53 protein-coding genes and 3 pseudogenes (2 of these 56 only partly in view) are annotated in these 57,671 nt (G+C 41.6%); 26 read left to right on the top strand and 30 right to left on the bottom strand.

The features are described 5' to 3' along the window. A protein-coding gene (locus CDC33_RS14885; protein WP_109009114.1) for a LysR substrate-binding domain-containing protein crosses the window boundary here: on the top strand, nucleotides 1-311 show its end. The gene continues 682 nt to the left of window position 1, outside the view; the window shows 311 of its 993 coding nt (coding positions 683-993); its start codon lies off the left edge, out of view; the stop codon is at nucleotides 309-311. Between the two features lie 275 nt (nucleotides 312-586). Here CDC33_RS14885 and CDC33_RS14880 read toward each other — a convergent pair whose 3' ends face one another. From CDC33_RS14880 to CDC33_RS14870, 3 genes are all read right to left on the bottom strand, one after another. Then, nucleotides 587-955, bottom strand: a complete 369-nt coding sequence (locus tag CDC33_RS14880) for a pentapeptide repeat-containing protein (protein WP_109009113.1) — start codon at nucleotides 953-955, stop codon at nucleotides 587-589. Further along, a complete protein-coding gene (locus tag CDC33_RS14875; protein ID WP_181374016.1) occupies nucleotides 945-1,259 on the bottom strand; it encodes a hypothetical protein in 315 nt (104 codons plus the stop codon). Before CDC33_RS14875 ends, CDC33_RS14880 begins: the two co-directional genes overlap by 11 nt. A 111-nt stretch (nucleotides 1,260-1,370) precedes the next feature. Then, nucleotides 1,371-1,907: a PM0630 family protein gene (locus CDC33_RS14870; RefSeq protein ID WP_109009112.1), complete on the bottom strand. Its 537-nt coding sequence runs from the start codon at nucleotides 1,905-1,907 to the stop codon at nucleotides 1,371-1,373. Between the two features lie 184 nt (nucleotides 1,908-2,091). On the opposite strand from CDC33_RS14870, the gene CDC33_RS38745 reads away from it, so the two are divergent. Beyond that, nucleotides 2,092-2,265: a hypothetical protein gene (locus CDC33_RS38745; RefSeq protein ID WP_181374015.1), complete on the top strand. Its 174-nt coding sequence runs from the start codon at nucleotides 2,092-2,094 to the stop codon at nucleotides 2,263-2,265. An 88-nt stretch (nucleotides 2,266-2,353) separates the two neighbouring features. On the opposite strand, the gene CDC33_RS14865 is transcribed toward CDC33_RS38745, so the two are convergent. The 5 genes and pseudogenes from CDC33_RS14865 to CDC33_RS40445 all read right to left on the bottom strand — a co-directional run. Beyond that, nucleotides 2,354-3,871: a trehalase family glycosidase gene (locus CDC33_RS14865; RefSeq protein ID WP_109009111.1), complete on the bottom strand. Its 1,518-nt coding sequence runs from the start codon at nucleotides 3,869-3,871 to the stop codon at nucleotides 2,354-2,356. 97 nt (nucleotides 3,872-3,968) lie between these two features. Further along, nucleotides 3,969-6,767: a malto-oligosyltrehalose synthase gene (treY, locus tag CDC33_RS14860; protein WP_109009110.1), complete on the bottom strand. Its 2,799-nt coding sequence runs from the start codon at nucleotides 6,765-6,767 to the stop codon at nucleotides 3,969-3,971. Nucleotides 6,768-7,190: 423 nt separating this feature from the next. Next, entirely contained in the window at nucleotides 7,191-9,038 is a 1,848-nt protein-coding gene (treZ, locus tag CDC33_RS14855; protein WP_109009109.1) for a malto-oligosyltrehalose trehalohydrolase, read from the bottom strand. Nucleotides 9,039-9,322: 284 nt separating this feature from the next. Next, nucleotides 9,323-9,724: a thiol-disulfide oxidoreductase DCC family protein gene (locus CDC33_RS14850; protein ID WP_109009108.1), complete on the bottom strand. Its 402-nt coding sequence runs from the start codon at nucleotides 9,722-9,724 to the stop codon at nucleotides 9,323-9,325. Nucleotides 9,725-9,841: 117 nt separating this feature from the next. Continuing rightward, nucleotides 9,842-9,937 (bottom strand): annotated as a pseudogene (locus CDC33_RS40445) (Uma2 family endonuclease); the annotation flags it as partial. A 137-nt stretch (nucleotides 9,938-10,074) separates the two neighbouring features. Between CDC33_RS40445 and CDC33_RS14845 the strand changes: the two are divergent. From CDC33_RS14845 to CDC33_RS14805, 9 genes and pseudogenes are all read left to right on the top strand, one after another. Continuing rightward, nucleotides 10,075-11,127 carry an aldo/keto reductase gene (locus CDC33_RS14845; RefSeq protein ID WP_109009107.1) on the top strand — a complete coding sequence of 351 codons (1,053 nt, stop codon included), beginning with the start codon at nucleotides 10,075-10,077 and terminating at the stop codon, nucleotides 11,125-11,127. A 116-nt stretch (nucleotides 11,128-11,243) separates the two neighbouring features. Continuing rightward, nucleotides 11,244-11,816, top strand: a complete 573-nt coding sequence (gene dps / locus CDC33_RS14840; RefSeq protein ID WP_109009106.1) for a DNA starvation/stationary phase protection protein Dps — start codon at nucleotides 11,244-11,246, stop codon at nucleotides 11,814-11,816. A gap of 335 nt (nucleotides 11,817-12,151) precedes the next feature. Beyond that, nucleotides 12,152-12,868 (top strand): pirin family protein, encoded by a 717-nt coding sequence (locus tag CDC33_RS14835; RefSeq protein WP_109009105.1) that lies wholly within the window; start codon nucleotides 12,152-12,154, stop codon nucleotides 12,866-12,868. 362 nt (nucleotides 12,869-13,230) lie between these two features. Further along, nucleotides 13,231-15,879, top strand: a complete 2,649-nt coding sequence (leuS, locus tag CDC33_RS14830) for a leucine--tRNA ligase (RefSeq protein WP_109009104.1) — start codon at nucleotides 13,231-13,233, stop codon at nucleotides 15,877-15,879. 174 nt (nucleotides 15,880-16,053) lie between these two features. Continuing rightward, the gene (locus CDC33_RS14825; RefSeq protein ID WP_109009103.1) at nucleotides 16,054-16,380 is read left to right on the top strand and encodes a DUF433 domain-containing protein; all 327 of its coding nucleotides are present in this window, start codon (nucleotides 16,054-16,056) and stop codon (nucleotides 16,378-16,380) included. Nucleotides 16,381-16,383: 3 nt separating this feature from the next. Continuing rightward, nucleotides 16,384-16,527 (top strand): annotated as a pseudogene (locus tag CDC33_RS40440) (DUF5615 family PIN-like protein); the annotation flags it as partial. Between the two features lie 242 nt (nucleotides 16,528-16,769). Continuing rightward, nucleotides 16,770-18,320, top strand: a complete 1,551-nt coding sequence (locus CDC33_RS14815) for an IS5 family transposase (RefSeq protein ID WP_109009101.1) — start codon at nucleotides 16,770-16,772, stop codon at nucleotides 18,318-18,320. Beyond that, nucleotides 18,317-18,574 carry a DUF5615 family PIN-like protein gene (locus CDC33_RS14810; protein ID WP_219930032.1) on the top strand — a complete coding sequence of 86 codons (258 nt, stop codon included), beginning with the start codon at nucleotides 18,317-18,319 and terminating at the stop codon, nucleotides 18,572-18,574. The genes CDC33_RS14815 and CDC33_RS14810 overlap by 4 nt, the downstream gene beginning before the upstream one ends. Before the next feature lie 1,508 nt (nucleotides 18,575-20,082). Next, nucleotides 20,083-21,237: a pyridoxal-phosphate-dependent aminotransferase family protein gene (locus CDC33_RS14805; protein WP_109009100.1), complete on the top strand. Its 1,155-nt coding sequence runs from the start codon at nucleotides 20,083-20,085 to the stop codon at nucleotides 21,235-21,237. 330 nt (nucleotides 21,238-21,567) lie between these two features. Here CDC33_RS14805 and CDC33_RS14800 read toward each other — a convergent pair whose 3' ends face one another. The 6 genes from CDC33_RS14800 to petM all read right to left on the bottom strand — a co-directional run bounded on the left by CDC33_RS14800 (nucleotide 21,568) and on the right by petM (nucleotide 26,530). Beyond that, complete coding sequence (locus CDC33_RS14800; RefSeq protein ID WP_100900719.1) at nucleotides 21,568-21,795, bottom strand: DUF2949 domain-containing protein; 228 nt, start codon at nucleotides 21,793-21,795, stop codon at nucleotides 21,568-21,570. Between the two features lie 506 nt (nucleotides 21,796-22,301). Further along, a complete protein-coding gene (locus tag CDC33_RS14790) occupies nucleotides 22,302-22,808 on the bottom strand; it encodes a DUF192 domain-containing protein (protein ID WP_109009098.1) in 507 nt (168 codons plus the stop codon). Between the two features lie 266 nt (nucleotides 22,809-23,074). Beyond that, nucleotides 23,075-23,761 (bottom strand): response regulator transcription factor NblR, encoded by a 687-nt coding sequence (gene nblR / locus CDC33_RS14785; protein ID WP_109009097.1) that lies wholly within the window; start codon nucleotides 23,759-23,761, stop codon nucleotides 23,075-23,077. A 387-nt stretch (nucleotides 23,762-24,148) separates the two neighbouring features. Next, nucleotides 24,149-25,066: an NAD(+) kinase gene (locus tag CDC33_RS14775; RefSeq protein WP_109009095.1), complete on the bottom strand. Its 918-nt coding sequence runs from the start codon at nucleotides 25,064-25,066 to the stop codon at nucleotides 24,149-24,151. 129 nt (nucleotides 25,067-25,195) lie between these two features. After that, nucleotides 25,196-26,194 (bottom strand): SDR family oxidoreductase, encoded by a 999-nt coding sequence (locus CDC33_RS14770; protein ID WP_109009094.1) that lies wholly within the window; start codon nucleotides 26,192-26,194, stop codon nucleotides 25,196-25,198. Between the two features lie 231 nt (nucleotides 26,195-26,425). Then, entirely contained in the window at nucleotides 26,426-26,530 is a 105-nt protein-coding gene (petM, locus tag CDC33_RS14765; RefSeq protein ID WP_109009093.1) for a cytochrome b6-f complex subunit PetM, read from the bottom strand. 208 nt (nucleotides 26,531-26,738) lie between these two features. On the opposite strand from petM, the gene pdxA reads away from it, so the two are divergent. Beyond that, a complete protein-coding gene (gene pdxA, locus CDC33_RS14760) occupies nucleotides 26,739-27,830 on the top strand; it encodes a 4-hydroxythreonine-4-phosphate dehydrogenase PdxA (protein WP_109009092.1) in 1,092 nt (363 codons plus the stop codon). Between the two features lie 408 nt (nucleotides 27,831-28,238). On the opposite strand, the gene CDC33_RS38735 is transcribed toward pdxA, so the two are convergent. Then, nucleotides 28,239-28,391 (bottom strand): hypothetical protein, encoded by a 153-nt coding sequence (locus CDC33_RS38735; RefSeq protein ID WP_181374014.1) that lies wholly within the window; start codon nucleotides 28,389-28,391, stop codon nucleotides 28,239-28,241. A 391-nt stretch (nucleotides 28,392-28,782) separates the two neighbouring features. On the opposite strand from CDC33_RS38735, the gene CDC33_RS14755 reads away from it, so the two are divergent. The 7 genes from CDC33_RS14755 to CDC33_RS14725 all read left to right on the top strand — a co-directional run bounded on the left by CDC33_RS14755 (nucleotide 28,783) and on the right by CDC33_RS14725 (nucleotide 34,345). Then, a complete protein-coding gene (locus CDC33_RS14755; protein WP_109009091.1) occupies nucleotides 28,783-30,198 on the top strand; it encodes a nicotinate phosphoribosyltransferase in 1,416 nt (471 codons plus the stop codon). A 3-nt stretch (nucleotides 30,199-30,201) separates the two neighbouring features. Next, nucleotides 30,202-30,801, top strand: coding sequence for a nicotinate-nucleotide adenylyltransferase (locus CDC33_RS14750; RefSeq protein ID WP_109009090.1), 600 nt, complete (start codon nucleotides 30,202-30,204; stop codon nucleotides 30,799-30,801). Beyond that, entirely contained in the window at nucleotides 30,762-31,508 is a 747-nt protein-coding gene (locus tag CDC33_RS14745; RefSeq protein ID WP_012411955.1) for an NUDIX hydrolase, read from the top strand. Before CDC33_RS14750 ends, CDC33_RS14745 begins: the two co-directional genes overlap by 40 nt. A 162-nt stretch (nucleotides 31,509-31,670) precedes the next feature. Then, nucleotides 31,671-33,389, top strand: a complete 1,719-nt coding sequence (locus CDC33_RS14740) for an NAD+ synthase (RefSeq protein WP_109009089.1) — start codon at nucleotides 31,671-31,673, stop codon at nucleotides 33,387-33,389. Between the two features lie 74 nt (nucleotides 33,390-33,463). Continuing rightward, entirely contained in the window at nucleotides 33,464-33,673 is a 210-nt protein-coding gene (locus CDC33_RS14735; protein WP_181374013.1) for a transferase hexapeptide repeat containing protein, read from the top strand. A 47-nt stretch (nucleotides 33,674-33,720) separates the two neighbouring features. After that, on the top strand, nucleotides 33,721-33,936 hold the full coding sequence (locus CDC33_RS14730; protein ID WP_109009088.1) for a hypothetical protein: 216 nt from the start codon (nucleotides 33,721-33,723) through the stop codon (nucleotides 33,934-33,936). Further along, nucleotides 33,929-34,345 (top strand): pepsin/retropepsin-like aspartic protease family protein, encoded by a 417-nt coding sequence (locus tag CDC33_RS14725; protein ID WP_109009087.1) that lies wholly within the window; start codon nucleotides 33,929-33,931, stop codon nucleotides 34,343-34,345. Before CDC33_RS14730 ends, CDC33_RS14725 begins: the two co-directional genes overlap by 8 nt. A gap of 433 nt (nucleotides 34,346-34,778) precedes the next feature. Here the strand turns inward: CDC33_RS14725 and CDC33_RS14720 are convergent, their stop codons facing one another. Beyond that, on the bottom strand, nucleotides 34,779-38,015 hold the full coding sequence (locus CDC33_RS14720; RefSeq protein ID WP_109009086.1) for a COR domain-containing protein: 3,237 nt from the start codon (nucleotides 38,013-38,015) through the stop codon (nucleotides 34,779-34,781). 252 nt (nucleotides 38,016-38,267) lie between these two features. Here CDC33_RS14720 and CDC33_RS14715 point away from each other — a divergent pair. Further along, nucleotides 38,268-38,753: pseudogene (locus CDC33_RS14715) on the top strand (peptidoglycan-binding domain-containing protein); the annotation flags it as partial. Between the two features lie 187 nt (nucleotides 38,754-38,940). Here CDC33_RS14715 and hemJ read toward each other — a convergent pair. The 4 genes from hemJ to psbQ form a co-directional block, all read right to left on the bottom strand. Then, nucleotides 38,941-39,522: a protoporphyrinogen oxidase HemJ gene (hemJ, locus tag CDC33_RS14710; protein ID WP_109009085.1), complete on the bottom strand. Its 582-nt coding sequence runs from the start codon at nucleotides 39,520-39,522 to the stop codon at nucleotides 38,941-38,943. A gap of 188 nt (nucleotides 39,523-39,710) precedes the next feature. Then, nucleotides 39,711-40,562: an alpha/beta fold hydrolase gene (locus CDC33_RS14700; protein WP_109009083.1), complete on the bottom strand. Its 852-nt coding sequence runs from the start codon at nucleotides 40,560-40,562 to the stop codon at nucleotides 39,711-39,713. Nucleotides 40,563-40,730: 168 nt separating this feature from the next. Continuing rightward, nucleotides 40,731-41,846 carry an NAD(P)/FAD-dependent oxidoreductase gene (locus tag CDC33_RS14695; RefSeq protein WP_109009082.1) on the bottom strand — a complete coding sequence of 372 codons (1,116 nt, stop codon included), beginning with the start codon at nucleotides 41,844-41,846 and terminating at the stop codon, nucleotides 40,731-40,733. An 88-nt stretch (nucleotides 41,847-41,934) separates the two neighbouring features. Next, on the bottom strand, nucleotides 41,935-42,390 hold the full coding sequence (gene psbQ, locus CDC33_RS14690) for a photosystem II protein PsbQ (RefSeq protein ID WP_109012582.1): 456 nt from the start codon (nucleotides 42,388-42,390) through the stop codon (nucleotides 41,935-41,937). Nucleotides 42,391-42,741: 351 nt separating this feature from the next. Between psbQ and CDC33_RS14685 the strand changes: the two genes are divergently transcribed. Then, complete coding sequence (locus CDC33_RS14685; protein WP_109009081.1) at nucleotides 42,742-43,170, top strand: Tery_1686 family protein; 429 nt, start codon at nucleotides 42,742-42,744, stop codon at nucleotides 43,168-43,170. Nucleotides 43,171-43,612: 442 nt separating this feature from the next. On the opposite strand, the gene CDC33_RS14675 is transcribed toward CDC33_RS14685, so the two are convergent. From CDC33_RS14675 to CDC33_RS14640, 7 genes are all read right to left on the bottom strand, one after another. After that, a complete protein-coding gene (locus CDC33_RS14675) occupies nucleotides 43,613-43,843 on the bottom strand; it encodes a hypothetical protein (protein WP_109009079.1) in 231 nt (76 codons plus the stop codon). A gap of 89 nt (nucleotides 43,844-43,932) precedes the next feature. Then, nucleotides 43,933-45,426, bottom strand: a complete 1,494-nt coding sequence (locus tag CDC33_RS14670; RefSeq protein WP_109009078.1) for a catalase — start codon at nucleotides 45,424-45,426, stop codon at nucleotides 43,933-43,935. 337 nt (nucleotides 45,427-45,763) lie between these two features. Then, nucleotides 45,764-47,140, bottom strand: coding sequence for an alkaline phosphatase family protein (locus tag CDC33_RS14665; RefSeq protein WP_109009077.1), 1,377 nt, complete (start codon nucleotides 47,138-47,140; stop codon nucleotides 45,764-45,766). 14 nt (nucleotides 47,141-47,154) lie between these two features. Beyond that, nucleotides 47,155-48,378, bottom strand: a complete 1,224-nt coding sequence (gene eboE / locus CDC33_RS14660) for a metabolite traffic protein EboE (protein ID WP_109009076.1) — start codon at nucleotides 48,376-48,378, stop codon at nucleotides 47,155-47,157. Nucleotides 48,379-48,618: 240 nt separating this feature from the next. Then, complete coding sequence (eboC, locus tag CDC33_RS14655) at nucleotides 48,619-49,551, bottom strand: UbiA-like protein EboC (protein ID WP_369694300.1); 933 nt, start codon at nucleotides 49,549-49,551, stop codon at nucleotides 48,619-48,621. A gap of 126 nt (nucleotides 49,552-49,677) precedes the next feature. Continuing rightward, nucleotides 49,678-50,688 (bottom strand): TatD family hydrolase, encoded by a 1,011-nt coding sequence (locus tag CDC33_RS14650; RefSeq protein WP_244919235.1) that lies wholly within the window; start codon nucleotides 50,686-50,688, stop codon nucleotides 49,678-49,680. Nucleotides 50,689-50,751: 63 nt separating this feature from the next. Further along, nucleotides 50,752-51,633: an EboA family metabolite traffic protein gene (locus CDC33_RS14640; protein ID WP_109009073.1), complete on the bottom strand. Its 882-nt coding sequence runs from the start codon at nucleotides 51,631-51,633 to the stop codon at nucleotides 50,752-50,754. Nucleotides 51,634-52,106: 473 nt separating this feature from the next. On the opposite strand from CDC33_RS14640, the gene CDC33_RS14635 reads away from it, so the two are divergent. Next, a complete protein-coding gene (locus tag CDC33_RS14635; protein WP_109009072.1) occupies nucleotides 52,107-53,297 on the top strand; it encodes a 3-dehydroquinate synthase in 1,191 nt (396 codons plus the stop codon). Between the two features lie 51 nt (nucleotides 53,298-53,348). On the opposite strand, the gene CDC33_RS14630 is transcribed toward CDC33_RS14635, so the two are convergent. Further along, nucleotides 53,349-53,654 (bottom strand): HigA family addiction module antitoxin, encoded by a 306-nt coding sequence (locus CDC33_RS14630; RefSeq protein WP_109009071.1) that lies wholly within the window; start codon nucleotides 53,652-53,654, stop codon nucleotides 53,349-53,351. 13 nt (nucleotides 53,655-53,667) lie between these two features. Then, on the bottom strand, nucleotides 53,668-53,961 hold the full coding sequence (locus CDC33_RS14625) for a type II toxin-antitoxin system RelE/ParE family toxin (protein ID WP_109012580.1): 294 nt from the start codon (nucleotides 53,959-53,961) through the stop codon (nucleotides 53,668-53,670). Nucleotides 53,962-54,059: 98 nt separating this feature from the next. Between CDC33_RS14625 and CDC33_RS14620 the strand changes: the two genes are divergently transcribed. Continuing rightward, nucleotides 54,060-54,302 (top strand): type II toxin-antitoxin system Phd/YefM family antitoxin, encoded by a 243-nt coding sequence (locus tag CDC33_RS14620; protein WP_244919234.1) that lies wholly within the window; start codon nucleotides 54,060-54,062, stop codon nucleotides 54,300-54,302. Beyond that, nucleotides 54,299-54,616, top strand: a complete 318-nt coding sequence (locus tag CDC33_RS14615) for a Txe/YoeB family addiction module toxin (RefSeq protein WP_109009069.1) — start codon at nucleotides 54,299-54,301, stop codon at nucleotides 54,614-54,616. The genes CDC33_RS14620 and CDC33_RS14615 overlap by 4 nt, the downstream gene beginning before the upstream one ends. A 90-nt stretch (nucleotides 54,617-54,706) precedes the next feature. On the opposite strand, the gene CDC33_RS14610 is transcribed toward CDC33_RS14615, so the two are convergent. Beyond that, nucleotides 54,707-55,405 carry a YdcF family protein gene (locus CDC33_RS14610; protein WP_109009068.1) on the bottom strand — a complete coding sequence of 233 codons (699 nt, stop codon included), beginning with the start codon at nucleotides 55,403-55,405 and terminating at the stop codon, nucleotides 54,707-54,709. A gap of 310 nt (nucleotides 55,406-55,715) precedes the next feature. Here CDC33_RS14610 and ctpB point away from each other — a divergent pair, with 310 nt between their 5' ends. Together ctpB and CDC33_RS14600 are read left to right on the top strand one after the other, a co-directional pair. Next, nucleotides 55,716-57,056: a carboxyl-terminal processing protease CtpB gene (ctpB, locus tag CDC33_RS14605; RefSeq protein WP_109009067.1), complete on the top strand. Its 1,341-nt coding sequence runs from the start codon at nucleotides 55,716-55,718 to the stop codon at nucleotides 57,054-57,056. A gap of 521 nt (nucleotides 57,057-57,577) precedes the next feature. Next, a protein-coding gene (locus CDC33_RS14600; RefSeq protein WP_109009066.1) for a glycosyltransferase family 2 protein crosses the window boundary here: on the top strand, nucleotides 57,578-57,671 show its 5' end (the start). The gene runs 875 nt beyond the window's last position; only the first 94 of its 969 coding nucleotides appear in the window; the start codon lies at nucleotides 57,578-57,580; the stop codon falls past the right edge of the window.

Raw genomic sequence — 57,671 nt, 5'->3', positions numbered from 1 at the left:
TAGTATTTAATAGTGGAGAGATGACAAAAGCAGCGATCGAAGATGGTGTCGGTGCTATTGGAATTTCTGAGCTAATGGTAAAAAAAGAAATACAGTTAGGAACACTGCGGGCAATTCGAGTGATTGATAATAGAGAGGGTAAAGGGGCGATACCTACGGTAGGCTACACCTACGCAGAAATAGTTCGACCTTTCTTCAAACTCAAGCATCGTCAGCGTTTTCAAACTGCTCTTTCCAAAGTTTTTGAAGAAATGTTGATATCGTCTATGTCAGATGGCTCACATCAACATGTATCAAAATCAGTTATTTAAAAGGGACTGGGGACTGCGGATTAGGCGCTAGGGATTGGATGCCAAATCGAAAAATTATGGTGGTTGCTCTTACCCACCACCCAATACGGTTCGGTTAAGGCAAGAGACGCGATAAATCGCCGTCTCTACAAAGGACTGATTATTGTAAAGACGGCGATTTATCGCGTCTTTGGATCTAGGGCGTGTCATCAAAAAACCTTATCCGAACCGTATTGACCCACCACCAATTTTAAAAAACTTTTTCCCAGTTCCCATTACCCAATCCCTAATCCCCTTCATACCTTTTGCATATTTTGACTAATAGGGTCAAAACCTCTAGAAAACCGCGTGCTGTCATCGTAGTAAGCGCCAGTCAAATTCGCTCCATACAACTTAGCATAGTTGAGTTTTGCTCCCCGGAGATTTGCTTCATTGAGTTTGACTCCGCTCAAATTAGCTCTGGTCAAGTTCGCTTTGGCTAAGTTAGCTCTACTCAAATCTGCTCCCCAGAGTTTAGCTTTAGCTAGGTTTGCTCCACTCAAGTCACAACCCCATAAATTGATTCCAGGCAAATAGGCTCCAATCAGCTTGTTCCTACTCAAATTGACGGCTGGAAAATATCTTTCTCCTGCGGCAAAACGCCGTTTTAATTCCTCAGCATTCATGCGTTGCGTTCACCTTCTTTAGCAATACAGAAGTTATTTGTTCCCATTCCTGGCTTAATTCTCCTAAAAACTCTGGCTGACCACTGCGCTGATACCAGAAACGGGCATTGTTCAAATCGCCTTCTTTGCGGTGCAGGTAAGCATGAACCCAGGCACTATCGGCGTCGCTGGCATTTCCAAGTATTTCATGAGCTTTGCTCCAATCACCTTTTTTGTCATACCACATAGCTTGCAGTGCTTTTGGTAGCGTCTGGGGACATGAGCGCTGCTTTTCGATTAATCGCAGGAATTCCTCTGTATTCACGATCGCCACCTAACAAAAATCAAACTTCTATCTCTAAGATACTCTCCAGCTTAAGGTTCAGGGGAGCAGGGGAAGCAAAACTATTGATTATTGACCAATGTTCAATCGCTTTCAAATCTGCCTTACTGGAATAATTTCAAACTCGAAAGTACTGATCAAACGGTCATCAATATAAACCTCTATTCTATGCTTACCAAGCGGATCGCCAGGAGCGATCGTCCAAAAATTTTCAATCACTCCGTCTGGAGCCGACTGTGTGCGCCGTGTCACAGATGTAGTGCCATCTGCTGATATTGAGAAGTCTTCACCGTTATCTGTACCCCAAGTTTCTGGAGGTTTTGGTAAACGCAAGACTTCGCGCCATTTCACTTCACCTTGGTAGTCTTTGAGTTTAATCCGCCATCCGTAGGCGTTTCCTTCCTGAAGTGGCACTCTTGTTGTCCGTAAAATGGTAACATTCCCTTTGGCGTCAACTCTCTTCAGCCCAAACTCACTGTTACTAACAGTAATCTGTTTTGTATTCCTTGGCACAGGAGATGAGATAACATTTTCTACCAAAACAGAAGTAGCTTTGATTGGCTTAGAACCTATGATGCCAAATATTAGCCAAGAAGAAACTAGCACAGCAGTAGTAGCCCAAATTCTCATTAGAATAGTTTTCCTGTCAGATTGGTACTTATTCAAGTAATCTGACATGTTTTCCGGGCCAAGGCTATCTATGGTTGGACAAAAACGAAATTGCAGTTAACCCGTCAACTGCATAAAAGTAGAGCGATCGCTGTTGGGGGTATACTCAGGCAGTATATGCGCGAATTAGAAGCTAGGTATCCATGTGGGGAGTCTTCCAAATGATAAGAGTGATAGCTATGTTAATGGTGTACCAACTTCCAGCACATCAGTTCCTGAACTATCTAATTTGTTTGGAGTAGGTTTAGCTTTTGGAATTGCTACTTGGTTTAAAGCCAATAATGATAAAAAATCGAAACAAGTCAAGTTCAAAGCTTAATTATCAATTTTGTTTTCTCTTTTATCAGTCATAGCATTTAAAAAGTGAGTCAGATTAGGGCGTGAGAAAAAACCTCACGCCTTTTTATTTAAACTTTTTTTCCACCGCCTGCTAAGAGTTCTAGAATGACTCCATTTGTCCAGCCAAAACCAACTTCGTTAGAACTGTATCCAAAGGAGATTTCGTCAGAAACGTTGGCAGAACAGCGTTCAACATCATATTTCTCAACTAGGGTGTTGTGACGCTCAAATTCTTTAATTACCATAGTCAGGAATTTGTTGGCAATGCGATCGCCTTCTGTATGAAACCCATAACGGTGAAGTCCTTCGACAGCAATGTATGTCAATGGTGCCCAACCGAAGGGAGCATCCCATTGGTTTCCGGTGATATGAGTACTGGTAAGAATTCCGCCTGGGGCTTCAAACAAAGAGAGATTTTCCACGACGCGCTGGGCTTGGGCTTGAGAAGAAATTCCCAACCACAGGGGATAGAATGTGGTAGCAAATTCGTAGCAACGATTTTTTCCACTCTGGAAATGATAGTCGCAATAGAGTCCTCGTTCTTCATTCCAGAGAAATTGATCGATCCGATCGCGCCGATATGCACTGCGATCGCGCCATTGTTTTTCTAGTTGTTCGTTCCCTAAAATAGCGTTAATTTGTGCTAAGTCTTGTTCTACCTGATATAGCAAACTGTTGAGACACACAGGAGCGTAATGGAGGATATCAGCACTGAAGGGGCCAAATCGGTTGGTGATATCAAAACCGGACTCGCGCATGGTGCGATCGGCCTTGTAAAATAGGTGGGTCAGTTTGTCATCTTCGCGATCGTAGTAAAGATTAACGTCGTAATCTTCAATCTCAAAGGTTTGGTAATATTCTTTGACGCGATCGTAATGGCTTTTTCCCTCTTCATCGCGCTCGGAGAACACAACTTCTGGCGCGGGGCCTTCGCCAAAGGCATAAAATCTAGATAAGCCGGTTCCGGGATTCAAATGGGGCGGTACTACCCAGTAATAATAAAATTGCTCTAAAAGCGGGACGGTTGATCTCAACCACTCTTCATCCTGGGTGTGCTGGAATAGTGCCAAAACCATCATGCTGAGAACGGGGGGTTGCGATCGCGACAGCATATAAGTCCGGTTGGCATTGAGGATAGTGCCGTAATGCTTCACCTGGTACAATAATTGGTCTACCTGGTTTTGCGCTAGCTCCCATTCTTTATCGTGCAAAAGTCCTAGTAATATAAAGTAGCTGTCCCAGCCATACATTTCGTTAAATCGACCACCTGGTACAACATAAGGGCCTGGTAAGTATAGTAAGCCATGCTGTTTAATCGCTTCGACTTCTGAGGGCAATGTGCGAATTTCAATTCCTTGCATATCTTTGGGAGATAGCGATCGCTCTAACACTGTCTGAATGTTGGGACAATCTTCTAAGGGAGAAATGTAGACGATCCAGGGAGTACCTGGTTTGTGGTCTAGTTTGGTATCTTTGGCGGATTGTAATAAGTGTTCGTGCGATCGGGTTAAGGTTTTCCAGGTTTTTTTGATATGGAGACGCACGGTGTCTATCTGCGTGGTGGTAAGGGCTGGGGAAGTGAGCATAATTTAGAATTTTTTTAACGCAAAGGGACGCGGAGGGAATCGCAGAGGTACGCAGAGGTTTTAGGGGGTTTTCTCTGGGTGGGATGGATTTATGTTTTTACTCGGCACTATTAATTAATAGGGCGACTGGGAAATGGGCGAGGGCTGAACCGATGGATAGGGTTTGTGTGGTTTGTAAGGGTTGTTGAGTAAGGACGTTTTTCCAGGTGGAGGAAGTTCCAGGGGGTAATAATAGGTGCGTATCTTGCCATACTGACAAGCCGTTGGGGTTTTCTCCTGGCTGGATGAGGTTGGTTAAAAAGCGAGGGGCGATCGCGATCGCTGTTTGATTGCCTTCTTGTCGCGCAAAGGCGATTATGTGATTAGCGTAGGTTCCCTGAACTTCTAAGGGGAGATAGTCGCCATCCTGGAATAATAAGACATAGTTTGTTCTGGCTTGGAGTAATTGAGCCGTTAAAAACAGTTTGATTCTGCCGTCGGTTTTATCACTCAGCAATTCTTGAATTAAAGCTAGAGTGTCGTTTTTCACCTGTTCGCGGATGGCGCTTAAATAGGTGCGTCGCTGTTCAAAATCTACCGGGCGGCGGTTATCTGGATCGACTAGGCTTAGTTCCCAAAGTTCTGTTCCTTGGTATAAATCGGGTACGCCTGGGGCGCTAATCTTCAGTAGAGTTTGGGAAAGGGAATTGAAGATACCATATTCTGCAATTCGCGCTTGAAAGGGACGAAAGGCTTCTAGAAATTCCCCGGAGAGAGAAGGATCGAGTACTTTCTCAATGAAGGAGGTACAAGCTTCTTCATACTCGCTATCTGGCCGCAACCATGCTGTATGCACTTTCGCTTCTCGAATTGCTTTTATTATATAGTCTTTTACCCGTTCCACGAAGGATGCATGTTCGTGTTCGGCAAAAGGAAACGCCCCTAGCAAGGTTTGATAGAGAAAATACTCGTCGTTGCGATCGGGCATAGCGAATCCGTGGCGATGGCTACGATGTCCTCGATTCATGGCACTCCAGGTATTTACCTGCTGATCCCATTCATCAGGTATTTCTGAGAGGATATTCAATCTGGCCCGCACATCTTCGCCGCGTTTGGTGTCGTGGGTGGCTGTGGTGTTCATTGTGTGAGGCCAGGTTTCTTGATGCTGTTTGTTAAATGCATGAAATTTGGCTAAGTCAATGCCAAAATGACCAGGATTTCCCCCGACTTCATTCAGCGACAGCAACCGATTGTAAACATACAATGTGGTGTCTTCTACGCCTTTTGCCATTAACGGCCCACTGTATTGCTGCATCCGCAAGACAAAATATATCCACTGTTCGCGTTCTGTTTGAGTCAGAGAATTATCAAACTCTAGCAGCATTAACTTTTCAATAAAATTCAGTTCGTTCTGCAATAATGGTACTTGTTCTTTGGCTTGATCGATTACTTGCTGAATGGTAGCGCGATCGCTTTCTCCAATTCCATCGGGTGTAATGTAAGTACGATAAATTGGAAAGAGTGTCAAAACTTCGGCGATCGCTCTTTTTAATCCATTCAGTGTAAAATCATTGCCATAGCGATATTTGCTGGATACATTCTTTAACAAAAGTGCCAAATTGTCAATATCACCTGCTAAATTCTTTTCTAAAATTAGGTGTTTTTTATCCTTCACTACCGATGCATAATCTACTCTTGAGCTAATAAAGTTTTGGTAAATTTTATCGAAAGATGATTCATTTTCAACTTGACAAAATACGCCATTTACATAGTTGAGAAAATCATATCCAGACGTTCCTTCAATTCCCCAGTTATTTGGCAATTCTTCGGTAAGTTCTAAAATCTTCTCGACGGTGATATAAACATCTCCCATCTTTTCTCGCAGCCTTTCGAGATACTGGATTGGGTTATAAAGTCCATCAATATGGTCAATCCGTAAACCAGTAAATTTGCCTTCTTCAACTAGCTTTTGAATTAAGCTGTGGGTATTATTAAAAACCCGCACTTCTTCAACTTTCACGGAAATTAATTCATTAACAGTAAAGAAACGGCGGTAGTTCATTTCTTCCGCGCCAACTTTCCAAAAGGCGAGGCGGTAAAATTGATCCTTCAGTAAGTCATCTAGGGGGTTAAAGCTTTCGGAATTACCGGGTTCTCCATTAAAAGTTTCGATATTTTCGTCGATGAACTCGCGGATCGCATCATTTGTGGTGTAGAGTTCCCAAACCAATCCTTTAATAAATGCGATTTGGTCTTGTCGTTGTTTTCCTGCAACTTCTGAGGGCACATTTTTGAGAATGTAGAGAATTCCCAATAGCTTAATAAAATCGGGATGATTGCGTCCGAGTGTGCGCGTGAGTTTACCCAGATTATAGGTGATAAATTTTGTGTAAGATTCTAACCGGAGTGGTAATTTTAAGCTGTAATAGTTGACAGTTAAACCGTTCTGTTCGTATTGCAGTTGAATGTGTCCGTTTTCTAGGGATGTACCATAGAAATCTCCTAAGAGAGGAGCGAGAATTCGCTCTTGGCGATCGCCAAAGGGAGCATTCCAAGAAAGATCGAAGTAGTCGGTATAGCTGGAATCTGGGCCGTGTTCCAATACATCCATCAAGTAATCGTTTTCGCTGCTATAGGCCATGTGGTTGGGCACAATATCTTGTAACCAGCCCATACCAAGGGATTGAACTTCACTAACTAATGCATCAAAGGATTCATTAGTTCCCAGTTCTGGGTTAAGTTGAGTGGCATCTACTATATCGTAGCCGTGCGTACTCCCGGATCGTGCTTTGAAAATGGGGGAAGCATATAAATCGGAAATACCTAAATCTGCTAGATAAGCTGCGATCGCTTTGGCGTTGTCAAAGCCAAATTGAGGTGTAAACTGAATTCGATAAGTGGCGGTAGGAATTCGCATATTTTTTTTGAGTAGGGAATGGGGAGAGACGCGATGAATCGCGTCTGTACAAAATGGGGAATGAGGGAGATGTAGCTTTAGCTTCCCGCAGGGTGGGAGATGGGGGAGTTTGAGCCTTTTTACTCGGACGTTGAGCCTTTTTACTCGAACGTTGAGCCTTTTTACTCGAACGTTGAGCCTTTTTGCTCGAACGTTGAACCTTTTTGCTCGAACGTTGAGCCTTTTTACTCGAACGTTGAGCCTTTTAGCTCGGACGTTGAACCTTTTTACTTGAACGTTGAGCCTTTTAGCTCGGACGTTGAACCTTTTTACTTGAACGTTGAGGTTATGAGGCCGAAACTGTAAGTTTTAACAATTGCGAATTGCGTTAGCGGAGCGGGGCGTTAGCCCATTGCGAATTGCGAATTGTTTTAACTCTCCCTGTTATCCTTTTTCATAAAGTACTAAACTAGTAGGTTGCAATTTGAATTCTTGGCCTACAGACAGATGTTCAGGAGCTTCAGAACCATGCCCAGACCATGAGGTATCAGCAGAGTCTAACAATTTATTAGCATTTTGCTCAAACGGCAAATTCACTGTGACTGGAGACGAATTGAAATTCATCACAAATATTAGTTCACTTGATTCACACCAACGACGCACAATTACCAACTCCTTTTCTTCATCGTTAGTCGCTTTGATGGAGTTGCGGTCTTGATTCAAAAGTGCTGGATGCGTCTTGCGGAAATTAATTAACTGACGATACCAATTCCAGAGAATTTTGTGCTTACCATCATTGCGTAATTCCCAATTGAGTTTAGACTTTAGGAAAGTTTCTGATGATTCCGGATCTGGGGGATCATCTGCATAGTGAAATGCTTCAAATTCTTGTTTGCGTCCGGCTCGAACCATTTGAATTAAATCTGGATCGGAGTGACTAACAAAGTAAATGAAGGGTGCTGTTTCGCCGTATTCTTCTCCCATGAACAACAGGGGTAAGTTGGGCGACAGTAGCACAGCACCAGCAGCTAACTTTAATCCCTCAAAAGAGATTCGCTGGCTGAGGCGTTCTCCTTTCATTTGATTGCCGATTTGATCGTGATTCTGAATACAGACAGAAAATTGTGATAGAGGGCGATCGCGGCAAGATACGCCATGAAAACGCTTACGATGTGGTGCGTACTTCCAATCGTAGACAAAAGTATCTTCATAAGCTTTTGCCAACTGAGCAGTTTGCCCAAAGTCCTGATAATATCCTTGGCGATCGCCTGTCAACAGTGCGTGCAATGAATGGTGAAAATCATCACTCCACTGGGCATCAAGACCATATCCACCCAATTCTACTGGACGAATTATTTGCGGATTATTCATATCACTTTCAGCAATTAAATGGCGTTTCCATTTTTGCCCTTGTTGTGAAAAATGATGAACTGCTTCCGCCAGTTCCCACAGAAAATGCTTCGCTCCCAAGTCGTAAATTGCTTGAATCGCATCCAGCCGCAATGCATCTATATGGAACTCGCGCAACCAGTAAAGCGCATTTTCGATAAAATAATTTCGCACGCCTTGACTATGAGCATCGTCGAAATTCAGCGCTTCGCCCCAAGGTGTTTTATAGGTTTTAGTAAAGTAGGGTGCAAACTGACTCATATAGTTGCCTTCTGGCCCAAAGTGGTTATACACCACATCCAGCACTACGGCAATTCCGTGTTGGTGGCAAGCATTTACTAGTTGCTTTAGATCGGCTGGGCTACCGTAGGAATTTTGCACCGCATAAGGGTAAACGCCATCATAACCCCAGTTGCGGTATGTCAAAGAAGCTTCAATATGCGTATCTCCCGGAAACTGGGCGATGGGCATAATTTCAATGGCGTTAATTCCCAGTTCTCTCAAATCCGGTAAGCGGGGAATAATGGCGGTAAAAGTTCCTTCAGGCGTGAAAGTCCCAACGTGAACTTCATAGAAAATCATCGACTCCACAGGAACGCCAGTCCACCCTTCATCAGTCCACTCAAAGTGTTGATCGACAATTTGCGACGGCCCATGTACCCCTTCTGGTTGATACTGCGACGCAGGATCGGCAAAAGCGTCTTGCCCATTTAAGACATACCGATAAAGCGTCCCTGGATATACATCGTTGACTTTTGTTTGCCAGTATCCCTCAGACTGAGGCTTGAGCGGAATTAACTGCTGTTCTGGCGTCAAAATCTGTACAGTGACGCTCTCTAATAGCGGAGACCAAACTGTAAATTCACACTCTCCGTCACCCAAGTAGTTAGCACCTATTCTCACGCAGTATCCTCCCATCAGTTCCAGTTTGTTGTGCCGAATTGTGGCGCAATCGCAAATGTCATTGATTGCAAAATGTTTACAAACACGCCAGATAGCATAATGGTTGGTCTACCGGGCTTTTAGCTAGCACCTGTAGGCGGATTTTTGACCAGAATAAATTCTCTCCAATGACAAATTTAGTTTTAAAAGAGGCAGGGCAATACGGTTTGGTTAAGGTTTTTTGATGAAAATTTTAGATCGCAAATCCTGATTATTGTAGAAACGGCGATTCATCGCGTCTTGTCTTAATTGCAGCTACCATCCACACAGTATGCCGATTGATATGTATTAGAACGCTTACCAAATATGGTGTAGCGATTATCGCGGATTTGTTCATAAAAGCGATCGCCTGCCCATTTCATGCCCGGTAAGGCTCGATAAGCGTCTACAAATATACTTCCTGCCGGCAATAATCGCCCAATTTCTTCAGCAGCGTTACTACCTTGCCAACGTCTCTGAGGTTCATTGGCATCAATTAAAATCATCCCCTGTTCGCAGTCTTGAGCTGTAATTCCCCACCGTAAAAGTGTTTGCTCATCTTGCATAGGACTGTAGCGAAACAGCTTTCCTTGGTCTAAGGTTTCTAGCGATCGCACTAAGGTAACGCAGAGATTACAATTCCCGTCGTAGATTACGTAGTAATTCATAAAAATAATTGAGTTTTCCGATGTGTTTAAATACAACTTTGGTATTTTAGCTTAGAAAACCATAGCGATCGCTCTTGCCTAAGTAACGCAGTAGTAAATAATTCGGTTCACCTCAGCTAAAACAATTACATCAGGGCGTAGTGCTGTAGCTTCAGCCGCAGGTGGTTTAATCAGACAAGTTTTTGGAACTAGCCAGTTGAAATTAGAATTAAAATTTGAAGTTTCACCCTTAGAGGCTCAACTTTTAAGTTTTAACTACCCCTGACTTCTGAATACTGAATACTGAATTCTGCTGTATCATTCTTTTGGAATGGTATTTGCTTAGTTTTTTCATTAATGAGAAAATATTCATGAGATACAAACTCTTGGGCAAAAGCGGGTTAAGAGTCTCTGAACTCTCCTTGGGAACCATGACCTTTGGTGAAGATTGGGGTTGGGGTGCATCTGTTGACGAAAGCCGTAAAATCTTCGATAGCTATGCAGAAGCAGGGGGAAATTTCATTGACACCGCCAACGGTTATACCGATGGTAGCAGTGAAAAAATTGTCGGTGAGTTGATTGCTAAAGAACGGGAACGCTTTGTAGTTGCGACAAAATATTCCTTTCCCTTGCAGATGAATAACAAAAAGGGCGACCCTAACGCCAGTGGAAACCATCGCAAAAACTTAATTCAGTCTTTAGAAGGTAGCTTGAAACGACTCAATACTGATTACATTGATTTATTCTGGTTACACGCTTGGGATTTTACAACACCTATTGAAGAAGTCTTGCGATCGCTTGATGATGTAGTTCGTCAAGGTAAAGTACTTTACATTGGTATTTCTGACACACCCGCTTGGATCGTTTCCCAAGCAAATACCATTGCTCAATACCAAGGATGGACGCAGTTTGTCGCTTTACAAATTGAATATAGTTTAATTCAACGAACCCCAGAACGTGACTTGCTACCGATGGCTAAAGCCTTAGATTTAGCAGTAACACCGTGGTCGCCTTTGGGTGGTGGTGTGCTTACAGGTAAATATAATCAGCCTCCTCAAGAGAGTAGTGAACAAGGAAGATTAGTAAATCCAGCCTTTGGAACTATTTCAGAACGGAATTTAGCGATCGCTCAAGTTGTCAGTGAAGTTGCAACCGAAATTGGACACACACCTTCACAAGTAGCATTAGCTTGGTTACATGCTCAAAGTGGTGTAATTATTCCGATAATTGGGGCGCGTAAATTAACGCAGTTTCAAGATAACTTAGCTTCTTTAAATATCACCCTCTCGCCAGAACATTTGCAACGATTAAATGAAGTGAGTCAAATTGAACTGGGTTTTCCCCATGACTTTTTACACAATGATGTTATTCGCGATCGCCTTTTCGGTGGTACATTCAATACTATAGAAAACCACCGTATTTAACTAATAGTCATAAACTTTAACATATTCAGGCATTAATTCAATCCATCGTCAGAGAGTTTCGCCAAGCCTTACAATTCTGTAGAGTTAGATATAAAAGGCATTAACAACGTAGACTCATGAGCGATAACAGCATTACATCACGTTTGTACCCTACCCGCATTGACATTCCCGCCCAAGCGCGAGTGCAAATCGTGGTACTTCTCAACCAAACCTTAGCAGCTACTTCGGATTTAAAAACCCAAGCAAAGCAAGCGCACTGGAACGTTAAAGGAACTGACTTCTACCAGCTACACCTATTATTTGATGAACTTGCTGGGGAATTAGAAGAGTATACCGATATGGTAGCTGAACGTGTTACAGCTTTAGGCGGATACGCTTTTGGAACAGCCCGCGCCGCAGCTAGTAATTCAATTTTGCCAGAATATCCTTTAGATATTTTGGATGGTAAAGATCACGTAACAGCTTTGTCAGATCGTTATGCACTCTATGCTAAACATCTGCGTGAAGCGATCGATAAAACAGATGACTTAGGCGACCTCGATACCGCCGACCTTTATACCGAAATTTCTCGCGCCATTGACAAACGACTCTGGTTCTTAGAAGCTCATCTGCAAGTAGCAGAAATTAAAGGAGAGAATGGCAAAGCGGGTGCTACTAAAACTCAAAAGATCCCTGCTGGTGTAAAATAAGCACTTCTGAGAAAAGTAGTCTTTCGCAAATCTAATAGTATCTTTTTGGTAAGTACGACACTTTTAAGTGCGTACTTTTCTTTTATATGTATATACTTTACTATTGAAATAGTTCAAAACTAGGTCGAAAAACTCCAGAATATCTTCGACAAGTGATATCTCAAGATTAATACTTCAACTTCAATAAGCTAGTCGGTTAGTGAAAAAGTAAACTAATTCCCTTCTAATTCTTAAGCCTTGTACAGACGCGATTCATCGCGTCTCTTCTACGATTCATCGCGTCTCTTGTATCATTCATCGCATCTCTAAATACTGATTAACAATGAGGTAAATATATGTCTCAAAATACAATTAGCCATCTAATTCATGATAGAAACGCCCGTGGTCACGCCAAAATGGGCTGGCTCGATAGTTATCACACATTTTCCTTCGGTAGTTTTTACGATCCCAACCGCATGGGATTTCGTTCTCTGCGAGTGATTAACGACGATCGCATCGCCCCTGGTGCTGGATTCCCCACCCACAGCCATCGTGACATGGAAATCCTCACTTATGTCTTAGAAGGTGCTGTAGAGCATAAAGACAGCTTGGGTACTGGGTCAGTAATTCGTCCCGGTGATGCACAGATTATGAGTGCTGGAACTGGAATCAGCCACAGTGAATTTAATCCCTCGCCAACTGAACCACTACACTTGTTACAAATCTGGATTCTTCCCGATGAAGAAGGGTTGACACCAAGATATGAACAAAAAGCTTTTCCATTGGAAGAAAAGCGCGGCAAACTCCGCTTAATTGCTGCTAAAGATGGGCGCGATGGAGCCGTGACAATTCACCAAGATGTTGATTTATACACATCTGTTTTAGAGTCAGGTGATGTTGTTAATTATCAAGTCAAATCTGGTCGCTATGCCTGGTTACAAATAGCCCAAGGTATAGTTAACTTAAATGGTGAAGAACTCAGAGCAGGCGATGGAGTGCAAATCAACGGCGAAGAACAGCTAGAAATTAGCACCAACATCGGTGGCGAAATCTTACTTTTTGATTTAGCGTAATCTAGCAATCCTGAGTCATTGCTGAAAAAAAAAGATCCCCCACTTCGTAAAAGTTGTGGGGGATATTTAGGTTAAAAAAATTTCTCGATTGGCGTGCGAGTATAAATATTGCATTGGGAATCGTAAAGATAGGGACACAAAACCACAATAGTCTTTTTTGTAGTATAAAATTACTATTAGCTTTAGTTTCAGAACTTTAGGGATATAAGATAGATAAGAATAGGGGGTAGAAGAAAATAGTAAATTAATTTTGTAAATTAAATTAAAAAATTGCTATACAGATAATTCCCTCAAGATAGTGGCTCAAATGTACTAGTAAGGGTCAAATACTAGAAAATTAGTAGAAGTAAAGTGTAACAGGCATGAAACCATTGGAAATACGTGATTCTGTTGATTCTCGATATAACCCAGCAGCGATTGAGGAAAAATGGCAAAAAACATGGGTAGAACTTGGCTTAGATAAAACGCCGACAGCTAGTAACAAGCCAAAATTCTACGCTTTATCCATGTTCCCTTATCCATCGGGCAGCCTACACATGGGTCATGTCCGTAATTATACGATTACCGATGTGATTGCCCGCCTTAAAAGAATGCAAGGGTATCGAGTAATACATCCAATGGGTTGGGATGCTTTTGGGTTGCCAGCAGAAAATGCCGCCATTGACCGTGGTGTACCGCCAGCAAAGTGGACTTATCAAAATATTTCCCAGATGCGGCAACAATTGCAGCGTCTTGGTTTATCCATTGACTGGGAATGTGAACTTGCTACCTGTTCACCCGATTATTATAAGTGGACGCAATGGATTTTCTTGCAATTTTTACAAGCAGGGTTAGCTTACCAAAAAGAAGCAGCAGTAAATTGGGACCCAATTGACCAAACTGTATTGGCAAATGAGCAAGTCGATAACGAAGGACGTTCTTGGCGCAGTGGCGCAATAGTTGAGCGCAAATTGTTGCGGCAATGGTTTTTCAAGATTACCGATTATGCCGAAGAATTACTCAATGACTTGGATAAGTTAACAGGTTGGCCGGAACGCGTCAAATTGATGCAGGCAAACTGGATTGGCAAATCTACAGGCGCTTACTTAGAATTTCCTATCATTGGGATAGATGAAAAAATCGCCGTGTACACCACACGTCCAGATACCGTTTATGGTGTCAGCTACCTGGTGTTAGCACCAGAACATCCCTTAACAAAGCGTGTCACTACAAAAGAACAACAAGCGGCGGTAGAAGCCTTTATTAAAGAGGTTTCCAATCAAAGTGAGTTGGAACGTACTGCTGAAGATAAACCGAAGCGGGGTATTTCCACAGGTGGGGTGGCAATTAACCCATTTTCAGGCGAAGAAGTGCCGATTTGGATTGCTGACTATGTACTGTATGAATATGGTACTGGGGCAGTAATGGGTGTGCCAGCGCACGATGTCCGGGATTTTAAGTTTGCCAAAAATTACGATTTGCCAATTAATTTTGTCATCGCTTCCCCAGATGATGTTGCAGGTTTTGACTTAACTCCAACACCAGAGATTAATGAAGTCAGACAAGTCATCCAGATTAAATATAACCAGGCATACACTGAACCAGGAATTTTAATTAATTCTGGGTCTTTTACTGGCATGGTTTCCACGGATGCTAAACAAGCGATAATTGAATACGCCGAACAACAAGGTTTTGGTAAAGTGCGGGTGCAATATCGCTTGCGGGATTGGTTAATTTCGCGGCAGCGTTACTGGGGCGCACCAATACCTGTAATTCACTGTCCCAACTGTGGAATAGTGCCAGTGCCTGATAAAGATTTACCAGTCCAGTTGCCGGAAGAGGTGGAATTTACTGGACGTGGTGGTTCACCTTTAACTCAGTTGGAAAGCTGGGTAAATGTGCCTTGTCCAACTTGTGGCACTCCGGCAAAGCGGGAAACTGACACGATGGATACTTTTATTGATTCCTCGTGGTATTTCTTGCGCTTCCCTGACGCTAAAAATGAACAACAGGTTTTTGATTCCAGTAAAATTAATGACTGGATGCCAGTTGATCAGTATGTAGGTGGAATTGAACACGCGATTTTACATTTGTTGTATTCGCGCTTCTTTACTAAGGTACTACGCGATCGCGGTTTGTTAAACTTTGATGAACCCTTCCAACGTTTGTTAACTCAAGGTATGGTACAGGGTTTAACTTACCTAAATCCCAACAAGGGCGGCAAAGATAAATGGATTCCTTCTAATCTGGTAAATTCTGCTGACCCTCGTGACCCCCAGACAGGCGAACCACTGCAACGTCTCTACGCCACCATGTCTAAATCAAAGGGCAACGGTGTAGCACCAGAAGATGTAATTTCCAAATACGGTATAGATACAGCGCGGATGTTCATCTTGTTCAAAGCGCCGCCAGAAAAAGACCTGGAATGGGATGAAGCCGATGTGGAAGGACAATTCCGCTTTTTAAATCGGGTTTGGCGTTTGGTGACAGACTATGTTGCAGCTGGGGTATCCCGTAAGCAAGCCCAACTCGCTGATTTAACTAAGGCAGAAAAGGAATTGCGACGGGCGATTCACACGGCTATTCAAGCGGTGACAGAAGACGTTGAAGACGAATATCAATTCAACACAGCTATTTCAGAATTGATGAAGTTAAGTAACGCTCTAACCGATGCTGACGGAAAAAATTCACCAATTTACGCAGAAGGTATTAGGACTTTAGTGGTATTGCTAGCACCATTTGCACCACATATTGCTGATGAATTGTGGCATTTATTGGGTGAAAAGAATTCAGTTCACACTCAAACTTGGCCGTCATTTGACCCGGCCGCTTTGGTAGCTGATGAAATCACTTTAGTGATTCAAATTATGGGCAAAACTCGCGGCTCGATTCAAGTACCAGCACAAGCAGATAAAGCAGCGTTGGAGAAATACGCCCGTGAATCAGAAATTGCCCAACGTTACATCGAAGGTAAGGAGATTAAAAAGGTAATTGTGGTGCCTGGAAAGTTGGTAAATTTTGTAGTTAGCTAAGTACAGCTTTAGGTAAAATCGTGGCGAATTGAGGATTTAAATTTAAACGCAAAGTGGCGCAGAGGGAAGCGCAGAGGTACGCAGAGAATTCGCTAGGAATTAATTCAATGTTGTATTTAGCGATCGATAAAATAGTAAATTATAGCCTGATAAAACATCAGAGGATTTACATCCGTGACACTCAAAGAGTTAGAACAACAACTTCTTGCCCTCAGTCCTGGTGAAAAGTTGCAGGCTATACATTTACTTGCTCAAAGTCTCGGCAACCATTGGCAAGGAATTGAAAAAACTCCTAGAGTCTGCGGTGGAGAAGCTTGCATCGCTAAAACTCGTATTCCCGTTTGGGTACTTGTGGAAGCTCGCCGTCTTGGATATAGTGATGCTGACCTTTTGACGAGCTATCCAACCATTACAGCTACAGATTTAGCTAATGTTTGGGTATATGCAGAAGTTCATCCCGATGAAATTGAATTGGCAATTGAGCGTAATGAGGTTGCCTAGTCGATGGTACGGTTTTATGCAGATGAGCAGTTTCCGTTTCCAGTTGTGCAATTATTACGCGCTTTGGGACATGATGTTTTGACAGTTCAAGAAGCAGAAAATGCAGACCAAGGTATACCTGATGAGGAAGTACTAGCATTTGCCATAATAGGACTTACGCACACTCTACGAATTCTCGGCGCTCTTGGCGTCTTGGCGGTTCGAGAAATTAAGCTTTTTAGCAATTTTTGCGTAAGTCCTACATAGGGCTTGCTGAAAAAGAAAGAAAAGCTAGAATGCTAAGATTTTCAGAGCAGAGATATATATTCAAGTGCAAGAAAAAAGGATAGAATACTCTGAAACCCTTGCACCACCGTAAGCCTCGTCTATACTTAGTATCCTAAAGAACTATGTACAGAAAAGCAGAACCAACTCAAATTCCACTCCTTAGCTTTCAACTTCCTTTTGAAGGAAAGTTGTTAGAAGATAATCGTTGGGTAATGATGGCTTCTTTAATACCGTGGTCAGAATTTGAAGAGGAATATGCTTCTTTTTTCGATGAAAAAATAGGAGCGCCAGCCAAATCGTTTCGGATGGCATTAGGTGCATTAATAATCAAAGAGAAACTAGGAATAAGTGATAGGGAAACAATAGAGCAAATCAAGGAGAACCCTTATCTACAGTATTTTATAGGAATGTCATCTTATCGGAATGAAGCTCCATTTGATGCATCAATGTTAGTACATTTTCGAGAAAGGATTAGTGCTGATCTAGTAAACACAGTGAATCAAAAAATGGTGAAGATGATGTTAGAAACAACATCGGCTCAACCAACTGAAAAAAAAATAGAAGAAAAAGAAAAAGAAATAAGTGAGTCAGCCACACCTGGGAGAGAAACCCCACTAACGAACTTGGAGAGTGAGCCAAAAAATCGCGGAAAATTAATATTGGATGCGACTTGTGCGCCTTGTGACATCAGCTACCCCACAGATTTAGGACTATTGAATCAAGCCAGGAAACACACAGAGCAAATTATAGACTCTCTTTATGAACAGAGAAAGGGGCAATTAGAGAAAAAACCAAGAACTTATCGGGATATCGCTAGAAGAGATTATCTAGAAGTAGCAAAAAAACGTCGGGTATCACAAAAAGAAAGAAGAAAAGCGATTAAAAAGCAACTCCAATATATTAAAAGAAACTTATCTTATATTGAGCAGCTAATTCTTTCAGGCGCAACTATTGAAAATTTCAGTAACAGGCAGTACAAGATGTTGCTAGTAGTTGCAGAGGTCTATCGTCAACAACTATGGTTATATGAAAATCAAAAACAAAGTATTGATGACCGTATTGTTAGTTTAACTCAACCACATATCCGTCCAATAGTACGAGGAAAAGCCGGGAAACCCGTGGAATTTGGGGCAAAATTATCAGCTAGTTATTTTGATGGATATGTATTTTTAGACCATATTAGTTGGGATAATTTTAATGAATCAGGAGACTTAAAAGCACAAGTAGAAGCATATAAAGATTACACCGGATTTTATCCAGAATCCGTTCATGTTGATAAGATTTATCGCACAAGAGAAAACCGGACTTGGTGTAAAGAAAGAGCTATTAGAATTAGTGGAGTTCCTTTAGGAAGACCTCCAAAAACTCGGAGTAAAGAAAAAAAGAAGCAAGCCAAAGATGACGAAAGTATTCGTAATTGTATTGAGGGAAAATTTGGGCAAGGTAAAAGAGGATTTAGCCTGGGTAGAGTGATGGCAAAACTTTCTCACACTTCTCAAACTGCAATTGCTATTACTTTTTTAGTAATGAATCTTTCTACTCATTTGTCACGGCTTTTTTATGCTTTTTTATGTCAATTTTTCAAAACTGCGCCTTCTTTACAATCTTTGATTAGTAAAAATTATTTTTTGTCGATACTAGATAATGCAAATTTATCTATGACCATTGCTTGAATATTTTACTAATCCTCCTATGGCTTTTTATTGAGTTTTTCAGCAAGCCCTACATAAGTCAAAAACGCTCAATATTAACTCTCAACAGAGTTGATTTTATCCGTTTGCATCGTTGTAATTCTAACCACTTTGGTATTATCGTTTGCACGAACAATCGTAATTGGGAACAGTTTGCAGCACGGATAGATGAAGCTGTCACAGCAGAAGAAACGTTGCAAGGAAAACTAATTCGTGTGGTACGTCCAGTTACTTGAAATAATTCGTAACTTGTAATTAACTTTTGAAACAGTGATTTAGAACTTGCCTAACATACTTGCGGCTTGTTAGAAGCGGGGGATTTAAACCCACAGAATTGCTTAAAAAGTTTTGATGGAATGCATAAATGCTAAAGTCATCAAGTATGTGTTGCAACAATTTTTATAACAGTAGTTTACTTCTCTGGTATATGTGTATTTAAAAACATCTGTATGATCTTCCAGAGAGTTTAACTATTTTATTTATACACGAAAAAACGCTTGAGAGTTTTGCTCACTCAAGCGTTTCCCCGTAAAAGCTTATACCAACTCACGCGTTTGATGCAACATTTGAAATCTGCAACGCCCCCTTATTAGGGAGCATTGCGGGGATAACTTGTGACAAACATGTGGTGAAATGGTATCACTCCTTGCACTAATTAAGAATATCTCTTTTGCAAGAATACCGGGGATCTGATGAGTGACAGTTTATGAACTGAACACTAGTTAAAAACGACTCATCATGAATAGTAATTAACAAGACTAAGCACGATTGTAGCAATTTTCTAAGTATAGTATAAAAACTTATAGTTTATTAGCGTAGGCGTAGCCCGCCATAAGCATCGCCTACCACTGAGTACAGTTTTAAAATGTGCAGCAAGTAGCAGCATAATTATCTTAAAATTGGCAGCAAACGAACCAGAAAGTATCAGTAGAAAATCGCCATTGAGTAAGCCAGATAAGCCTTTAATATTAACATCAAAGTGATTTGGAGTGAAATAAATTATCAGATACTCAATGGATAAAAGTATTCTTTAGAGGATGGCAACCGAAGAACAAATGCTCGACCCAAGCAGATTGAAAAGTTTGGGTTAGGTATCTTCTATATCTTAGCAAACGGCGACATCCAACTCTTCCACATAGTGTAAGCGGTTACCTCCTTCGTTGAAGCAAAACACAGCTTTTTCACTGACGATTTCCGCGATATTCAAAACGATTTTGCGTGTTTATATAAAAACAACTGAGGCGAATTATGGGTAAGATTTAAGAATTTATTATACCTATGCCTCATCTATAGGAATCATATTTGATTTTTGAACGAAATTAGGTATTGTAGGGTGTGTTAGAACGCAGTTCGTAACGCACCAAACCCTTGATGATGGTGCGTTACGCTGTCGCTAACACACCCTACGTATCTTTTCAGAAATCAAATACTAGTCCTATAGATAAACGTTTCATCTTTGGCTAAAATAGCCACTCCCCTACGAGTAAACGCCTTAACCTGTTGTCTAGGTGTGTGGTAAGATTGCCTGGAACAGGGGTTTTATTTGAGTTGGAGTCTCGTATAAATTGCAAAGGTCAAGCTGACCGATCATTAACTCCCATGATACTTTTCCTATGGATTTGGAAAATATACAACAAGGTTGGTGACAAACTGAGTGGAATTTGTAGATGAATATCTAGAATTTGCTATCAGACTTAACCAACTCCCACAATTTTGACTTTTATTTGATTTTTAGGATACACACATGAACGACAAGCTGATGCTGATGATTCCAGGCCCAACCCCGGTACCAGAAGCTGCCTTACTGGCATTAGCCAAGCATCCGATTGGACACCGCACCAGTGAATTTAGCAACATATTGGCAGAGGTGACGGAAAACCTCAAGTGGCTACATCAAACTCAAAGTGATGTACTAACGCTGAATGTCAGTGGTACGGGTGCTGTAGAAGCCGGAATAATTAATTTTCTCTCTCCAGGCGATCGCATTTTAGTTGGTTCTAATGGTAAATTTGGCGAACGCTGGGTAGAAATAGGTCAAGCCTACGGTTTGAATGTAGAAGAAGTTAAGGTGGAATGGGGAAAACCCCTAGACCCCGCAGTATTTGCCGAAAAACTCCAAGCAGATACTCAAAAGCAAATTAAAGCCGTAATCATCACCCACAGCGAAACCTCGACGGGTGTTTTGAATGATTTAGAAACTATCAACCGCCACGTTAAAGAACACGGTGAAGCTTTAATTATCGTTGATGCCGTCACTAGCTTGGGTGCGTTCAATCTACCTGTGGATGCTTGGGGCTTGGATATAGTCGCCTCCGGTTCCCAAAAAGGTTATATGATTCCGCCGGGATTGGGTTTTGTCTCTGTCAGCCCCAAAGCTTGGGAGGCTTACAAAACTGCAAAACTACCGAAATATTATTTGGACTTAGGCAAATATCGCAAAGCCACAGCCAAAAATACAACTCCATTTACTCCGCCTGTGAACTTGATCGTAGCGCTACACACCACGTTGCGAATCATGAAAGAGGAAGGCTTAGAGTCAATATTTGCTCGACACGAACGGCTGAAAAATGCTACCCGCGCCGCCATTCAAGGGTTAAATTTACCCCTGTTTGCAGCAGATAGTTCCGCTAGCCCGGCGATTACGGCTGTAGCACCACAAGGAATTGAACCGGATAAGATTCGGTCATTGATGAAAAAACGCTTTGATATTGCCCTAGCTGGTGGTCAAGACCATTTGAGTAATAAGATTTTCCGCATTGGTCACTTGGGTTTTGTGAGCGATCGCGATATTCTTAGCTGTATCGCATCCTTAGAAGTTACCCTAAGAGAACTTGGCTACGAAGACTTCACCCCTGGATCTGGTATAGCGGCAGCAGTTAGAGTATTTAGTCAGTCTTAAGTACTGAGCATTAAATAAAAAGAGCGAGTTGATAATAAAACTTCGCTCTTTTTATTTGTATATAAATGAGTAAAAACCGCCTTGGACAAGGTAGAGTGGATGTGACATGCCCCAATTCTCATAAATTATACCAAGTTAGTCTAAATAGTATTATTTGCTCTGAAGACAGTCGCATAAATTATTTGACATCAAACAAGACTAATTTTGACAACTTAGCATGATACCGAATTGTGATAAATAGTATTCTTTCAGATTCTAATAACAGCTTTTTGTAAGAGACTTTTGATTTAAAATCCAAAATCCAAAATCCAAAATCCAAAATTATTATGACTATGCCGTTTCTAGCCAATCATAAATTTGGTCTAACTGCTCTAGAGTAATCAAACCATACTGCCAAAGAATCATTGCCAAAGGGCCTGGATCTTGCTCCCGATGCCGAAGCGCTACCGCCAGCGATGCTGTGGAAATTGCCAAATCTTCTTGCAAAAAATTAATCAATCGAGAATATTTTGATTGTGACATTTGTATCTCACCTCCTTGTGCAGAATGTATTGTCATATATCAGTTCACCATTGCTTGGTAGCCAGTAGCCAGTATTCTATCTGTCACTTTGCCGTTATCGGCTATACACCCCAGCAGAGTTTTTGTGATTTGCCTTTAATAAAGGCTTCTCATAGAAACTCTAGAAAATAAAACTTTTAATACAAATTATTTGCTCAATTGTCAAGCAGTATTCTTACTTAGTTAAATTGGCTCCATTTTGTTTACTTTTGTGCGTTATTTAATTACACATGTAGTAACAAAGATTCCATAGCCTATATTCTCTTATTGGCGACTATTTACACTTGCGCCCAAGGGAATATTTTTGCCAAACCTTAAGACTGCGATTTCAGGTTGGAGACAGTAGAATTTTACATCATTACCACAGTTTTTAAATAGTAGCGTTACAGATGGATTTTTACCATAGGGCGTGCCATTTTTTACAAAAAAAACATAGATTTTGATAGTGTAGACTCTGAACAGAGCAACTATCCAAATCTTTATCTCCACAAAGCACGGAAGTCTCAAGGCTCAATTTTGACAATATCGCCCACTTTCAACTTCAACTCGGCAGCCCTTCCAGAGCGAAGTTCAATCACCTTATCGATTGGTGTATTAGGCCCATAGGTAGGACAAGGTTCAGTTGCACAAGGAGGTGCAGAAGCCTGAATATATTTAACGACTCCGTTTTGTAAAAATACCATATCCAAAGGCACAGGTACATTCTTCATCCAGAAACTAACCGGTTGTGGTGAAGGGAACCCAAATAACATCCCCCGGTTATCTGGCAAAGCTGGTCGATACATCAACCCCATCGCTTGCTGTTGTGGTGTCTGCGCAACTTCTAACTGAATGATTGTGCCATTAGGAACAATGGCTTTAGCAGAAATTGGTAGTTTTTGACCTAAGCTCTGTGGTGCTGGAGTTTGAGAAGTAGATGTGGGGCTGGGAGGTTTAGCTGTTGTTGGCACAGAACAGCCCATCAGTAAAATACTCAGTAACATTGAGAGCAAACTTAGTCGATGAGTCATAATTATTTTTGATTTTGTAATTTAGATTTCAATTTTACAGAATTTAAGTTAGAAAACTTACGGCTTTTATTCGTCCCTTGAGGAGGCAAGGGGCAGGGGAAATCCACACGTTGTTATACGAGGGGGATTGAAGCAAGTACGCTTTGTACCTTGTGACACTTTCTGCGACGCTCGTAAGCGTTGCATTAGCAACGTAGGAGCATCTGACTCGCTAAAGCTGCGCTATTTGCCTCCTGCCTTCTGTTGTAAAGTTTTACCACAGTATACTAAGATTCTCTCAAAACGTACCCTACACCTCGCACGGTTTGAATGAGGCGCTTTTGTCCTTCATCTTCAATTTTTAGGCGCAAGTAGCGGATGTACACTTCAATTACATTCGACTCACCCAGAAAGTCGTAACCCCAAACATTTTCTAAAATTTGTTCGCGGGTTAACACCTCACGGGGATGTTCCATTAAGAATTTTAATAGTTCAAATTCTTTCATTGTCAAGTCAATTGCCCGCCCGCTATGTATGGCACGGCGAGTTGCCATATCTAAAATCAGATCCCCAAAGCGTAACTGCTCTGTGGTGTCTACGTCAGGTTTTAAGTAGAGCCGAATCAACTTCAAAAAGTCTTCTGAGCGATAAGGCTTTAGGATGTAATCATCCGCTCCTGCTTCTAGACAAGCTACACGATCATCGACTGTATCCCTTGCCATTAAAATTAACACAGGCGATCGCATACCAGTGCTTCTCAGATTTTTGCACAATGAGAGTCCTGATTCTCCTGCTAGCATCCGGTCTAAAACAATTAAAGCAGGTTGGCGATCGCGGCAGTGTTGTAAGCCACTGGTCGCATCATGAGCCAAAATTGATTCATAGCCGGCTTCTTGCAAATCGCAAGAAAGCTGATTTGCTAAACTCTCATCGGTTTCAATCACCAAAACACAGGGACTTGGAGCAACTGTCATAACAATTTTGGATATTGGATTTGGGATTGTAAAGATATTCTAGAGAAAATCTTTACATCAGTTATAAAGTGCAATTACGAGTTTTTAATGATGGAGCAATCCTGATTTGACACACTGCTAAGAATCTTTTAGCACGTTCAGGTGTCAGCCATCTAATTCTCCGATGCAATCTTAATAACTAAATCCAAATACCATCCTTACACCAGTAATTCTGGAAGGAAATCAGTAGATTGGGAATGGGGCATGGGGCATGGGGCATGGTGCATGGGGAGGTGAGGGAGTGAGGGAGTGAGGGAGATGAGGGAACAGTGAGCAGGGAGCAGGGGGAAAATTCCTCTTTTCTGCACCCTTCCCCATGCCCAATGCCCAATGCCCAATACCCAATACTTAAGGCAATTCTACCGAAGTTGGTTTAGCGATATGTGGTAAACCCCAACCTAATTTTTCTCGTAAAATTCGGAAAAACTCAGGCGGTTGCAGGCGAATAAATCGAACACTATATTGCGATCGCTCTATATATACTCTATCTTCTGGTAGTACATAGCACCCTCCATTACCATCCACCACCATTACCAGCCGAGGAATGTTGACTGGGTAAATGTTGACAGATTCAGTATCTGGAAATACTAATGCTCTAGAAGCTAGGGAATGGGGGCAAATGGGTACTAGCTGTAAAGCAGGTACGCCAGGGGTGACAACTGGGCCACCAGCACTCAATGAGTAAGCTGTAGAACCTGTAGGCGTAGACACAATCACACCATCTGCTGCAATATCTACTGGCGCATGACGCCCTATGGCAATTTCAAAATGGCACATAGAGGTCAAAGGTTCGCGGTGCAGAACCATTTCATTCAAGCAGAGGGCTTCCCAAAGCACTGCTTCTCCCCGAAACACTTTGACGGTGAGCATGGCTCGTTCTTCAATTTCATACTCACCTGTCATTGCCTGTTCTAGTGCTTGGGGCAATTGATTCAGGAAGGTTTCTGTTAAAAATCCCATGTGGCCGGTATTCACTGTAAGCAGTGGAATACCACAGGGGGCTACCTGACGAGACGCTGCTAAAACAGTGCCATCTCCCCCTAACACCACTGCAAACTCCATATCTGAGTCAAAACCAGGGGGTGTTAGACCGTCAATGGGGGTGTGGCATACAGGACTCTCCGGGTTAGAGTAGCCCAATATTCCACCGATACTCGATGTGACACACACATCCCAACCGGCTGCGGTTAGCTTGTCTTTCAACTCGATAGCGACACGGCCGGCTACCGGTTTAACGTCATTGTAGATAATGCCTGCTTTCGGCACACTCAAATATCCAAGTTTAGGCGATGCTCTGTATTATGTAATCCTTACACATTTTGGTCATGTAGTCATTAATCTAAAGTCAAATATCCAGAGTCTAGACTTTCCTAACTAATATCTGTTTTGTAATGACTATTGACTATTGGCTTTTGAAGACTGTTTAAAAGGAGTTTTTTTAGGTTTATCCTTTTTATTTTTATTTTTCTGGTAGTCTAACTCTTTGAGCTTCTTCATTATTCGGCTGAAGTACTCTTGTAGATAGCTTTCTAAGGTTGTGGTTTGTTGCGGATCTAAGCCAAAAATTGTGTATACTTCATCCATTGAAGCATTTAACTCTTTACCACTAGCCAATACTTCTGTAAATGCTAGCCTGTCTGCAACGTTCCATCCCCACTGAAAGAACCGCATTAAGCCGCGCACAGCACGCAACAAGGTTATTGGCATCCGCGTTACTCTGGCATCTTTTCCAGATAAACGTTCGCACAAGTTGATAATTTCTTCTGCACTCCACGCACGAGTACCGACTACAGGAAAAGTTTGGTTTTGCGTTTCTGGCACACTCAATGCACGGATTGCGAACTTAGCAATGTCCTGAGTATCCATATAAGCAATGGGAGAAGAATTACCAGTAACCCAAACTGGCTGTGATTCCAAAATAGGAATCCCGTACTGACCGATTAATCCTTGCATAAACCCAGCTAGCCGCAAGATGGTATAATTCAAGCCAGACTCAGCCAAGAAGAGTTCTGTACACCGTTTAATTTCCATTAACGGCACTTCTGGGTATTTATCAGCATCTAATATCGAAAAGAAGATGAAACGCTCTACACCTGCTGCTTTTGCTGCTTGAATCAATGCTACTTTGCCGTCCCAGTCTACTTGTTTGATACTTAGTGAATCTGTAGGACGAGATGTTGACGCATCAATAACCTGGGTTACACCAACTAAAGCTTCGGCTAAAGTATCGGGGTAACGTAAATTTCCCGGTACGAGTTCTGCACCCCATTCTTTGAGAAAAGCTGCTTTTTTACTGCTTCGGACAAGACAGCGTACTTTATATCCCTCATCGATTGCACGACGAGCCACTTGTCTTCCTAAGGTGCCAGTGGCACCGACGATTAATAATGTCATGAGGGTTGTAATAAATTTTATTGTTTTATGAAAAGAATGTTATCAGAATAACCTATGCAAACAAAACTTTACATCTTTTCTAAGAAAATCGTTTGTTATGAACAGACTCATGAAAAAATTGCTGTCCGGTAAACGGACAAGCTTTTTTTCATTTCCATCAAAAAGGGAGTGGGGAGTGGGAGCAGGGGAAGCAGGGGAAGAATAACTCCTAACTCCTAACTCCTAACTCAATTATTCTTCTCCGCCTTGAATTTTTAGTAACAACGCGCCTAAGCCCCAGCCTACGAAGATTAAACCGAAGGACAATAGAGCTGCATTCAAAATTTCGCCGCCCATTGGTGTGATTCTCCTTATGCAAATTAGTGTGTGTAAACTAGGTCTATCAGAAGCTCTTGAATTGTTGCTGTAGAATTAGACCTGTGTAAATAATCTTAAACTAGTTTAGCAAGTAATCCCTACTGGTTTGGGGGGAAATCCCTAGTGTAGAACGGGAAATCAGGGGGATGGGGAAAAAGTTTGATGATAATAATTATGAATAAATTTTATGTATCAAAATAATTTAGATAATCTAGTGAATTTTACCAAAAAAAATCGCCCGCGTTTGGCGTTGACATTGGGAGATCCGGCGGGAATTGGGCCGGAGGTAATTTTGAAAGCTTTAGCAGAACCGGAAATTAGTAAAAAATATGACGTTACAGTGGTGGGAAACCGGGATTTGCTGGCACAGATTTATTACAAACTGAATTTAACTGAGAATTTAGCACCTTTGGTAAATCCAGACGAGTTGTCAATTATTGATGTGCTGTTGGATGAAGAAATTAAAGGTCAAATTATTTCAGGAATAGGTAATGCGGCCAGTGGTGCGGCTAGTTTTGCGTATATGGAATGTGCGATCGCTCAAACACTGGCTGGTAAATTTGATGCTATTGTCACAGGGCCGATCGCTAAATCTGCTTGGAAAGCCGCAGGATATAATTATCCAGGGCAAACGGAACTTTTAGCGCAAAAGTCAGGTGTTGACCGTTTTGGGATGTTATTTGTAGCGCGATCGCCCCATACTAACTGGATACTCCGCGCTTTACTAGCTACCACACATATTCCCCTACGTCAAGTAGCTGATACGTTGACACCGCAGTTGCTGACACAGAAATTGGATTTGCTCGTGGAGTGTTTGGAGAAAGATTTTGGGATAGAAAATGGGAGAATTGCGATCGCAGGTTTAAATCCCCACAGTGGCGAACAGGGGCAATTGGGACATGAGGAACAAGATTGGTTGATTCCGTGGTTAGAGCAAGAACGGCAAAACAGACCACACTTACAACTAGATGGGCCAATACCGCCAGATACGATGTGGGTTAAACCTGGCCAAGCTTGGTATGGAAATTCTTTAGTACAAAATCCTGCTGATGGTTACTTGGCACTTTACCACGACCAAGGCTTAATTCCTGTGAAGCTGATGGCGTTTGATCGGGCAGTTAATACTTCTATTGGCCTTCCTTTCGTTCGGACTTCACCGGATCACGGGACAGCGTTTGATATTGCGGGTAAGGGAATTGCTGATGCTACGAGTATGAAGGCAGCGATACATTTAGCGGCTGAGTTGGTTAGTCAAAGATTGGCGGTGGGTTGTGGTTAAAAGTTCTTTGTTGCAATATTTACTAGGAGTAATGCTTACTTGAATTTTGAGTAATCGGATAACTTGTGTGTATACCGGAGCTTGGGAAAGGGGATTTAATAAAGTACAAAACCTTGCTCCGCCTTTAACTTTTGTCAAAGGCGGAGCAAGGTTAAAAACCATATTTGGATGTTATTTAATTCACATTCCTGGTAAGGGGAGGACTACAGGAAAGTAAATTATTGCAGCTTCACAAAGAAACCGTATAAGGATTCAGTCTGCCGAAAAAGGAATCAGCAAAGGATACGCAATTTCCTGATCAATATGTGCGCCTAATGCCGTAGGCAAAAAATTAAATTTTTGACTTTTGACTTTTGACTTCCCCAAAGGGGCTGACTTCTGTATTATTTATCAGTGCTATATCAGCACTTACCAATTATCATCTGTATGTTCATCGTAAGGCTCACCTGTAAAAGGTTGTACGCCAATCACAGGATAAGCATCATCCGTAGGGCCAAAAATCCGCATTGCAGCTTCAGAAATATACTGCGTTATGTTCGCAATGATTTGGGAAATAGCCATAGTATTGGACTCCTTTTTCGAGTCTCTTTAATTGTGCTACCTATACTCTAATACTGATATTCAAAGCTGGCTCTTATTCTCAATATATTGAGAATATATGCAATGTTTATTCAGATAACTTCGCAATACTTTAGCTTGTCATAAAAACAAACTTTTCCCTTTGATTCTAATTGTAACATAGTTGTTTCTCCATTATTAGCCGCCTTATCCCATTAACATTATTGCTAACTATTACTATTAAAAAACATTAAGTATTTTATGAAGTTAGTATTAACTTGCCGATGAATCTACTGTTATACGGCAATCTCAGAAAATATACTTGCTGATAGTTGACATTATTTATGGTAAATATTACCATAATAAAAGAAGCATCTTGTAAGGAAGCTCTTGCATGACAACTTTGCCAGATTTGGAATATGTATATAAAGAGCAAAGCCAGCAGAACCAGGAACTAAACCTATCTGCGGATGATTACAGCTTGCTGACCGACCTTTACCAGTTGACGATGGCAGCTTGTTACACAGGCGTTGGTATAGAACAACGACGGGCAAGCTTTGAGTTGACTGTTAGGCGATTGCCAGAGGGTTTTGGTTATTTAATTGCAATGGGGCTAACGCAGGCATTGGAATATTTAGCCAAATTCCGGTTTAGTTTGGCGCAAATTGCCGCATTACAGGCAACGGGAATTTTTGCTCAAGCAGGCGATCGCTTTTGGTCACTTTTAGCTGACGGAAAGTTTACGGGTGATGTTTGGGCAGTACCAGAAGGAACAGCCGTCTTTGCCAATCAGCCACTATTGCGGGTAGAAGCACCACTTTGGCAAGCACAACTAGTAGAAACTTACCTGCTGAATACGATTAATTACCAGACTTTGATTGCTACAAAAGCAGCAAGGTTAAGGGATATAGCAGGGGAATCAGCAACACTTTTAGAATTTGGCACAAGACGAGCATTTAGTCCCCAAGGGTCTTTGTGGGCGGCGCGGGCGGCGTTGGCGGGTGGTTTAGATGCCACTTCTAATGTGTTAGCAGCGCTACAACTAGGACAAAAGCCAAGTGGTACTATGGCACACGCCCTGGTGATGGCGTTGTCAGCAATAGAAGGCACTGAAGAACAAGCTTTTAGTGCATTTCATCGATATTTTCCGGGTGCGCCATTGCTGATTGATACTTACGATACCATTGCTGCTGCTGGGCGCTTGGCCGAAAAAGTAAATTCCGGGGAAATGCAATTAACAGGAGTGAGATTAGACTCAGGAGATTTAGTTACCTTATCAAAACAGGTGCGATCGCTCCTTCCCGGTGTGCCAATTTTTGCCAGTGGCGACTTGGATGAGTGGGAAATTGCCAGATTAAAAGCTGCTGGCGCCCAAATTGATGGTTACGGACTGGGAACGCGACTAGTTACAGGTTCGCCTGTAAATGGAGTTTATAAACTTGTAGACATTGATGGTATCCCAGTGATGAAGCAGTCTAGTGGTAAAGTTACTTATCCAGGGCGCAAGCAGATTTTTCGCTCGTATATGGGAGGTAAGGTAAAAGCAGACAGGTTGGGACTTTTAGGTGAAAGTTCTCTGAATGAACAACCTTTGTTGCATTTGGTAGTGCAACACGGTGAACGGGTGCAGCCGTTGGAGTCGTTGGCAACAATTCGTCAGCGTACCGCCGCTTCAGTTGCTAGTTTGCCACAACAGACACGGCGTTTGGATCATCCTGTGGCTGTAGAAGTGGAGATTTCCGAGGGGTTACGGGTGTTGACGGAGGAAACTAAGAAACGAACCGCAGAGGCACAGAGAACACAGAGGTAAATTATGAGAGTTGCTTTGTTTGGTACTAGTGCCGATCCACCAACTGCTGGACATCAAGAAATTCTGAGTTGGTTGTCTGAGCGTTATGATTGGGTAGCGGTTTGGGCAGCAGATAATCCATTTAAGTCTCATCAAACACCCTTAGAACATCGGGCGGCAATGCTGCAACTGTTGATTGCGAATATAGACGCACCACGGCACAATATTGCTTTGGAGCAAGAATTGAGTAGCTTCAGAACACTGGAAACAGTAGAAAAAGCCAAGCTTACTTGGGGTGAAGACGCCCAATTGACGTTGATTATTGGTTCAGATTTACTGAGTCAGCTACCACGTTGGTATCGCATTGAAGATTTGTTACAGCAAGTGCAACTACTGATCGTACCGCGACCGGGATATGCAATAGATGAATCTAGTTCAGAGGTAGTGCAAAAGCTGGGAGGTAAGATTGCGATCGCTAGTCTGACCGGTCTAGATGTTTCCTCGACAGCATACCGCGAACATGGAGATTCTCAAGCCCTCACAGCCCCTGTAGTTGCCTATATTAATCGAGAGCATTTGTACGAATGCCAGGACGTTCACAAAAAAAGATACCAACTCCGTTAAACCAACAACCTTTGGCCGATTTCAAGGTTGGTGTTGATAATGTAATTTTTTCTGTAGATACTGTACAAAATCGGCTGTTAGTTCTACTAGTAATGCGACAGCAAGAACCATTTCTAAATCATTGGAGTCTTCCCGGTACTTTAGTACGTCCAGGAGAGTCTTTAGAAGATGCTGCCTATCGCATTATGGCAGAGAAAATTAAGGTCAACAATCTCTATTTAGAACAACTGTATACATTTGGCGGGCCAAATCGCGATCCACGGGAAGCAACTGATAGTTATGGTGTGCGTTATCTATCAGTTAGTTACTTTGCCCTAGTGCGATTTGAAGAAGCCGAATTAATTGCCGATCGCATGACTGGTATAGCTTGGTATCCGGTAAAACAAGTGCCGCAATTAGCTTTTGACCATAATGAAATTTTGGCTTATGGACATAGGCGATTGCGAAATAAATTAGAGTATAGCCCGGTGGCTTTTGAAGTCTTGCCAGAAATGTTCACCTTAAATGATTTATATCAGTTATACGCCACAGTTTTAGGTGATAACTTTTCCGATTATTCTAATTTTAGAGCGCGTCTACTCAAGTTAGGTTTTTTATGCGATACCGGAATTAAGGTATCACGGGGTGCTGGTCGTCCAGCTAGTTTGTATAAGTTTGACGCTGAAGCTTTTGCTCCCTTAAAAGATAAACCTTTGGTGTTTATTTGATGAACTGCTAGGTGGGATGAAGGGGATGAGGGGGATGAGAGAGCAGAGGGAGCAGGGGAGGCAGGGGAGGCAGGGGGAGAAGAATTAATAACCCATGCCCAATGCCCAATGCCCAATGCCCAATGCCCAATGACTAATGACTAAATACAATGACTAAATACAATGAAAATTGCGATCGCTCAAATTAATCCTACTATCGGTGATTTGCTTTTAAATGCCCAAAAAATTCTAGAGGCGGCACAACGAGCAGCATCTAGCGGTGCGCGTTTATTGTTAACACCAGAACTTTCTTTGTGTGGCTATCCACCAAGAGATTTATTACTAAATCCTAGTTTTGTGGAAGCGATGGGCATCACTTTACAAAACTTGGCTCAGGATTTACCACCAAATTTAGCTGTGTTGGTAGGAACTGTTGAACAGAATCTCGAAGCGTCTATTACTGGCGCTAAAACTTTATTTAACAGCATGGCTTTGTTAGAGAATGGCACGGTCAAGCAAGTTTTTCACAAACGACTTTTGCCTACTTACGATGTATTTGACGAACGTCGCTATTTTGAACCAGGTTTACAAGCCAATTATTTCACTTTAGATAATATCCATATTGGCGTAACTATTTGCGAAGATTTATGGAACGATGAGGAATTTTGGGGCAAACGCAGTTACGCAGTCAATCCGATTGCTGACTTAGCAATTTTGGGTGTAGATTTAATTGTAAATTTGTCTGCTTCCCCCTACACTGTCGGCAAGCAGCAGTTTCGTGAAACAATGCTTAGGCATAGTGCAATACGTTTTCAACAACCAATGATTTATGCTAATCAGGTTGGCGGAAATGATGACCTAATTTTTGATGGGCAAAGTTTTGCCTTGAATCGTCAAGGTGAAGTTATGTGCCGCGCCCGTGGGTTTGATACTGATTTAGTAGTAGTTGAATTTGATGAAGCGCAACGTGATTTGCAGTTGGGTTCTATAAAACCGATGTATGAATCGGAAGATGAAGAAATTTGGCAAGCGTTGGTTTTAGGAGTGCGAGATTATGCTCGTAAGTGTCGCTTTTCTAAAGTAGTATTAGGTTTAAGTGGCGGGATTGACTCTGCAATTGTAGCTGCGATCGCAACTGCGGCACTTGGTAAAGAAAATGTCCTTGGTGTTCTCATGCCTTCCCCTTACAGTTCGGAGCATTCTATCAGTGATGCTGTAGCATTAGCCGAAAATTTGGGGATTAAGACTCATCTTTTACCAATTGGGGAGTTAATGCAAGGCTTCGATCAAACTTTAGATGATTTGTTTGCGGGTACTGAGTTTGGGCTGGCAGAAGAGAATATCCAATCTAGGATTCGCGGTAATTTATTAATGGCGATCGCTAATAAATTTGGCTATCTTCTCTTATCTACCGGTAACAAATCAGAAATGGCTGTTGGTTACTGTACTCTCTACGGCGATATGAATGGTGGATTAGCAGTGATTGCAGATGTTCCTAAAACCCGTGTGTATTCACTTTGTCAATGGTTAAATCGCAATCATGAAATCATCCCGCAGAATGTTTTGACTAAACCACCCAGCGCCGAACTCAAACCAGGCCAAGTTGATCAAGACTCTCTACCGCCTTACGAAATTTTGGACGATATTTTGCAACGCCTGATTCATAATCACCAATCAGCAGCGCAAATCGTTGCAGCCGGTCACGATCCGGTAATGGTAGACAGAGTAATCCAAATGGTAGCGCGGGCTGAATTTAAACGGCGACAAGCACCCCCCGGTTTAAAAATTACCGATCGCGCTTTTGGAACCGGTTGGCGAATGCCAATTGCTAGTAACTGGGTTGGTGTCAAAAAGGCTTATCAGACTAAAATTACAGCTACACCTAACCTTAGTTTGTTGTGATGGACTAGATGCTCATCCGCGTTGTCCAGGCGCGGATAAGCATTAAGATTGAAACTAGAATCTCAAAGAAAATTATGTTAGATGAAGCAAATCTTGAACAACGTTTAGCGACTCTTGAACAAACAGTTGCAGATATCAAACATCGAGTTATTGATGCGCCTACCTATAGTAATTGGCTAGAAAAGGTTATTGGCTCAATCTCTGATGAACCAGCATTTTTGGAAGCTTTAGAGTATGGTCGGTCATTACGCCACGCTGACATATTTTTTGTAACCACCTTATGATAGTTGTGAAAATATAAAAAGTATTTAGGCGTTATCTTCAACTTGATATGAGCGCAGCAGATTTATTCCCAACCTTGCACAACCTATCTCGTGCAGATAAACTCAAGGTCATGCAGTTTTTAGTTCAAGAACTGGCGACTGAAGAAGCATTGTCGTTACAGCCAGGAGTTACTTATCATGTGTGGTCTCCCTATAATTCTCATGAAGCTGCTAATAAACTAGCCGCACTGTTAGAAGAAGACAGACAAGTAAACGATGCTTAATTCACAAAGATTTCCCTTTGTTGAAAGTCGTGATGTGTTCGGGGATATCGATGCAGTACCAATATTACCTTTGACGTTAAGCTACAAAAATTCTGTCGTCAACGTTTCAGGTTTATTGGATACTGGAGCTAGTATTAATGTTTTACCTTACAGTGTAAGTATTCAGTTAGGGGTAGTTTGGGAAGAACTAACAACTTCAGTGCAACTGGCTGGAAACCTAGCACCAGTTGAAGCAAAAGGATTAATTCTATCTGCTCAAATAGCCAGCTTTGCACCAGTTCGATTGGTGTTTGCTTGGAGTCTCACGGATAATGTGCCGTTACTTTTAGGACGCATGAATTTTTTCTTGGAATTTGATGTCTGTTTTTATCGTTCGCAGATGGCGTTTGAACTGTCTTCTAAGTCGTAAGATTGAACCAATCATACGATCTTGATCGCTCCACGTCTGAAGTTGAAGCTTGCACCTTAGAACATGAGTTGTCGAGTTAAAAGAGCGATCGCTTAACCTTTAACCCTCGCAGTTGCACCTTTTATCCTCGAAGTTGCGTCTTTTATCTTCGCCGTTGCACCTTTTATCCTCGAAGTTGCGCCTTTTATCCTCATCATTGTGCTTCTGCACTTGAAGCTAGCATCTCAGAACACAAATTATTGAGTTAAAAGAGTGTAGGCGTAGCCTGTCGGAGACATTGCTCTATCTCATACCAATTCTGTATGAAAATGCGCTTATGATGCAAGAAACGAACCGCCAAGAGCGCCAAGTACGCCAAGAAGAAATAAGAAATTAAGAGATTTGGCGTAGCTTCACAAAGAGACGGTATCAAAGCGTCACTAATAGTCTAGTTTTACTCATCTAAACGCTGTGCGATCGCATTCAGCAATTCCTCAAAGCCTGATTGGCTGTGAATATCAGGCGTGAGCGTGTTCATATCTCTTAGCAGGTTAGTCAGTTCTGCGATCGTATTACGTATCTCTCTGTATTGGTCAATATCTTCTCGAATTCCCTGCAAATTATCTGCCATAACTTCTTTCATAGCTTTATCCAATTCTTCAATTTCTTTTTCCCAATACTTAATATATTTAACTCTTTCAACAGATTTAAAAATCTTGGCATCTGCTAAAATAATTGGAAATATTCGTTTATAAAAGTTTTTATCTTTAGCGATTTCAACTAGTTCATACATACAATTTTCGGACTTTAAATACTGGTCGCTGATTACTAAAATTACGCATGTACCACGGCTCAAACGCTGCATGAATTCTTTAAATCTTTCTTTATAGCCAATTGCATTAGTATCACGAATAATTTTGATGCCTTTGGCTTGAAATGCTTGCTCTATTTTTTCTACAAGTGGCTTACTTTGTTGATCTCGCCAAGTGTAGGAGATAAACACTTCCTTTTGATTGCTATCTTTTAGGCGATGTTTCAATGATTCCTCTCTTTGTTGCTCCAGTTCGCTTTGTAACTGTGTAACTTGGGGTTTGAGTTCTCCATCTGCTCTAATGTCTTGGAGCATGATATTATCAATTAACCTACGGACATCTACCATTTCATAGCTGTTTTCGCATTCAATTTGGTAACGACTAATGTTCAAACGTTTGTTGAGTTTTTCTAGAGAGTAGGAATAAGGGGTGAGCAGATTTTTACAAGTCTCGCAGTTACAAGGAACTAGGGTTTGATATTGCAAACGCTCATAAGAGTTATGGATTTTTTCGAGTTCATGGGTGATGACAGCCATTAGTTCTTTTTTGCGATTTCCGGCTACACGGATTTGAATTTCCCGTTGATTGTAGTTTTCAATGACTTCTGCACGAGTTTGGTCTTTGCTGAGAACAACACCGTTTTTCCAAACGAGTTTTTGCTCTTCAATCCAAGGGTGCGTCTCGACAATAAAACGGGTGAGGATGCCTTTGGGCATGAATGTATAGGTGTAACGCAGGATAAGGTTGTTGCGATCGCTCCAGGTATAATCAGGTTTTTCAATAGAGAGCAATTGCGGTGCAATATAATTGTCACGGCGATCGCGGATTTCATAGCAAAGCTTGAACTGCATCATTAATTGCAGGAGTTCATCTCGCATATCTGCATATTCGTCGTCTTGCCAAATATTTTTGAGGTCGTCTTTGGTAAAACAACCTAGCTTTTCCTTGACAGCTTTATTATCCAAAACTTTGTAAACGGCTGTTGTCGCCCATTCAGGTTTGAGGATGATGTAGTGTTTGAGTGTAGAATCGTCTTGAAAGTGGAGGCAAACGCCGAGGTCATGTAAATAGCTACTCAAGCGCAGCATATCTTTACGGTCTTTTAAATTATTAACTTGGCAAAGGGTACAGTATTCTTCAAAGGTGATGTAATTTCGGGAATTGTTCTCTAGGGCGGCTCTAACTCTTACCCAAAGTTTTGGTAGAGGTGTACCAACGTGGTCAAGATTACTGATGTAAAGTTGAATAGCCTTTTTAATCTCTGTCAAACTGCGATTAGTATCTAAATTGGTTGCTAGAATTTCCTTCAAGTTTTCAAATTCTCCTCGTAACTGCCCCCCATCGACTTCGCACTGACGGTCTTGTTTTTCGTTTTTGATGATGAAAACTGGACTTTTGTCGCTCAAGAGTTCGACAACTTTCAGCCACCAGTAAAAATCAGTGTTTTCTTTGCGAGTGTCAGCAACTAAAGCATAGAGAGAACGCTTGCTGAGGAAAAACTGATGGGTTTGATGGTAGATTTCCTGACCACCAAAATCCCAGATGTTAACGCGAAAATCTTTGCCATTGGGCTGTGTAAAGTCCCACCGGATCACCTCAATGCCTTGGGTTGATTTCTCTTCTGGCTGGAGTTTATAGGTTTCGTCTGTGATTTTCTTGGCTAAAGAGGTTTTACCGGCTCCCCCTTCACCAATAATTAAGAATTTTGCTTCGTACAAAGGTTCAGTTTCGGTTGGATCTTGCACCCGAAAATAGAAATCGAGAATTTCTTTTACATCGCCTGGATTTTTTGATAAATCCTTTGGCCCCAAAATCTCAGGTTGAATGGGGACTGGATTTCTACGAATATCCAGCTTTTTTAGGTTTGCTAGTTGCCTAATTTCTGGTGGCAGACTGCTCAGTTGATTGTTGCTGAGATCGAGCAATCGCAGATTAGTGAGTTGGACAATTTCTGGTGGCAGACTGCTCAGTTGATTATTCCAAAGGTAAAGCGATCGCAGGTTAGTGAGTTGGACAATTTCTGGTGGCAGATTGCTCAGTTGATTACCCCAGAGGTGGAGCGATCGCAGGTTAGTGAGTTGGACAATTTCTGGTGGCAGATTGCTCAGTTGATTATCCCAGAGGTAGAGCGCTCGCAGGTTAGTGATTTGGACAATTTCCGGTGGCAGATTGCTCAGTTGATTGTTGCCAAGATAGAGTGCTCGCAGGTTAGTAAGTTGGACAATTTGCGGTGGCAAACTGCTCAGTTGATTACTGCTGAGGTTGAGCCTCTGTAGGTTAGTGATTTGGACAATTTCCGGTGGCAAACTGCTCAGTTGATTACTGCTGAGGTTGAGCGAACGCAGGTTAGTAAGTTGGACAATTTCTGGTGGCAGACTGCTCAGTTGATTCCTGACGAGGTAGAGCAATCGCAGGTTAGTGAGTTGGACAATTTCTGGTGGCAGACTGCTCAGTTGATTGTTGCTGAGATCGAGCAATCGCAGGTTAGTGAGTTGGACAATTTCCGGTGGCAGACTGCTCAGTTGATTACTGGGGAGATTGAGCAATCCCAAGTTAGTGAGTTGGACAATTTCTGGTGGCAGACTGCTAAGTTGATTCCTGCGGAGATTGAGCGAGCGCAGGTTGGTAAGTTGGACAATTTCCGGTGGTAGAATGCTCAGTTGATTGTCGCTGAGGTTGAGCGAGCGCAGGTTGGTGAGTTGGACAATTTCCGGTAGCAGACTGCTCAGTTGATTACTACTGAGGTCTAGCGAGCGCAGATTGGTGAGTTGGCCAATTTCTGGTAACAGCGTTGTTAAGCCTTTGCCAGAAAGGTCTAATTTTCTCACCTTATCTCTGGCAGCTTGTTCAATAATTTGCAGCAGTTCTTCGTTAGTCATTTGGGGTTTTATAAAGGCGATGCCTGACGACGAGTTGCTGCTTGGACGCGCAGCAGAGAAATTGAGCTAATTAATAATGTAGCCTGTATCAAGGATCGCATTGAGGCAATGTGCGTGCGTTAGCGTAGCTCGTCGTAGACATCGCAGACTCCAGATGACCTCATATTTGAGGTTAGAGTATGGTTTTAGACGATATCAATTTTTAAAATGATGTTTAATATTTAGAACTTAGTAAATGAAAGCAAGTGCATAATGAAACTACAAGATTTCTTGGGAAAAGATGAGAAATGGTCATTTGATGCGATCGCAGAAGATGCAGACTTGGCTCGTCAGATTCAGATATTGTTAATCAGCTTAGGTTTGCTAGAACCTCCAGCAGATGGCAAATTTGGCCCTGTTTCTGTGATATCTCTGAAAAAATTTCAAGAATTAATTAGGACTGAAGAGAATGGCTTTTTAGGAGCAGTCACAGCCAAAAAACTAATTGAAACCAAAATAGATGATCTTCCTAAACCCCCATTAAAACTAGGCAATGACATCGCTAGTAGGATTGTGAATCAACACTACGGCTTTGATTTTCCTCGGAATGATATTCGCCTTGCTAGCGCGGGTTGTTTAGTAGGACGGACTCGTAATGGACATAGAAACTTTATGGCTATTCTTAAACAAGACCGCCATTATGTCGCTAATCACAAATATACTTTTTATACTACCGTGATTCCTAGCGATGATTTACTGATAGGACTTACGCAAAAATTGCTAAAAAGCTTAATTTCTCGAACCGCCAAGACGCCAAGAGCGCCGAGAATTCGTAGAGTGTGCGTAAGTCCTAACTGAGAAACTTTCCAAGATGAGGTAATGGGTAGCATTTGTTGTTATGATGCAACCTTTAGTAAGGTAACACAGATGTGCTACCTTATTTTGTCTAACTTTGTTCTTGTGGTTGTCCTATTTGTGCTGTTAACTTCTCTTTATCTTGCCTGCGTTTTTTGGCGTAAAGTTGAATAGTAACTGCCATCAAAATAATCATGCCGAAAATAGCCCAAGCAGCAATATCTGTAGGTAGATTATTTTTAAACACAGCCAGCAACACGATCGCTACTAACATAACTGTGGGTGCTTCATTTAAAGCACGTAATTGCTGACCACTCCAACCACATTCATCTACTGCTAATTTCTTCATTAGCCGAGCGCAGTAATGATGATAGCCAATTAAAATGGCAACAAACAGCAGTTTTATATGCAACCAACCCTCTTTTAAAACGTCCGGTTCAGTGGTTAATAAACCGATAGCCATTGCGATCGTCACAAACATTCCTGGGTTAGTGATGATATAGTAGAGACGCTTTTCCATAATTTGATACTGATTTTTCAGTATGGTTCGCGCTGGTTCAGGTTCAAGGTTCGCTTCAACGTGATAGATAAAAAGACGAACTAAGTAGAACAAACCAGCAAACCAAACTACAAATCCGACAATATGAAAGGCTTTAAACCATGAATAAGCCATGAATACTAATCTCCTTTACTTGTGGTTGTGAGGCATTTTTTACGGTAATAAAAAGTTCACAAATGCAGGCTGGAATAACATTAGAAGTCTGGCAAAAATCCAGAATTAATTTCTTTACCATAGATAAATCATCAGTGTTTATCTGTGGTTTCATTTTTATAATATCGATTTTTGCCAAAAGTATATTGTCAATGAGCATCTTTACGACGCACAAAGGGTAAAAGGTCTTCTAAAATCGCTTCGTGGTAATGTTCTTGAGGATAATGTCCGACGTTATTAAGTTTTATTAATTCGGTATTTGGTGCGGACTTAGCAAAATTTTCGGCAATGTCTACGGGTAACCAAGGGTCAATCATACCCCATTGAATTAGAATTGGCTGTTGCCATTCTTTAAAGCCAGATTCGATTTCTTTCATTGCTGAATCTAGCTGTAAATTGCGAATACTTGATAAGAGACTGCGCCCAGATGAAGAACTTTTTAAAAATGGTTTTCGATAAACATCTAATTCCTTATCTCCTATGCGATAACGGCTTCCTCCTTCTAGTGTCCGGTCAACTAAAAGCGGGTCTTGGGTCATGACTTCACCTGCTAAAGGTAAACCCATTTGTTTAATTTTCCAGGGTAATTTGGCAGCAGTTGAAATTGGTGTATTTAAAATAGCTATATTGGCAATTTGTTCTGGATGACGTAAGGCATATTGTAATCCTACAGAACCTAAAAATCCTTGGACAACTAAAGAAAAATGTTCAAGTTCTAGTGCTTTAACAAATCCTTCTAAAGCTGTGATAAAAGCATCGGGAGTGTAAGCAAAATCTCGTTTTTCTGGTTTTAAAGAATTGCCGTAACCAATCCAATCTGGAGCGATCGCTCTTGTCCCCTGATTCGCCAAAGCAGGTATAATATTACGCCAACTATAACTTTGTGAAACTAAGCCGTGTAGCAACAACACAGGCGCTAAGTCACTTCTGCCGATTGGTAAAGATTCCCGATAAAACCATTCCAGTGAATCTACATTGATTTTATGTTCTGTTATTGACACGCTATTTTCCTATATTGGGGATTGGGTACTGGGGATTGGGGATTGGGTATTGGGGATTGGGTATTGGGTACTGGGTATTGAATACTGATAAGAAGAATTCAGCCCCCAGTCCCTAGTCCCCAGTCCCTAGCCCCTAGTCCCCAGTCCCTAGTCCCCAGTCCCTAGTCCCTAGTCCCCAGTCCCCATTCCCTGAGAAATAATCATCTCACGAATCGCATAAGCTGTAGCGGGTGCTAGTAAAACGCCGTTGCGATAGTGTCCGGTAGCTAGGAGGACGTTACTAAACCCTGGTAACTTACCAATAACTGGGGCTGGACGACCTTCAGGACGGGGACGTAACCCCGACCAAGTGCGGAGAATGCTTGCTGTGGCTAACTCTGGACAAAATGCGATCGCTTGTTTTCTAACAGATTCCAGCAGTTCTTGATTTGGCGGTATCTCATGGCCATTGTTGGGAAATTCTACTGTTGCACCCACCCAATAATCTCCACCACCCACAGGAACAATATGCACATCGTTACCTGTTATCGCTGGCTGAAAGTCGGGATTACCTAATGGATGCCCCACACGCATTTGCAATGCTTGTCCAAGTACAGGGCGGATATCAATTATTTGATTTAATTTTGCTGTCAGTGGTGTTGAACCTAACCCTGCTGCGACTACAAACCAATCTGCGGCGATTTTTCCTTCTGTAGTCTCAAGTTGAACACAATATTGGGGGGAAGATTCAGGTGGTGAGGTTTGGGCATCCAAAACAGCCACACCAAATTTGAAAGTTACACCATTTTGCTGGGCAGCCTCAACTAAAGCTAATGTCAGAGCAGTTGGATCGAGTTGACGATCTTGAGGAGAATAGAGCGCGCCAGTAATTGTTTCGCAATCAACTTGAGGACAGATATGTTTGAGTTTAGCCGTATCCCATATTTCTAAATGCCAGCCTTGAGAGTGGCGAACTTCTACAAGTTTTTCCCATGCTGCTAAATTTTCCTCTTCTAAACCAAGGCTGAGAATTCCCTGACGATTAAAAGGGATTTTACGACCTGTTAAAGCTTCTAGTTCCGGAATCAAAGTTTCATAGCGTTGGATGCTAGTTTGTCGCATCTGCCAAGCTTTGCCCTTAATTTTTTGGCTGATTGCGCCCATCAAAACGCCGAGTGCAGCGCCCGTAGAAGCTTGTGCTGGTGGTTGGCGATCGCAAACTGTGATTTTTAGCCCTTTTACTAGACTTAGTTCGTAAGCGATCGCAGCCCCAACTACACCACAACCGATAATAACTACATTCATAACTTGTGTTTCAAGTGAGGAGTTAGAAGTGAGAAGTTAAAAATTCTTAATTCTTAACTCCTAACTCCTAACTCCTAACTCCTAACTCCTAACTTTCTTCTTTTTTCGGAAGCAGGTCGAGGAATTTGTCAATCTCTGCGAAAGCAGCTTGGGATTGATTCAAGGCAACTAGAGGATTGCTAGCACTAGTAGCTTTATCAAGTTTAACCAGGTCGTTAAACAAATCTCGCGTTATCTGACGTGCTGCGGGTTGGTCTTTGGGCAGAAGATTGGAAGTGACATAAGTCAGGTTCAGCCTTGCTTCTGTTATGGGCCCATGTATAAAGTTACGCACATTGATCCAATCACCTCTTTGGATCAAGGTTTTCAACTCATCTGAGCGATCGCGCACAGCCTGAATTTCAGGAACATAAGCCTGAATTCTTTCAAGTTGCGTTGCTGTATAAGTTGGAGGTGCTACCGCAACACCAGGGCCGCCACAACTAATTAGGAATGTGGCCAATAATACTAGGAAAAATGAAAAAATCGAGCGTTGACGCACCATACATTCAACTTGATTACTGTTTTTTTTGCCGATTAACAGTGTCATTTTAGATCGCTAGCGTAATTTATCGTTCTTATCTGCCAAGGATTTTGCAGAAAATCTCGATATTTTTTCCAAACGGCAGAGTTTTATCGGGTTTTTAAGTATAATTACTTAAAAGGTGTTAGCCAGTCTCAACAAGAAGCGATTTTTGGTATCTGTCTAGTAACCAGGATTGTTAGGGAAATATGATTTAGAGTTGCTAAATCTCAAAGGTCTTGATAAGCTGAAACACCAATACTATAAGCCTTCTGGCGGTTTTTCTGTCTTCACATCCCGGAAGATGCCGACGCAATATAGGAGTATTTTTTAGTGAACGCAGCTGAACAGGCAACGAACCTTGAACTCGCCAGCAACATTGCTACGGTGGTTAATTTGTTCAAATTCGAGTTTCCTGATGCCAAATCTGATCTCAAACCCTGGAAAAATGACCCGGAAACCAGGGAGTTAGTCGATCCAGATTCTATAGATATTGGCTTTCACTTTCCTGGTATTAGCAAATCTTGGCGAAGTCGCAGTATTTTGATTCAAATCCGATTTTATCAAGATCCCATCAATAATTCCCGGCGTGCGATCGGCGTGGAGGTAGCCGGATTCGATCATCGCGGTGAAGCGTGGCGACTTTCCACGGTAGAAAACTGGAGTGTTGTCGGCGCATCTTCACCTTCTGCTGAAATCGAGGATAAGCTCAAACAAATTTGCCGACAGATTTTAGAAGTTTTTAATAAACCAAGTGAATGAAGGAGGCAGAAGGCAGAAGGCAGGAGGAAACCTCTCGTATGTTCTTTTGATCGCAACGCCTAAAACTACTTCTCTTCGATATGCTTTGCGAAGGGTGCGATCGCAATTACTGCAAATATTTTTGTTTATCTACTTAATGAGCCTCTGAACTCCGTCAACGAGTATTTTATCTCCGTTAGGACTTACGCAAAAATTGCTAAAAAGCTTAATTTCTCGAACCGCCAAGACGCCAAGAGCGCCGAGAATTCGTAGAGTGTGCGTAAGTCCTATCCGTCAACGAGTATTTTATCTCCGTCAACGAGGCTTTTATCTCCGTTAACGAGTCTTTTAGCTCCGTTCACGAGGCTTTTATCTCCGTTAACGAGGCTTTTATCTCCGTTAACGAGTCTTTTAGCTCCGTTAACGAGGCTTTTATCTTCGTTAACGAGTATTTTAGCTCTGTTCACGAGGCTTTTATCTCCGTCAACGGGATATAGAGATAGCGATCGTGGTTAATTGCACCATCTGTTACATCACATTCCACAGGATTTGAACCTAAATCCCAAATAGAAGATGTTTGTTTAATGCTAGTAATAATAATTTTTCCATTTTCTTGAATAATCTCAAACTCTTGGTTTTCTCCTAATAGTTCTTTAGGAATTAATAAGCCTTTTTCTGTTGCTGTTAATTTCATATTTAATTACCTCAATTTAGTTTGTAAGTTAATCAAATGAATTTGCTTTAGGGCGGGCAAGATGCCCACCCCAGAAAATTAGATAAGGCTTACCAGTTACCTACAGGTTGAGCAGTAGCACCCAGCATTGATGGATCGATTGAAATGCCCAATCCTTCAGCTACACGACGACCATAAGAAATATCTGCCCGGAAGAAGTGGCAAAGTTGACGCATTTGGATATCTTCCCTTGCTTGAGAGAGACTACCGACGATATTTTTAGCAAGACGTTCTTGCTGTTCAGGAGTTAGTAACCGATACAGATTACCTGCTTGGGTATAATCGTCGTTTCCTTCACGATGACTATAGCGATCGACTGTGACATCGCCCAAATGATTAGGTGGTTCTGCATAAGCTGGATTTTCTTTAGGCGTACCCTCAGCACTATTCGGTTCATAGTTAGGAACGCTACCGTGGTTGTTCCCCAATGCCATAAAGCCATCTCGCTGATAATGCATCACTGGACATTTGGGCTGGTTGACGGGTAGTTGCTGATAGTTACCACCCAAGCGATACCGTTGAGCATCTGGGTAAGAAAAAATTCGAGCTTGCAGCATTTTGTCTGGAGAGAAACTAACGCCAGGAACCACTGCACTAGGGCTAAAAGCGGCTTGCTCTACTTCGGCAAAATAATTCTCAGGGTTACGATTTAGCTCTAATATCCCGACTTCAATTAAAGGATATTCTGAATGTTTCCAAACTTTGGTCAAGTCAAAAGGATTGTCAGGATGTTTTTGGGCTTGCTCCTCTGTCATCACTTGAATGCACATCCGCCATTTGGGATAATCTTTGTTAGCGATCGCTTCAAACAGATCGTGAGTGGCATGATCTGGATCTTCGCCCTTAATCTTAGCCGATTCTTCCTCAGTCAAGGTTTGATGCCCTTGCAGAGTCTTAAAGTGAAATTTACACCAAACGCGATCGCCATCAGCATTAATCAAACTAAAGGTGTGGCTACCAAAGCCGTCCATGTGGCGATAGGTTTTCGGAATTCCCCGATCTGAAAATAGGATTGTCACTTGGTGAAGCGATTCTGGACTGAGTGACCAAAAATCCCACTTTGCATTCTGATCTTTGCAATTGGTTTGGGGATTGCGCTTTTGGGTATGGATAAAATCAGGAAACTTCAAAGGGTCACGGATGAAGAAAATAGGGGTATTGTTGCCTGTAATATCCCAATTCCCCTCTTCAGTATAAAACTTGATGGCAAAGCCTCTAGGGTCACGCTCGGCATCTGCTGAACCTTTTTCTCCTCCAACTGTAGAAAAGCGCAAGAGAAGTTCGGTTTTTTTACCAATTTCAGAAAAAAGTTTGGCTTTACTGTAGCGAGTAATGTCATTGGTAACGGTAAAAGTACCAAAAGCAGCCGCACCTTTAGCATGGACAACGCGCTCAGGAATACGTTCTCTGTTGAAATGAGCCAGCTTTTCTAAGAGGTGGAAATCCTGTATTAATACAGGGCCACGCGATCCAGCTGTGAGTGAGTTCTGGTTATCCGCAACAGGAATACCGTCAGCAGTTGTTAAGTTTTGGGGTTCAGTCATGGGTAAAGAAGCTCTCCGTTAAGTTCTTGAGATTGCCAAAGTAAAATTTAGCCAGCAGATAGGCGGTTGCCTATTAATAGAGCTAATTAGTTCATAGTCATAACGAGTTCATATATAAAGCATACTCGATATGACTTTGAATTGCCACCAAATTGTTTTGTCTTTTTGGAATCTTAAAGATGCATATATGTGCATTTCTGTCAACTTAAGGTGAAAGCTAGAAGCATTTCTAGCTAGAGGCTAGAAACGAGGTTTTAAAGGACATAAGTTGTTACGCATGAAAGCTATAGCACTTCTTGGTTGAGTCCCATACAGAGCTAACGCCCAGCCCCACTCCCTACTCCCTATTCAAATGCTTGAGAATCAACGAGCAAACATCTGTCGCCTGAATGCGATTTTCACCAACTAGGTGAGTTTGATGGGTGATAAATAGAGGCCCTTCATCAACAGAAGTGCTAACGTGACCGTGAGAACCGCGTACAAGGGAAGCATCCAGAGGAATCACATCCATTAAGTAGCGAAAACCTAATTGTTTCTTAAGTAGTTTGAGAGCAATTTTTCCTTGAGGAAACTTAATTTGCGGATCAAGGAAAAGTTCTACAGGATCGTAACCAGGTTTGCGGTGGATATCTACAGTTTTAGCAAAATCAGGAGCTTTTGCATCATCCAGCCAATAATAATAGGTAAACCAAGCGTCTGATTGAGCGATCGCCACCAACTCCCCCGATCTAGGATGATTAAGATGGTAGGTTTGTTTACCCTCTTCATCTAATACCTGGGCTATCCCTTCAGTCGCTTCTAAAAGCGATCGCACTTTCGGGATATAAGCCGGATCATTTACATATACATGAGCAATTTGATGATCGGCAACAGCAAAGGCAATGCTAGCACCAAAATCGAGCAGTTCTCGCCCTAATTCTTCCCGCACAGCAATTAAACCGTTTTCCCGTAGTACACGGTTGATATCCACAGCTTTAGAGACTGGAGTAATGCCATACTCAGAAAGAATAATTACCTGAGTATTACGTGCTTGATAATATTCAATTAAATCGCCACAAACAGCATCAATTTCTCGCAAATCAGCTTGGATGTGTTTTTCATCATGACCAAATTTTTGCAGACAGTAATCTAAATGTGGCAGATAAACTAGTGATAATGTCGGGCTATAACGTTCCTCAATCCATTTTGCTGAATTGGCAATCCATTGGCTAGAACTAATGGTAGTTTTTGGCCCCCAAAAATCGAATAAAGGGAAGTTTCCTAAATCAGATTGAATTTGCGATCGCACATCACTAGGATGGGTATAAATATCAGGTAATTTTCTCCCATCTGCGGGATACATCGGGCGCGGTGTAATGGCATAATCTACTGAAGAATACATGTTGTACCACCAAAAAAGATTGGCACAAGTGAAATTTGGATCAATTGATTTAGCTATTTCCCAAACTTTGGGAGCCTGTACTAGCTTATTAGACTGCCGCCAAAACTTCACTTCACATTCATCGCGGAAGTACCAACCATTAGCGACAATTCCATGCTCATCAGGCAATTTTCCTGTTAAATAAGTAGCCTGAACAGAACAAGTTACAGCAGGTAAAACTGTTGCGATCGGGACTACTTGCCCAATCGCCGCCCAAGAAGATAAGAACGGTGTATTTTCTCCTAGTAAACTGGGCGTTAATCCCACGACATTTAAAACAACAGTTTTCTGCATAAATTAATCTCCTTTTAATTTGCCGCAAATTCTTTTAATACCCACTCATATTCTCGCTGAATAGAAGTCAGCAAATCTATCTTCATTTCTGATGGCAATACATCCCAAGTATAAGTTTCAATTTCTAAATGGGAGCAAGCATTGTTTGTTTGAAGTAGATGTAAAACAGTAGCAATGTCATCTTGGGTAGACTGCAAAATTTGATAATCATGAATAAAAATTGGGACATGAAAGTGAGTACGCCATTCTTCAGCTAGAGATTGTTCTAAATGTGGTAATGCAGTTATTAAGTCAGGATAGTGATGGAGTGTACCATCACTGCGACGTTCTATTACTTGGTGAAGATAAGTAGATTCAGCAAAAGGACGTAAGCGTTCAACTATCAAACTACGTTTTTCAATATCAGTAGGAATTTTTACTTTAATTGCGGCGCTGATTTGAATTTTACCAATTTTAATTCCTGCCGATTGGAAACGTGCAAATACAGATTGCGGTTCCTCATATTCAACTGAAAAATGGCAGGTGTCATAGCAAACTCGAACGTGTTCTAGCAATTTAGTTTCTGCTAGACTCTGTTCAATATTTAATCTTTCTGATAAGTAATTACCGCCAATTGGTAATAGCCAATTTTGATAAAAATCAATTACTTCTGAGGTATTTTCAATTAAACCATCAGGCTCAGGTTCTAAATCAATATGGAGTATCTTTCCTGTTTCTTCGCAGATGCGAATCATTTCTATAACAACTGATGCTATATTTAAACAACTCTTTTTCTGAACTGTCTCTAAAGTTGCTTGGTCTTTTTGCCACCAAGGTTTATAGGATAATGGCAGCGTAGAAATTCCGCCATCAAGTCCTTCTGGTAATAGCGCAGCTAAAATTTGTACCAAGTTTAATGTATAATCGACCCGTTCTTGTGTAGACCAATCTGGTGCATAAACTTGGTCTTTTACTATCTGTCGATGGAATCCGCCATAAGGGAATCCATTTAAAGTAAAAACATATAAATCTTCTTGACTAAGCCACGCTTGGAATTGAGCCAAGTTATTATTTTGTAACAGTTCTTTGGCAGCTGCATCTGCTAATCTTAAACCAATACCAAAAGGTGCTGTTGGCGATAAACGTGACTTGAGATTGAGAACATATTTTTCTAAATTAGCGAAAACCTCTAGCCAACTTTCGCCAGGGTGAATATTGCTGCAATAAGTTAAGTGATTATTATTTTTTGTAATTTTCATTTTCTAGCTTTATCCTTTGTATATGTAATTTATTTGGCTTATAGTATTTCACAAAATACCTGCTACATATTCAGTCGTATGGGCGCATAGATGTGCGCCCATACAACAGATTCACGGTATTACTGGGTGTATACATTCAAATTTAATAGGACTTACGCAAAAATTGCTAAAAAGCTTAATTTCTCGAACCGCCAAGACGCCAAGAGCGCCGAGAATTCGTAGAGTGTGCGTAAGTCCTATTTAAGTAACAGCAAATACTTTTGCTAACTTAACCGAAAATGGTAGCAAAATTAGAACGAATAAACCGTAATACAAACCAGCAAAACCAGATGCAATAGTTGCATCTAAAACTATTAGAGATAACACGCCTATTTTTACGGCAGTTCGGATATTTTCGGCGACTGGTTCACGCGCAGCTTTGATAAAATTAGGCAAAACTCTGATAGCTAATACAACAGCAAATGGTAGTGCTGCGATCGCTGCATAGTCTCTTAATAATCCTAAAGCTAAAACTGCCGTCAAAACTATTGCAATCAGCAGTAATGCTAATACTCCTGTAATCTTCTTACCTCCATGAACTTCACCCTGACTAATTGCGGTGATAGCAGCAATGTAAATAACAGGAATTAGCGCTAAATACCAACGTTCTCCTATCATTGCTGGTACAGCACTTACACCTAATAATAAGTTACTGCCACGACACAAACCCATATTTAAAGGGCCAAAAAAAGGATGATGTTTGGCGATTGAGTTATACAGTAAGCATGAAAGAGTGATAAATATAGCGATCGCACCACTCACCAACGATACTTGAAAAGCAGCTATAACCCCGATCGCAAATAGTATGCTCCCCAATAAAGTAGCATTTTCACGAGATACGCGACCACTGGGAATTGCTCTATTTGGCCGCTCTTTTGCATCTAATTCAGCATCAAAAACATCATTAAAAACTACACCACCGCCGTATAAGCCAGTTGTAGCTAATAACAACCAAGCTAATGGAATTAGTATAGTAAAACTTGCTTCTCCATTGATTAATTGAGCAAAAATAATTCCAGAGCCAGAAGCAGCAAAACCAACAAGAATATCCGCCCAAGCAGTAACAATATTAGCCGGACGCATCAATTCTAGATAACCCCGCCAGCTATGAAAATTTAAGCTTGCAACATTCACTTATCTGCCTCCGTACCTAATAATTTCTCAAAATAAACTGCATATTACAGATAAATCAAATATTTCTGCAATTCCTCATCCCCATTCCCCAATACAGACGCGATGAATCGCGTCTCTACCAATTTTTTACTCAATCAATACATAATCTGAAACTGATTTGATTCCTGGTTCTTGTCCCCGCAACACAGAATTCCCATTGAACAACTGACGCTGATCAATAGATTCGGGATTGAGCCAATCTGATGCTTGCATCTGCCCAGTTTGACTGTAAGCAGCTAGGGCGTTTTCATAACAAACTGCTCGCACATGTTCTTCAGGAATGCCCCTATCTAACATCAACTGAGCCGTTTTTGGGACTGCCAGAGGATCGCTAATACCCCAATCAGCACTACTATCTACAATGATGCGACGAACGTTATCACGTCCCGCTACGCTATCGCGTCCATACTTACGGACAACTTCAACCATTCTGGCGTTACCCATCTTCGTCTGTGGATAAATTGTAAAAGCTGCCCAAAAACCCCGTCCTAATACTTCCTCAACGGTTTCCTCGTTGTTGTGATCAATAACTACTTGCGCAGGATCTAAGCCGTATTCAATACAGCGATCCATACTCCGACTAGCACCCGCCTTTTTATTACGATGAGGCGTATGAATTAGCACCAACATATCGAGTTCTTTAGCTAATGCTAACTGTTGACAAAAGTACTTATCTTCTGCTTCTGTCATGTCGTCGTAGCCAATTTCACCAATGGCAACAACTCCCTCTTTACAAGCATAAAGTGGTAGCAGTTCTATAACTTCTGCTGCTAGTGCCTCATTGTTAGCTTCTTTCGGATTGAGGCCAATTGTGCAGTAATGTTGGATGCCAAATTGACTAGCACGAAACCGTTCCCAGCCCACAAGACTGCTGAAGTAGTCTTTAAATGAGCCAGCGTTTGTTCGTGGCTGTCCTAACCAAAAGGCTGGTTCAATAACGGCGACAATGCCATATTCCCGCATTACTAAGTAATCGTAAGTAGTGCGCGAACACATGTGAATGTGAGGATCGATAAACATCATGGTTTTAATGATTGGGAATTGGGAATTGGGCATTGGGCATGGGGCATTGGGAATTGGGCATGGGGCATTGGGCATTGGTTATTTTCCTTGTTCCCCCTCATCTCCCTCATCTCCCTCATCCCCACTCCCTACTCCGTTTTATTTGTAAACAAAAAGGCCATCGCGGCTAAAATTATTCCAAGTCAGATTACCTTTTTGAATGGATGACTGTAAATCTGGGTAACGGGAAAGTAATTCTTGTGCTTGGGGTAAAGAAGACTCAGCACAAGCTAATGCTGCTGCTTCTTGCTCGTGTATATCCCCATTAGCCAGTACTTTTTCCAAATCTGTAATGATTGCGCTATCCGCGAACCGTCCTACAGGTCGCCAAAGTTCTGGCGTAACTGAGCGTTTAGCTGCCCAACGTTCATGGGCATAGTCTGCTAACATCCTCGCTAATTCTGGATTAGCACGCCGATCTAGTCCCCAAATTAGATGCAACGGACTACCGACAAACACAGCCTTCAGTACCATTTGATTCCAAGCAGCATTATCTAAATAATCTGCTGGATAAGGGTTACGTAATGCGATCGCTTGGAATACATTACTCATATTGCTGCGAATTCCCTCAGCAGCACGATGGCGATGTAACTCTGGATGTGGTAATAGGGGCAAACTTTGATAAAGGACAACTAACTCCCCCATATCAGCAGTGGAGAAGAATTTATCAAGCGATCGCACATAGCCCTCAGCATCATCATGGGGCAAAGCTAGAAGCAAGAGTGTACGACCTGCTTGATCTACACTCCAATGACCAGGATACCAACCAGGAACCACATCCTGGGCTGCTTCCAAGTCCTGGAATGTTAGCTGCAAATCCTCTTTACCTAGATAACGCGGCACAGCACTAAAAGCCGTAAAAAACACTCTTTCAGCAGCGCCGCTAGCAATTTGTGCTTGCTTCTGTTCCAACCAAGCAAAAGCTTTCTCTGAAACAGACTTTAACAGCCAGTGATGCAGTAACTCGTTTACTTTACTCATGATGAATTTTAGGAAAAGTTGCCCGACTTTTTATGGCAACTAAGTATAAAATCTAGCACTAAACTTGATACTTTGTGATTCAAGCAGCTAAATAATATACTACTGAAATTATAACTTCACTGAATCTATAAAAATCTCCTGACTTTCGATAAGATACTGTAAAGATCCCATTTCGATTAGATAAAGGATCAATTTTTCTTACGGAATAAAATTAGAATTTAATGTAATAATGATATCTATAAGCAATCTTAAATATAAAAGTTAGGCATTAATAAATTTTTCAACAAATGTTATTTTGAAAATTTCGATATTAAAGTAACATACTTAAAAAATCACGAGAAATTTATTAGTTGAACGTTGATATCAAATTATTTTAAATTTCATTATTTAAAAAAGTTTGTTTTTGAAATTACTATCATTTCAATCACAGTATTAGATATATTTACAGTTACTTAAAAAGTAATAATATTCCAATGGGTATTCAACAAAAAACCGTTCTTAATCTTCAACCAATTAACCAATGTGTTCGCGTGACCTTTAATTATGATGTTCACTTTACTAGAGGTCTGTTTCAGTTAGATAATCCTTTACTCGCACAAGCGATCGCCGCAGATGGAGAAACAGCCCCAAAACAAGTGCTAGCAGTGGTAGATGCAGGATTTTTAAAGTATCAGGATGGGTTGCTAAAAAAATTATCAGTTTACGCTCAGTATTATCAAGATGTACTAACACTAACTGGTGAGCCGATAGTAGTTCCGGGTGGAGAAGCAGTCAAGAACGATGCTAGATTTATAGAGCAAATTCATCAGCAGATAAATGCAGCTGGATTGTGTCGTCACTCGTACATCTTAGCAATTGGAGGTGGAGCCGTCCTCGACATGGCAGGATACGCAGCAACAACAGCTCACCGAGGAATTCGGCTGCTACGAGTACCGACAACAGTATTAGGGCAAAACGATTCGGGTGTAGGGGTAAAGAACGGAATCAATGCCTTTGGCAAGAAAAACTTTTTGGGTACATTCATGCCACCTTATGCTGTCTTGAATGACTTTGATTTTCTTACTAGCCTTGACGATCGAGATTGGCGATCGGGTATTGCAGAAGCAGTGAAAGTAGCACTGATTAAAGATGCAGATTTCTTCGATTTCATTATGACTAATGCCGAAAAATTGGCTAATAGAGACATGGACATAATGGAAAAGCTGATCTATCGCTGTTCTCAGTTGCACTTAGAGCATATTGCTGGTAGTGGCGATCCCTTTGAAATGGGTTCATCGCGTCCTTTAGATTTTGGACATTGGGCTGCTCATAAACTAGAGCATTTAAGTAATTACAGCCTACGTCATGGTGAATCTGTAGCGATCGGTATTGCTTTAGATACAACCTATTCATATTTAACAGGGCAACTCTTAAAATCTGAGTGGCAAAGGGTTCTAAGTACACTCAAGAAATTAGGCTTTACTTTGTATGTATCAGCACTGACAGAACAATTAGATCAACTAGACCATCCGCATTGTCTATTTCGGGGGCTTACAGAGTTCCGTGAACACTTAGGAGGAAATTTAACAATCACTCTTCTACAAAGAATTGGGCAGGGAATAGAAGTTCATCAGGTGGATTTGTCTTTATATCGAGATGCTATTTTGATGTTGAAAGATTGGTAAGTTTTGCATTAATTCTTCTTTGGATACATCACCCAAATTTCCAGGCGATCGCTACTTCGTGGTTCGGAATTGCAAAATACTTTTTAGCTCCTCTTCTTCTTCCTTAAGAACGTGGTAAAGTTCCCAATTTTGTTGGAGGTTTAACCAAAACTCTGAGCTATTTCCAAAAAATTTTGATAACCTTATTGCCGTACTAGGTGTAATCCCTCGCTTTTGATTTACAAGCTCATTTATTCGCTGATAAGGAACGTGAAGTGCATCTGCAAGTTCTCTTTGGGTTATTCCCATTGGGTCTAAAAAATCTTTAAGTAATATTTCACCTGGATGTGATGGAGGTCTATACTTTGGAACTCTCATCTATTGTTATCTCCTAATGGTAATCGACTATTTCAACTTCTGATGCACCCTGGAGTGTCCATATAAAGCAAATTCGATATTGGTCATTAATCCGAATGCTATGCTGACCTTTACGAGCGCCTTTTAATACTTCTAACCTGTTACCCGGTGGAACTTTAATGTCATCTAGAGATAACGCTGCATTAAGTTGATCTAATTTTCTTTGGGCAACTTCCCAACAGTATAGAGGACATTGCTTTCGAGCTTCCTTTGAGTCATTGCCATCAAAAATATCTTCGGTTCCTTGATCCTTAAATGATATTATCATAATTATCATGATGACACGGTTATCATGCTACCAAAAAAAAGAAGTGATTTTTTGTAGGATGAGTAAAGCAAATTAAAGTTATCGTGAGCCAAAAAAGTATGATGTCTTCGCTTCCCGTCAAGGATGCTCAAAATAATTTACAAGAGATCATCGACCAAGTTGCACAGGGTAAACCTGTAATCATTCGAGGCGATCGCGGTAATGCGATTCTGCTTGCGGAAAAAGATTGGTCTGCAATTCAGGAGACTCTTTACTTATTATCTATCCCTGGAATGCGAGAATCTATCAAAGAAGGACTAGCAACCCCAATCCAAGAATGTGATGAGGAGTTGGATTGGTGAGTCAGCCAACGTCTGAGGAGCCACTTCCAAACCCCAAAGATGCGAGTTGGAGGTTGATTTACACAAAACAAGCGCAAAAAGACGCAAAGAAATTAGTTTTTAGTAACTTAAAGGAAAAGACCGAGGAATTACTCGCAGTCCTTCAAGACAATCCTTTTCAAAATCCTCCACCTTATGAAAAGCTGGTTGGTGACTTATCAGGTGCTTATTCTCGTAGGATAAATATACAGCATCGGTTGGTATATGAGGTTAGGACTTACGCACACTCTACGAATTCTCGGCGCTCTTGGCGTCTTGGCGGTTCGAGAAATTAAGCTTTTTAGCAATTTTTGCGTAAGTCCTAGAGGTCATCGAATCCGAGCAGATAGTTAAGATAATTCGCATGTGGACACATTACGAGTAAGTTATCTCCTCACCCCTACTTGGTGTTCACAATGAAAACCTCGATTCTCCCAAGCTTGCATATCTACTTCGGTAAGTCTTGTTACATTTGAGCATTGCGGTTGAATAATTTGGCTAAAAATCGCCCAAAATAAGCTGCGTGTTACATCTAATCCAGTTTTGGCCCAAGATTCACGATTACCAGGAACACCTAACTCCTCAACAATCTCTGTCTCAACCCAAATACCATGAGCGCCCAAAAGAATCTGTGCCATCCATTTGGCTCTGGGTAAATGACTTGGCGAGGTAATCAACATGACTTTATGCACTCCCCAACGTCGCAAAATTGGAATACCATAATAAAAATTTCCAAAGGTAGAATTCGCGCAGTTTTCTAACCAAACGTTTTGTAACCCTGCTAATTCCGCCTGAAAAATTAACCATATACAGGGGTCTGGGGAACCATGAGAAATTAAAATTGGGGTTTGTGGGTATTGTTTTGCTTGTTGGGCAACATAGGTTTCTCGATGAATACTCCCACCAAGCACAAAAAAGGCATCTACTGGCTGCGAAGATGCAAAAACTAAGGTTATAGTGGTAAAAATCAGCCAAGCCCCCAAAACAAAATACAATCCACCAGTTAGTTTTTGTAACGATTGCCACAGATTAGTAAAAATTTTTTTAATAGAAATTAACGATTTGATGGTAAATTTACGTTTCATGACTTAGGTAAGAAAAGCTGATTTAATGGCAGTCTAACAGTACTGCAATTGGGTGATCAAAGTGCTATCTTATAAAAGTAATGAAAAAGTACAAAAATGACGCCCATTAAAGTGTCACATGTTCAGTATAGCCTTCCGGAGAAGGCTAACAAACTGAGAAATGGTTGTTAAGAATGCAGTATTTTCGGCATCATCCAACGATAAAAATGATGAAGGGAGCAGAGCTTAGTTTGGGGTATAAAAACTTAAAAGTTTCTTGAAAGCCTGATTGCTAAACTTGTCAATAACACAATTATTTCAGCTAATATACATGAACCAATCTGCGAAAAGTTACTCGCCGCTCCAAGTAGCCTTGATTGGTGGAGCGATCGCCACTACTGCTACTATGTCTTTGTTCGGCACCGCTTGGACTCGTGGTGTCTGGGCCGCTCTAGCCCTACAAGACAGCCCGAAAGTGATAGTTGACCAAGTATGGCAACTGGTGAATCATGAATATGTTGATGGCAAATTTAATCAACAAGATTGGCAAGCAACCAGACAAAGCCTGTTGAGCAAAGACTATTCTTCTCGGGAAGAAGCTTATACTGCCATCCGCGAAGCTTTACAAAAGTTGGGAGATCCTTACACTCGATTCATGGACCCCAAACAGTTTGAAGCCCTGACTAGCCAAACATCTGGGGAAGTCTCTGGTATTGGCATTCGCATGGAAGTGAACGAAAAAACTCAGCGCCTTACTGTTGTCGAAGCCATAGAAAATTCTCCGGCGTTAAAAGCTGGGATCAAAGCAGGCGATGAAATTTTGGCAATTGATGGCAAACCCACTCTCAAAATGAAAGTGGATGATGCTTCTAAGCTAATTCGTGGCAAAGCGGGTACTCCCATCAAGTTAAAGCTAGGACGGGCGGGGCAAAATGCCTTTGATTTGAAGCTGACAAGAGCAAGCATTGAAGTGCCAACAGTACGTTATACCCTCAAGCAAGAAGGGAATCGCCGCGTTGGCTATATCCGTTTGCGAGAATTTAGCGCTCACGCCGCAGAACAAATGCAACGAGCCATCCGCGATTTAAACACTAAGAAAGTTGATTCTTATGTTTTGGATTTGCGGGGAAATCCTGGCGGGTTGTTACAAGCGAGCATTGAAATTGCCCGGATGTGGTATAATGACGGCGGCATTGTCAAGACAGTAGACCGTGTAGGCGGTACTGAAGAAACCAAAGCCAATCGGACTGCTCTCACAAATCGTCCTTTGGCGGTCTTAGTGGATGGTAATTCAGCTAGTGCTAGCGAAATCCTCACAGGCGCACTCAAGGATAATAAGCGGGCGGTAGTCGTAGGTGGTCAAACCTTTGGTAAAGCCTTAGTGCAGTCAGTTCATGAACTCGCAGATGGTTCCGGCTTGGCAGTTACCATAGCCCATTACTACACTCCGGCGGGAACGGATATTAACCATAAAGGGATTGCCCCAGATATCAAGCTAGACTTGACAGAGGCACAAGAGCGGCAGTTAGCTTCTAATCCAGATTTAATCGGAACTAAGAGTGATCCACAATATGCCCGGGCGATCGCAATTTTGTCAAATCGCAACTTTGCCCAACCGCCAGCAAATCAGCCGACTCGACCCATGAGCCGTGCCGATAACCTAAAATTTTAGGTGATTGACACTCTGCGGTCTAAAGACACGCAGATTCTCTAAGACTTAGCTTAAAAGGGATAGTCAAATATCCCCCTAGACGCTCAAAACAACTACCAGTACGAGAGATATTGCAATTGCGCTTACTTAGAATGCTTTCCGAGTTCATCACTTGCCAGTTCGGTGCGCTCCGTGCTTTCCCATTACTTGTTTGCCCAGAGCTGCAATTTGTGCAGGTACGAGGCAAGTCAGGGGTCACTCCTTACAAAACACTTCTTAGCGCAGATGATTATTCCTACTCGCACAACAATATTATCATTTTTCACGGTGGTTAAAACCACCCGTGGCGCGTTTCCTCCACTGCCTGAAAGTCAAGTGGCTTCCACGCGTTCCACAATGTTGTTGTGATTTGTTTCCAGGTGTTTATATAGTAGTATTCCCAAATCCAGATTTTTGGAGTTATGAAAACTGCTTGATATACCCTTCTAGGATTTTGGATTGGGAATACTAATTAGTAATCTCATCTCTAAAATCTCAGATTTATGAATCATCTGCCAGTTGATGCAACCACCGCCACCAGTTTTTTACCAATGGTGTCGGTGGTTGTTCCTATTTATAACGGTGAGGCGGATTTAC

This window comes from Nostoc commune NIES-4072 (assembly GCF_003113895.1).
GTDB classification, from domain to species: domain Bacteria; phylum Cyanobacteriota; class Cyanobacteriia; order Cyanobacteriales; family Nostocaceae; genus Nostoc; species Nostoc commune.
Note: the sequence above shows the minus strand (reverse complement) of the source record. Positions and strands in the feature narration are given on the sequence as shown.

Bases quoted from the DNA above. Each gene is read 5' to 3' on its own strand.
- CDC33_RS14610 (WP_109009068.1), bottom strand. From the start codon at position 55,405: ATGAAACGTAAATTTACCATCAAATCGTTAATTTCTATTAAAAAAATT.
- CDC33_RS14880 (WP_109009113.1), bottom strand. From the start codon at position 955: ATGAATGCTGAGGAATTAAAACGGCGTTTTGCCGCAGGAGAAAGATAT.
- CDC33_RS14755 (WP_109009091.1), top strand. From the start codon at position 28,783: ATGACAACTTTGCCAGATTTGGAATATGTATATAAAGAGCAAAGCCAG.
- CDC33_RS14640 (WP_109009073.1), bottom strand. From the start codon at position 51,633: ATGAGTAAAGTAAACGAGTTACTGCATCACTGGCTGTTAAAGTCTGTT.
- CDC33_RS14730 (WP_109009088.1), top strand. From the start codon at position 33,721: ATGAGCGCAGCAGATTTATTCCCAACCTTGCACAACCTATCTCGTGCA.
- hemJ (WP_109009085.1), bottom strand. From the start codon at position 39,522: ATGGCTTATTCATGGTTTAAAGCCTTTCATATTGTCGGATTTGTAGTT.
- CDC33_RS14815 (WP_109009101.1), top strand. From the start codon at position 16,770: ATGTACAGAAAAGCAGAACCAACTCAAATTCCACTCCTTAGCTTTCAA.
- CDC33_RS14770 (WP_109009094.1), bottom strand. From the start codon at position 26,194: ATGACATTATTAATCGTCGGTGCCACTGGCACCTTAGGAAGACAAGTG.
- treY (WP_109009110.1), bottom strand. From the start codon at position 6,767: ATGCGAATTCCTACCGCCACTTATCGAATTCAGTTTACACCTCAATTT.
- CDC33_RS14625 (WP_109012580.1), bottom strand. From the start codon at position 53,961: ATGATAATATCATTTAAGGATCAAGGAACCGAAGATATTTTTGATGGC.
- CDC33_RS14735 (WP_181374013.1), top strand. From the start codon at position 33,464: ATGTTAGATGAAGCAAATCTTGAACAACGTTTAGCGACTCTTGAACAA.
- CDC33_RS14630 (WP_109009071.1), bottom strand. From the start codon at position 53,654: ATGAGAGTTCCAAAGTATAGACCTCCATCACATCCAGGTGAAATATTA.
- CDC33_RS14720 (WP_109009086.1), bottom strand. From the start codon at position 38,015: ATGACTAACGAAGAACTGCTGCAAATTATTGAACAAGCTGCCAGAGAT.
- CDC33_RS14675 (WP_109009079.1), bottom strand. From the start codon at position 43,843: ATGAAATTAACAGCAACAGAAAAAGGCTTATTAATTCCTAAAGAACTA.
- CDC33_RS14650 (WP_244919235.1), bottom strand. From the start codon at position 50,688: ATGCCCAATGCCCCATGCCCAATTCCCAATGCCCCATGCCCAATGCCC.
- nblR (WP_109009097.1), bottom strand. From the start codon at position 23,761: ATGACAGTTGCTCCAAGTCCCTGTGTTTTGGTGATTGAAACCGATGAG.
- psbQ (WP_109012582.1), bottom strand. From the start codon at position 42,390: ATGGTGCGTCAACGCTCGATTTTTTCATTTTTCCTAGTATTATTGGCC.
- CDC33_RS14845 (WP_109009107.1), top strand. From the start codon at position 10,075: ATGAGATACAAACTCTTGGGCAAAAGCGGGTTAAGAGTCTCTGAACTC.
- dps (WP_109009106.1), top strand. From the start codon at position 11,244: ATGAGCGATAACAGCATTACATCACGTTTGTACCCTACCCGCATTGAC.
- CDC33_RS14865 (WP_109009111.1), bottom strand. From the start codon at position 3,871: ATGCTCACTTCCCCAGCCCTTACCACCACGCAGATAGACACCGTGCGT.
- CDC33_RS14670 (WP_109009078.1), bottom strand. From the start codon at position 45,426: ATGACTGAACCCCAAAACTTAACAACTGCTGACGGTATTCCTGTTGCG.
- CDC33_RS38735 (WP_181374014.1), bottom strand. From the start codon at position 28,391: ATGGCTATTTCCCAAATCATTGCGAACATAACGCAGTATATTTCTGAA.
- CDC33_RS14740 (WP_109009089.1), top strand. From the start codon at position 31,671: ATGAAAATTGCGATCGCTCAAATTAATCCTACTATCGGTGATTTGCTT.
- CDC33_RS14835 (WP_109009105.1), top strand. From the start codon at position 12,152: ATGTCTCAAAATACAATTAGCCATCTAATTCATGATAGAAACGCCCGT.
- CDC33_RS14635 (WP_109009072.1), top strand. From the start codon at position 52,107: ATGGGTATTCAACAAAAAACCGTTCTTAATCTTCAACCAATTAACCAA.
- CDC33_RS14805 (WP_109009100.1), top strand. From the start codon at position 20,083: ATGAACGACAAGCTGATGCTGATGATTCCAGGCCCAACCCCGGTACCA.
- petM (WP_109009093.1), bottom strand. From the start codon at position 26,530: ATGGGCGGCGAAATTTTGAATGCAGCTCTATTGTCCTTCGGTTTAATC.
- pdxA (WP_109009092.1), top strand. From the start codon at position 26,739: ATGTATCAAAATAATTTAGATAATCTAGTGAATTTTACCAAAAAAAAT.
- CDC33_RS14790 (WP_109009098.1), bottom strand. From the start codon at position 22,808: ATGACTCATCGACTAAGTTTGCTCTCAATGTTACTGAGTATTTTACTG.
- CDC33_RS14870 (WP_109009112.1), bottom strand. From the start codon at position 1,907: ATGAGAATTTGGGCTACTACTGCTGTGCTAGTTTCTTCTTGGCTAATA.
- CDC33_RS14745 (WP_012411955.1), top strand. From the start codon at position 30,762: ATGCCAGGACGTTCACAAAAAAAGATACCAACTCCGTTAAACCAACAA.
- CDC33_RS14695 (WP_109009082.1), bottom strand. From the start codon at position 41,846: ATGAATGTAGTTATTATCGGTTGTGGTGTAGTTGGGGCTGCGATCGCT.
- CDC33_RS14850 (WP_109009108.1), bottom strand. From the start codon at position 9,724: ATGAATTACTACGTAATCTACGACGGGAATTGTAATCTCTGCGTTACC.
- eboE (WP_109009076.1), bottom strand. From the start codon at position 48,378: ATGAAAATTACAAAAAATAATAATCACTTAACTTATTGCAGCAATATT.
- ctpB (WP_109009067.1), top strand. From the start codon at position 55,716: ATGAACCAATCTGCGAAAAGTTACTCGCCGCTCCAAGTAGCCTTGATT.
- CDC33_RS14750 (WP_109009090.1), top strand. From the start codon at position 30,202: ATGAGAGTTGCTTTGTTTGGTACTAGTGCCGATCCACCAACTGCTGGA.
- leuS (WP_109009104.1), top strand. From the start codon at position 13,231: ATGAAACCATTGGAAATACGTGATTCTGTTGATTCTCGATATAACCCA.
- CDC33_RS14725 (WP_109009087.1), top strand. From the start codon at position 33,929: ATGCTTAATTCACAAAGATTTCCCTTTGTTGAAAGTCGTGATGTGTTC.
- CDC33_RS14800 (WP_100900719.1), bottom strand. From the start codon at position 21,795: ATGACAATACATTCTGCACAAGGAGGTGAGATACAAATGTCACAATCA.
- CDC33_RS14620 (WP_244919234.1), top strand. From the start codon at position 54,060: ATGATGTCTTCGCTTCCCGTCAAGGATGCTCAAAATAATTTACAAGAG.
- CDC33_RS14665 (WP_109009077.1), bottom strand. From the start codon at position 47,140: ATGCAGAAAACTGTTGTTTTAAATGTCGTGGGATTAACGCCCAGTTTA.